The organism is Pseudomonas izuensis (genome assembly GCF_009861505.1).
GTDB lineage: Bacteria > Pseudomonadota > Gammaproteobacteria > Pseudomonadales > Pseudomonadaceae > Aquipseudomonas > Aquipseudomonas izuensis.
Window position 1 is genome coordinate 57,672 of sequence record NZ_WTFT01000004.1, and the last position, 57,671, is coordinate 115,342.

At 60.4% G+C, this 57,671-nt stretch carries 51 protein-coding genes and 1 riboswitch (2 of these 52 cut by a window edge); of the genes, 13 read left to right on the forward strand and 38 right to left on the reverse strand.

What is annotated here, in order from left to right:
* The 6 genes from hfq to GPL81_RS03370 all read right to left on the reverse strand — a co-directional run.
* Positions 1-190, reverse strand: the 5' portion of a protein-coding gene (hfq, locus tag GPL81_RS03345; protein ID WP_007902656.1) for an RNA chaperone Hfq. Its footprint begins 71 nt before the window's first position; only the first 190 of its 261 coding nucleotides appear in the window; the start codon lies at positions 188-190; its stop codon lies off the left edge, out of view.
* Positions 191-285: 95 nt separating this feature from the next.
* Positions 286-1,257: a tRNA (adenosine(37)-N6)-dimethylallyltransferase MiaA gene (gene miaA / locus GPL81_RS03350; RefSeq protein WP_121103861.1), complete on the reverse strand. Its 972-nt coding sequence runs from the start codon at positions 1,255-1,257 to the stop codon at positions 286-288.
* Entirely contained in the window at positions 1,257-3,155 is a 1,899-nt protein-coding gene (gene mutL, locus GPL81_RS03355; protein WP_178122563.1) for a DNA mismatch repair endonuclease MutL, read from the reverse strand. Before mutL ends, miaA begins: the two co-directional genes overlap by 1 nt.
* An 8-nt stretch (positions 3,156-3,163) precedes the next feature.
* Entirely contained in the window at positions 3,164-4,594 is a 1,431-nt protein-coding gene (locus GPL81_RS03360; RefSeq protein ID WP_096513700.1) for an N-acetylmuramoyl-L-alanine amidase, read from the reverse strand.
* Positions 4,595-5,065 carry a tRNA (adenosine(37)-N6)-threonylcarbamoyltransferase complex ATPase subunit type 1 TsaE gene (gene tsaE / locus GPL81_RS03365; protein ID WP_160105197.1) on the reverse strand — a complete coding sequence of 157 codons (471 nt, stop codon included), beginning with the start codon at positions 5,063-5,065 and terminating at the stop codon, positions 4,595-4,597.
* A complete protein-coding gene (locus tag GPL81_RS03370) occupies positions 5,053-6,552 on the reverse strand; it encodes an NAD(P)H-hydrate dehydratase (protein ID WP_160105198.1) in 1,500 nt (499 codons plus the stop codon). The genes tsaE and GPL81_RS03370 overlap by 13 nt, the downstream gene beginning before the upstream one ends.
* A 63-nt stretch (positions 6,553-6,615) precedes the next feature.
* Between GPL81_RS03370 and queG the strand changes: the two genes are divergently transcribed.
* Positions 6,616-7,695, forward strand: coding sequence for a tRNA epoxyqueuosine(34) reductase QueG (gene queG / locus GPL81_RS03375; protein WP_160105199.1), 1,080 nt, complete (start codon positions 6,616-6,618; stop codon positions 7,693-7,695).
* Here queG and GPL81_RS03380 read toward each other — a convergent pair.
* Positions 7,677-8,288, reverse strand: a complete 612-nt coding sequence (locus GPL81_RS03380) for a trimeric intracellular cation channel family protein (RefSeq protein WP_150771768.1) — start codon at positions 8,286-8,288, stop codon at positions 7,677-7,679. The genes queG and GPL81_RS03380 overlap by 19 nt on opposite strands.
* Positions 8,289-8,521: 233 nt before the next feature.
* Positions 8,522-9,064, reverse strand: coding sequence for an oligoribonuclease (orn, locus tag GPL81_RS03385; RefSeq protein WP_160105200.1), 543 nt, complete (start codon positions 9,062-9,064; stop codon positions 8,522-8,524).
* Positions 9,065-9,171: 107 nt separating this feature from the next.
* On the opposite strand from orn, the gene rsgA reads away from it, so the two are divergent.
* A complete protein-coding gene (gene rsgA / locus GPL81_RS03390) occupies positions 9,172-10,203 on the forward strand; it encodes a small ribosomal subunit biogenesis GTPase RsgA (RefSeq protein WP_121103864.1) in 1,032 nt (343 codons plus the stop codon).
* 181 nt (positions 10,204-10,384) lie between these two features.
* Here rsgA and motB read toward each other — a convergent pair whose 3' ends face one another.
* Entirely contained in the window at positions 10,385-11,404 is a 1,020-nt protein-coding gene (motB, locus tag GPL81_RS03395) for a flagellar motor protein MotB (RefSeq protein WP_160105201.1), read from the reverse strand.
* 3 nt (positions 11,405-11,407) lie between these two features.
* Positions 11,408-12,259 carry a flagellar motor stator protein MotA gene (motA, locus tag GPL81_RS03400; RefSeq protein WP_160105202.1) on the reverse strand — a complete coding sequence of 284 codons (852 nt, stop codon included), beginning with the start codon at positions 12,257-12,259 and terminating at the stop codon, positions 11,408-11,410.
* Positions 12,260-12,425: 166 nt separating this feature from the next.
* On the opposite strand from motA, the gene GPL81_RS03405 reads away from it, so the two are divergent.
* From GPL81_RS03405 to asd, 3 genes are read left to right on the forward strand one after another with little or no spacing between them, the layout of a single operon-like run.
* Positions 12,426-13,967, forward strand: coding sequence for an HDOD domain-containing protein (locus GPL81_RS03405; RefSeq protein WP_160105203.1), 1,542 nt, complete (start codon positions 12,426-12,428; stop codon positions 13,965-13,967).
* Positions 13,968-14,008: 41 nt separating this feature from the next.
* Positions 14,009-14,833, forward strand: coding sequence for a rhodanese-like domain-containing protein (locus GPL81_RS03410; RefSeq protein ID WP_160105204.1), 825 nt, complete (start codon positions 14,009-14,011; stop codon positions 14,831-14,833).
* Between the two features lie 9 nt (positions 14,834-14,842).
* On the forward strand, positions 14,843-15,703 hold the full coding sequence (asd, locus tag GPL81_RS03415; protein WP_160105205.1) for an archaetidylserine decarboxylase: 861 nt from the start codon (positions 14,843-14,845) through the stop codon (positions 15,701-15,703).
* A 126-nt stretch (positions 15,704-15,829) separates the two neighbouring features.
* Here asd and serB read toward each other — a convergent pair whose 3' ends face one another.
* On the reverse strand, positions 15,830-17,044 hold the full coding sequence (serB, locus tag GPL81_RS03420) for a phosphoserine phosphatase SerB (RefSeq protein ID WP_095192149.1): 1,215 nt from the start codon (positions 17,042-17,044) through the stop codon (positions 15,830-15,832).
* A 135-nt stretch (positions 17,045-17,179) separates the two neighbouring features.
* Here serB and GPL81_RS03425 point away from each other — a divergent pair, with 135 nt between their 5' ends.
* Positions 17,180-18,697, forward strand: a complete 1,518-nt coding sequence (locus tag GPL81_RS03425) for an AhpA/YtjB family protein (protein WP_160105206.1) — start codon at positions 17,180-17,182, stop codon at positions 18,695-18,697.
* Positions 18,698-18,925: 228 nt separating this feature from the next.
* On the opposite strand, the gene GPL81_RS03430 is transcribed toward GPL81_RS03425, so the two are convergent.
* The 9 genes from GPL81_RS03430 to GPL81_RS03470 form a co-directional block, all read right to left on the reverse strand.
* Positions 18,926-19,639, reverse strand: a complete 714-nt coding sequence (locus GPL81_RS03430; protein WP_160105207.1) for a PqiC family protein — start codon at positions 19,637-19,639, stop codon at positions 18,926-18,928.
* A 176-nt stretch (positions 19,640-19,815) separates the two neighbouring features.
* The gene (gene parC / locus GPL81_RS03435; RefSeq protein ID WP_160105208.1) at positions 19,816-22,083 is read right to left on the reverse strand and encodes a DNA topoisomerase IV subunit A; all 2,268 of its coding nucleotides are present in this window, start codon (positions 22,081-22,083) and stop codon (positions 19,816-19,818) included.
* Between the two features lie 7 nt (positions 22,084-22,090).
* A complete protein-coding gene (locus GPL81_RS03440) occupies positions 22,091-22,615 on the reverse strand; it encodes a retropepsin-like aspartic protease family protein (protein WP_160105209.1) in 525 nt (174 codons plus the stop codon).
* Positions 22,612-23,601: an esterase-like activity of phytase family protein gene (locus GPL81_RS03445; protein WP_160105210.1), complete on the reverse strand. Its 990-nt coding sequence runs from the start codon at positions 23,599-23,601 to the stop codon at positions 22,612-22,614. The genes GPL81_RS03440 and GPL81_RS03445 overlap by 4 nt, the downstream gene beginning before the upstream one ends.
* Positions 23,601-25,505, reverse strand: coding sequence for a DNA topoisomerase IV subunit B (gene parE / locus GPL81_RS03450; RefSeq protein ID WP_160105211.1), 1,905 nt, complete (start codon positions 25,503-25,505; stop codon positions 23,601-23,603). Before parE ends, GPL81_RS03445 begins: the two co-directional genes overlap by 1 nt.
* A 75-nt stretch (positions 25,506-25,580) precedes the next feature.
* Entirely contained in the window at positions 25,581-26,189 is a 609-nt protein-coding gene (locus GPL81_RS03455) for a YqiA/YcfP family alpha/beta fold hydrolase (RefSeq protein ID WP_160105212.1), read from the reverse strand.
* Positions 26,190-26,368: 179 nt separating this feature from the next.
* Positions 26,369-27,184: a 3',5'-cyclic-AMP phosphodiesterase gene (gene cpdA, locus GPL81_RS03460; RefSeq protein ID WP_160105213.1), complete on the reverse strand. Its 816-nt coding sequence runs from the start codon at positions 27,182-27,184 to the stop codon at positions 26,369-26,371.
* A gap of 99 nt (positions 27,185-27,283) precedes the next feature.
* A complete protein-coding gene (locus tag GPL81_RS03465) occupies positions 27,284-27,736 on the reverse strand; it encodes a DUF1249 domain-containing protein (RefSeq protein WP_034148716.1) in 453 nt (150 codons plus the stop codon).
* The gene (locus GPL81_RS03470; RefSeq protein ID WP_096513719.1) at positions 27,727-28,344 is read right to left on the reverse strand and encodes an NUDIX domain-containing protein; all 618 of its coding nucleotides are present in this window, start codon (positions 28,342-28,344) and stop codon (positions 27,727-27,729) included. Before GPL81_RS03470 ends, GPL81_RS03465 begins: the two co-directional genes overlap by 10 nt.
* A 214-nt stretch (positions 28,345-28,558) precedes the next feature.
* Between GPL81_RS03470 and GPL81_RS03475 the strand changes: the two genes are divergently transcribed.
* A complete protein-coding gene (locus GPL81_RS03475) occupies positions 28,559-29,305 on the forward strand; it encodes an RsiV family protein (protein ID WP_160105214.1) in 747 nt (248 codons plus the stop codon).
* Here the strand turns inward: GPL81_RS03475 and cytX are convergent.
* Together cytX and thiC are read right to left on the reverse strand one after the other, a co-directional pair.
* Positions 29,274-30,566 carry a putative hydroxymethylpyrimidine transporter CytX gene (gene cytX, locus GPL81_RS03480; RefSeq protein ID WP_160105215.1) on the reverse strand — a complete coding sequence of 431 codons (1,293 nt, stop codon included), beginning with the start codon at positions 30,564-30,566 and terminating at the stop codon, positions 29,274-29,276. The two genes, GPL81_RS03475 and cytX, sit on opposite strands and share 32 nt — an antisense overlap.
* Before the next feature lie 160 nt (positions 30,567-30,726).
* A complete protein-coding gene (thiC, locus tag GPL81_RS03485; protein WP_160105216.1) occupies positions 30,727-32,616 on the reverse strand; it encodes a phosphomethylpyrimidine synthase ThiC in 1,890 nt (629 codons plus the stop codon).
* A 163-nt stretch (positions 32,617-32,779) separates the two neighbouring features.
* Positions 32,780-32,885, reverse strand: a riboswitch (TPP riboswitch).
* Positions 32,886-33,088: 203 nt separating this feature from the next.
* On the opposite strand from thiC, the gene GPL81_RS03490 reads away from it, so the two are divergent.
* The gene (locus GPL81_RS03490; protein ID WP_096513723.1) at positions 33,089-34,522 is read left to right on the forward strand and encodes a TolC family outer membrane protein; all 1,434 of its coding nucleotides are present in this window, start codon (positions 33,089-33,091) and stop codon (positions 34,520-34,522) included.
* Positions 34,523-34,709: 187 nt separating this feature from the next.
* Here GPL81_RS03490 and waaA read toward each other — a convergent pair whose 3' ends face one another.
* Both waaA and GPL81_RS03500 read right to left on the reverse strand, forming a co-directional pair.
* On the reverse strand, positions 34,710-35,987 hold the full coding sequence (gene waaA, locus GPL81_RS03495; protein WP_160105217.1) for a lipid IV(A) 3-deoxy-D-manno-octulosonic acid transferase: 1,278 nt from the start codon (positions 35,985-35,987) through the stop codon (positions 34,710-34,712).
* On the reverse strand, positions 35,980-36,900 hold the full coding sequence (locus tag GPL81_RS03500) for a LysR family transcriptional regulator (RefSeq protein ID WP_160105218.1): 921 nt from the start codon (positions 36,898-36,900) through the stop codon (positions 35,980-35,982). The genes waaA and GPL81_RS03500 overlap by 8 nt, the downstream gene beginning before the upstream one ends.
* Before the next feature lie 102 nt (positions 36,901-37,002).
* Between GPL81_RS03500 and GPL81_RS03505 the strand changes: the two genes are divergently transcribed.
* From GPL81_RS03505 to GPL81_RS03520, 4 genes are all read left to right on the forward strand, one after another.
* Entirely contained in the window at positions 37,003-37,335 is a 333-nt protein-coding gene (locus GPL81_RS03505; protein ID WP_096513726.1) for a DMT family transporter, read from the forward strand.
* 176 nt (positions 37,336-37,511) lie between these two features.
* Positions 37,512-38,687 carry an NAD(P)/FAD-dependent oxidoreductase gene (locus tag GPL81_RS03510; RefSeq protein ID WP_160105219.1) on the forward strand — a complete coding sequence of 392 codons (1,176 nt, stop codon included), beginning with the start codon at positions 37,512-37,514 and terminating at the stop codon, positions 38,685-38,687.
* Complete coding sequence (locus tag GPL81_RS03515; RefSeq protein ID WP_160105220.1) at positions 38,684-39,496, forward strand: aldo/keto reductase; 813 nt, start codon at positions 38,684-38,686, stop codon at positions 39,494-39,496. The genes GPL81_RS03510 and GPL81_RS03515 overlap by 4 nt, the downstream gene beginning before the upstream one ends.
* 33 nt (positions 39,497-39,529) lie before the next feature.
* A complete protein-coding gene (locus GPL81_RS03520) occupies positions 39,530-40,498 on the forward strand; it encodes a metal ABC transporter ATPase (RefSeq protein ID WP_096513729.1) in 969 nt (322 codons plus the stop codon).
* 57 nt (positions 40,499-40,555) lie between these two features.
* Here the strand turns inward: GPL81_RS03520 and hldE are convergent, their stop codons facing one another.
* The 5 genes from hldE to GPL81_RS03545 all read right to left on the reverse strand — a co-directional run bounded on the left by hldE (position 40,556) and on the right by GPL81_RS03545 (position 46,566).
* Positions 40,556-41,980 carry a bifunctional D-glycero-beta-D-manno-heptose-7-phosphate kinase/D-glycero-beta-D-manno-heptose 1-phosphate adenylyltransferase HldE gene (hldE, locus tag GPL81_RS03525; RefSeq protein WP_160105221.1) on the reverse strand — a complete coding sequence of 475 codons (1,425 nt, stop codon included), beginning with the start codon at positions 41,978-41,980 and terminating at the stop codon, positions 40,556-40,558.
* Between the two features lie 102 nt (positions 41,981-42,082).
* Entirely contained in the window at positions 42,083-42,688 is a 606-nt protein-coding gene (gene cysC / locus GPL81_RS03530; protein ID WP_160105222.1) for an adenylyl-sulfate kinase, read from the reverse strand.
* A complete protein-coding gene (locus GPL81_RS03535; RefSeq protein ID WP_096513732.1) occupies positions 42,681-43,385 on the reverse strand; it encodes a sulfotransferase family 2 domain-containing protein in 705 nt (234 codons plus the stop codon). The genes cysC and GPL81_RS03535 overlap by 8 nt, the downstream gene beginning before the upstream one ends.
* Before the next feature lie 187 nt (positions 43,386-43,572).
* Positions 43,573-45,378, reverse strand: a complete 1,806-nt coding sequence (gene msbA / locus GPL81_RS03540) for a lipid A export permease/ATP-binding protein MsbA (RefSeq protein ID WP_160105223.1) — start codon at positions 45,376-45,378, stop codon at positions 43,573-43,575.
* A gap of 15 nt (positions 45,379-45,393) precedes the next feature.
* Entirely contained in the window at positions 45,394-46,566 is a 1,173-nt protein-coding gene (locus GPL81_RS03545; RefSeq protein WP_160105224.1) for an O-antigen ligase family protein, read from the reverse strand.
* A gap of 112 nt (positions 46,567-46,678) precedes the next feature.
* Between GPL81_RS03545 and GPL81_RS03550 the strand changes: the two genes are divergently transcribed.
* A complete protein-coding gene (locus GPL81_RS03550) occupies positions 46,679-47,284 on the forward strand; it encodes a BUD32 family EKC/KEOPS complex subunit (protein WP_096513735.1) in 606 nt (201 codons plus the stop codon).
* Here GPL81_RS03550 and GPL81_RS03555 read toward each other — a convergent pair.
* The 9 genes from GPL81_RS03555 to GPL81_RS03595 all read right to left on the reverse strand — a co-directional run.
* The gene (locus GPL81_RS03555) at positions 47,279-48,373 is read right to left on the reverse strand and encodes a glycosyltransferase (RefSeq protein WP_160105225.1); all 1,095 of its coding nucleotides are present in this window, start codon (positions 48,371-48,373) and stop codon (positions 47,279-47,281) included. The genes GPL81_RS03550 and GPL81_RS03555 overlap by 6 nt on opposite strands.
* 198 nt (positions 48,374-48,571) lie before the next feature.
* Positions 48,572-49,528 carry a glycosyltransferase family protein gene (locus GPL81_RS03560; RefSeq protein WP_096513737.1) on the reverse strand — a complete coding sequence of 319 codons (957 nt, stop codon included), beginning with the start codon at positions 49,526-49,528 and terminating at the stop codon, positions 48,572-48,574.
* 87 nt (positions 49,529-49,615) lie between these two features.
* A complete protein-coding gene (locus tag GPL81_RS03565; protein ID WP_160105226.1) occupies positions 49,616-51,016 on the reverse strand; it encodes a PIG-L deacetylase family protein in 1,401 nt (466 codons plus the stop codon).
* Positions 51,017-51,024: 8 nt separating this feature from the next.
* Entirely contained in the window at positions 51,025-51,921 is an 897-nt protein-coding gene (locus GPL81_RS03570) for an antimicrobial resistance protein Mig-14 (RefSeq protein ID WP_160105227.1), read from the reverse strand.
* The gene (locus GPL81_RS03575; RefSeq protein WP_121103875.1) at positions 51,921-53,051 is read right to left on the reverse strand and encodes a glycosyltransferase; all 1,131 of its coding nucleotides are present in this window, start codon (positions 53,049-53,051) and stop codon (positions 51,921-51,923) included. Before GPL81_RS03575 ends, GPL81_RS03570 begins: the two co-directional genes overlap by 1 nt.
* Positions 53,035-54,792 carry a carbamoyltransferase family protein gene (locus GPL81_RS03580; RefSeq protein ID WP_121103876.1) on the reverse strand — a complete coding sequence of 586 codons (1,758 nt, stop codon included), beginning with the start codon at positions 54,790-54,792 and terminating at the stop codon, positions 53,035-53,037. Before GPL81_RS03580 ends, GPL81_RS03575 begins: the two co-directional genes overlap by 17 nt.
* A gap of 166 nt (positions 54,793-54,958) precedes the next feature.
* On the reverse strand, positions 54,959-55,294 hold the full coding sequence (locus GPL81_RS03585) for a YceK/YidQ family lipoprotein (RefSeq protein WP_160105509.1): 336 nt from the start codon (positions 55,292-55,294) through the stop codon (positions 54,959-54,961).
* A gap of 222 nt (positions 55,295-55,516) precedes the next feature.
* Complete coding sequence (locus GPL81_RS03590) at positions 55,517-56,968, reverse strand: lipopolysaccharide kinase InaA family protein (RefSeq protein ID WP_160105228.1); 1,452 nt, start codon at positions 56,966-56,968, stop codon at positions 55,517-55,519.
* Positions 56,969-57,059: 91 nt separating this feature from the next.
* Positions 57,060-57,671, reverse strand: the 3' portion of a protein-coding gene (locus GPL81_RS03595) for a lipopolysaccharide kinase InaA family protein (protein ID WP_160105229.1). The gene runs 123 nt beyond the window's last position; the window shows 612 of its 735 coding nt (coding positions 124-735); its start codon lies off the right edge, out of view; its stop codon occupies positions 57,060-57,062.

The window sequence follows — 57,671 nt, forward strand, 5'->3', positions numbered from 1 at the left end:
GCACTACTGTAGAGATAGCGTGTTTGTAAACCATTTGGCTGACGGTGTTTTTCAGCAGGATAACGAACTGGTCGAAAGACTCGATCGTGCCTTGCAGTTTGATACCGTTGACCAGGTAGATGGACACCCCAACTTTCTCTTTACGCAAAGTATTCAAGTAAGGGTCTTGTAGCGAATGCCCTTTTGACATGTGCCGCACTCCTTTAAGGATTCAATATAAAAAAATAGGTAAACAGATGGCTTGTGGCCGTCACACCCCCAAGGATAGACGGCAATTGCAAGGACTCAGCTCAATATGGAGATGGTCCCCAGGTATTTCAAGGCGCGCGGCAGATTGTCGCAATCCAGGCTGTCCAGCCAGTGTAAATCATCCCAACTGCGCAACCAGGTGAACTGACGCTTTGCCAATTGGCGCGTGGCAATGATTCCACGCTCCTGCATCTCGGCCAATGTCAGCTTGCCATCCAGGTAGTCCCAGACTTGTCGGTAGCCTACCGCACGTATAGACGGCAACCCGGCATGCAGGTCACTTCGCTTACGCAGGGCTACGACCTCGTCGATGAATCCCTGTTCCAACATTAAAGTGAATCTTTGTTTAATTCGCTCATGCAGTACCTGACGATTTGCCGGAGCAATCGCCAAGTTCGCGACAGTATAGGGCAATTGTTGCCGTCCCGAAGCGGCTGCTTCAGTACTTTGCGCAGATTGTTGCAGTCGCAGCTCAGTCATGCTTTGACCGCTGACGCGATAAACTTCCAGCGCTCGACTGAGCCGCTGCGGATCGTTCGGATGAATACGCGCGGCAGAAACCGGATCGATCACCGCCAATTGTTCGTGCAAGGCTTGCCAGCCAAGGCGTGCGGCTTCTTCTTCGATCTGCGCACGCACATCCGGGTCGGCAGCCGGCATGTCGGCCAGGCCTTCGAGCAAAGCCTTGTAGTAGAGCATTGTGCCGCCCACCAGCAGCGGAATTTTTCCGCGCGCGGTGATGTCGGCCATGGCTTCGAGGGCATCACGACGGAAATCTGCGGCCGAATAGCTCTCTGCCGGATCAAGGATGTCGATCAAACGGTGCGGAAACTGCGCCAAAAGCTCTTTCGAAGGCTTGGCGGTGCCGATGTCCATGCCACGGTAGACCAGCGCCGAATCGACACTGATCAGTTCGCAGGGCAGGACCTTGGTGAGCTCGATGGCCAGGTCGGTCTTGCCGGCGGCGGTCGGGCCCATCAGGAAAATCGCAGGTGGGAACTGGCTCATCAACGACCGCGCAAGAACAGTTTGTCCAGATCGTCCAGGCCCAATTGGGTCCAGGTCGGTCGGCCATGGTTGCATTGACCGCTGCGCTCTGTGTTTTCCATGTCGCGCAGCAGACCGTTCATTTCTGGCAGGGCCAGGCGCCGATTCGCCCGTACCGCGCCGTGACAGGCCATGGTCCCGAGCAGTTCGTTCAGGTGTGCCTGAATCCGGTCGCTGGTGCCGTACTCCATCAGGTCGGCCAACACATCGCCAACCAGTCGATTGGCTTCAGCCTGCTTGAGCAGCGCCGGAATCTGCCGGATGGCCAGGGTTTCCGGACCGAGGCGTTGCAGCTCGAAGCCCAGGCGCTGGAACCAGGCGACGTGCTCCTCGGCGCAATCGGCTTCACGCTGGCTGACCGCCAGGGACTCCGGCACCAATAGCGGCTGCCCACTCAGGCCTTCACTGGCCATGGCGACCTTCAGGCGTTCGTACATGATCCGCTCGTGAGCGGCGTGCATGTCCACCAGCACTAGCCCTTGGGCGTTTTCCGAAAGAATATAAATACCCTTGAGCTGCGCCAGCGCATAGCCCAGCGGCGGGATGTCGCCTTGTCCGGCCGGCAGCGCGGCCGCATTGGCCTCGGGCAACGGCGCGAAGAACTCACGATAGGCGGCTTGCGCTTCAGCGGCGGGAACAGCGGACTGAGGTCGCGGCGTGTATTGATATTGATACCCCGCCCCGGCGCCGGAGCCGGCGGGCGCGCTGAATGTCGGTTGCGCCTGGGGCTGCTCCAACAGTGCGTTCGCGGCCAGGCGCATCTCACCCTGAGGGCCGAACTCGCCTGCTTCGAGGCCCGTAGGCCGCACAACGGCTGTCTCGACCGGTGCGGCAAGATGATCTTCCGGCCGCACATCGCCCAAGGCGCGATGCAAGGTGCCATACAGGAAATCGTGAACCATGCGCCCGTCGCGGAAACGCACTTCGTGCTTGGTCGGGTGCACGTTGACGTCGACACCCGCCGGATCGACTTCGAAAAACAGCACGAATGTCGGGTGCCGGCCATTGAACAGCACATCGCGATAGGCCTGGCGTACCGCGTGAGCCACCAGCTTGTCGCGCACGGCACGGCCGTTGACGAAGAAATACTGCAAATCCGCCTGACTGCGGTTGAACGTCGGCAACCCGACCCAGCCCCAAAGATGCAGGCCGTTGCGCTCGATTTCGATCGGCAGCGCCTGCTCCAGGAAACCGGGGCCACAAATCGCCGCCACGCGCCGGGCACGGGCCGCATCATCGTGGGCCTCATGCAGACTGAGGATGGTCTTGCCGTTGTGGCGCAGATGGAACGCCACGTCGAAACGCGCCAGGGCCAGACGCCTGATCACTTCTTGCAGATGATCGAATTCGGTTTTTTCGGTCTTGAGAAACTTGCGTCGCGCCGGGGTATTGAAAAACAGGTCGCGAACTTCGACAGAGGTGCCCACCGGATGCGCTGCCGGTTGCACGCGAGGCGCCATGTCACGACCTTCGGTCTCGACCTGCCAGGCCTGATCGGCATCGCGGGTGCGGGAGGTCAGGGTCAGGCGCGCCACGGAACTGATCGACGCCAGTGCCTCACCGCGAAAACCCAGGCTCATGACCTGTTCCAGGTCTTCCAGGTTGCGGATTTTACTGGTGGCATGTCGCGCCAGGGCCAGTGGCAGGTCATCGGCGGAAATGCCGCTGCCATCGTCGCGCACCCGCAGCAACTTGACGCCGCCCTGCTCGACATCGACATCGATGCGCCTGGCGCCGGAGTCGAGGCTGTTCTCCAGCAACTCCTTGATCACCGAAGCCGGGCGTTCAACCACCTCACCGGCGGCAATCTGGTTCGCCAGCCGCGGGCTGAGCAGCTCGATGCGGGCAGCGTTGGTCAGCACCTGGTTCATTCCTTGGCCGCCAGTTCAGTGCCAGGGATGGTCAAGTGCTGACCGACCTTGAGCTCGTCGCTCGCCAGGTTGTTGGCACTGCGCAACGTGGCCGGCGATACCTGATAACGCACGGCGATCATCGCCAGCGTCTCGCCCGGGCTTACCCGGTGATCACGCGGCCCCTGGGCGATCTTCCCGGAGTCCCGCAGCCACGCAATATAAGTGCCCGGTGGCGGGTTTTGCTGGAAGAACTGGCGCACGCCACTGCTGATGGAGCGTGCCAGCGCCTGCTGGTGGCTCGACGCGGCAAGTTTGGACGCTTCATTGGCATTGGAGATGAACCCGGTTTCCACCAGGATCGACGGGATGTCCGGCGACTTCAGCACCATGAACCCGGCCTGTTCAACCCGTTGTTTGTGCAGCGGCGTGACCCGGCCGATGTTGCTCAACACTTTCTGGCCGACGTTCAGGCTGGAAGTCAGGGAAGCGGTCATCGACAGGTCAAGCAGCACACCCGCGAGCATGCGGTCCTTGTCGTCGAGGCTGACGTTGCCGGCACCACCGATCAGGTCGGAGCGGTTTTCACTGTCGGCCAGCCAGCGTGCGGTCTCCGATGTGGCACCGCGATCGGACAGAGCGAACACCGAAGCACCGAAAGCAGCGGCTGAAGGCGCGGCGTCGGCGTGAATGGAGACGAACAGGTCGGCGCCTTTCTTGCGGGCGATTTCGGTACGCCCACGCAACGGAATGAAGTAGTCGCCGGTGCGGGTCAGTTCGGCGCGGAAACCTTTCATGCCGTTGACCTGACGCTGCAATTCCCGGGCGATGGCCAGCACCACGTCTTTTTCGCGCTGACCGCGAGAGCCGGAGGCGCCCGGATCTTCACCGCCGTGACCGGCATCGATCACCACAATGATGTCGCGCTTGCCCGCCGGTGCCGGCGGTAATTTGATTGCAGGTTCCGTCGGCGTGACCGGCACGGCAGGCACCGTGGCCACCGACGGCGTCGGCGCGGGCGGAGGTGCGGCGTCGGACGGGTTATCGAACAGATCGACCACCAGTCGGTTGCCGTACTGGGCATTGGGGGCCAGCGAGAAGCTTTTCGGAGTAACGGCCTTTTTCAGGTCGATAACCACCCTCAGGTCGGTCGGCGTGCGTTGGGCCGAGCGCATGGCCGTGATCGGGGTATTGGCGCTGTTTACATTCAATGGCGCTCCCAGGGTAGCGCCATTGATGTCGATGACCAGGCGATCCGGCGCCGTCAGGGTAAAGACGCTGTGCTGCACGGGGCCGGTCAGGTCAAACACCAGCCGCGTGTTGTCCGGCGCCCGCCACAGGCGAACACTGTTGACCTTCGTCTCGGCCACAGCGTCGACGGTCACCGCCAGAAACAACACCCCTACGGCAGCAACCAACGCGCGAAAGCGCATACCTAACCCCATCATTTATTTGGATTCCAATGCCAAAGCGGCACACCACGACTCGCCACGCGAGCCCTGGGACAAAATTTTCAGCGAACGCCCGCTGTCTTGCGGGCTAATGGTAATGGTCAGGTCGGGCTTTGGCAAAAAGCCTGCACCTTTATCCGGCCACTCGATCAGACACAGGGCGTCGTCTTCGAAATAGTCGCGGATACCGAGGAATTCCAGCTCTTCCGGATCGACCAGGCGATACAGGTCGAAATGGAAAGCGCGAATGTCGCCAATCTCGTAGGGTTCGACCAGGGTGAATGTCGGACTTTTCACTGCTCCGATGTGCCCCAGCCCCCTAATGATGCCCCGGGACAATGTGGTTTTGCCCATTCCCAGGTTGCCTTCGAGAAAGATCAGGCCGTGCCCTTTTGTGGTTTTGGCGATGCGCGCGCCAAACGCGGTCATCGCCTCTTCATCAGCCAGGTACAGGGTTACTTCAGACACGGTGCTTGCTCCTCCAACAACTGACGAATGGCTGGAATCAGATCACTGGCCGCCAGCCCGCGGCCGAATTTGCCTTGTTGCTCACCCGCTTTGGCATGCAGCCAGACCGCCAGACAGGCCGCATCGAAGGTGTCCATGCCTTGGGCCAGCAGAGCGCCGACCAGACCGGCCAGCACATCGCCCAAACCGGCGGTGGCCATGGCCGGATGACCCTGATGACATACGGCCAGCCGCCCGTCGGGACTGGCGACCAGGCTGCCGGCGCCCTTGAGCACCACGACCGCTGTATACTTTTTACTCAGCGCATGAGCCGCCGCCGGGCGATCAGCCTGAATCTCGGCAGTGCTCATGCCCAGCAACCGCGCCGCTTCGCCCGGATGCGGCGTGATCACACAATCCTTGGGTAAGTTCACACGTTCCTCGGCCAGCATGTTCAGCGCGTCGGCATCCCAGACTTGCGGCAGTGGCGCGTTGGCGGCAGCGGACAACAAACTGTGCCCCCAAGCGGCCTGCCCCAGCCCTGGGCCGATCACCACTACGGACACCTTTTGCAGCAATTCCATCAACTGATTGGCAGATGACGTGCCCAGCACCATCGCCTCGGGGATTCTGGCCAGCGCGGCGGGCACATGTTCGCTGCGCGTCGCCACCGACACCATGCCGGCGCCGCTGCGCAGCGCACTTTGCGCGCTCAGCAGGATCGCGCCACCCAGGCCCCGATCGCCGCCAACCAGCAGCACATGACCGAATTTGCCCTTATGGGAAGTGGGCGCCCGAGAAGGAAGACACGGCAGGTTGCCAGCCATCAGACGAAGGGCACTGGTCGGCGCGCCTTCGAGCAGCTGCGGATCGGCATGCAGGTCGTTGAAAACCAGTTCGCCCACCACGTCCGCCGCATCACCGGTGAACAATCCCAGTTTCAAGCCGATGAAGGTGACCGTCAGATCGGCTCGAACGGCGCGACCGAGGATATGACCGGTATCGGCGCAGAGCCCGGATGGGATATCCACAGCCACCACTGGCAGTCCACTGGCATTGATTGCACCAATGACGCCGGCGTACGGTTCGCGCACGTCACCGGTCAAGCCGGTGCCGAGCAAGGCGTCCAGCACGATCCCACGACATTCCGATTGCCCGCTCCACGCTTCGATGCGGACGTTTTCGGATACCGCCTCGGCATGGGCCGACGCCGCATCACCGCGCAGTTGCAGCGGATCGCCTACCGCCAGCACCCGGACCCACCAACCGGCGCGCCTGGCCAATACGGCCACCAGGTAACCATCACCGGCGTTATTGCCGTGGCCGGCGACCACCGTCAATTCACTTGCCGTCGGCCATTGGCGGACCAGCGCGCGCCAGGTTGCCCGCGCCGCCCGCTGCATCAGTTCGAAGCCCGGGGTGCCGGCCGCGATCAGGCTCGCATCGAGCCCTCGGACCTGCGCGGCGCTGTACAGCGCGTCGGGTAAATCATCTTTAGTGTGCGGCATGCGTCTTCAGGCTCCGATGTCTGGCAGAATTATACGCACCTCAGCTCCGGTTTCTCTCGCCTCATGCCCGCTATTACCACAGACCTGTCCGCCCTCGCCCAATCCATCAAGGACTGGGGCCGCGAGCTGGGCTTCCAGCAAGTCGGCATCAGCGGCCTCGACCTCGGGGAGCATGAGCAGCACCTGCAGCGCTGGCTCGATGCCGGTTACCACGGCGAAATGGACTACATGGGCGCCCATGGCAGCAAACGCTCGCACCCGGATGAGCTGGTGCCGGGCACTTTGCGCGTGGTTTCGCTGCGCATGGACTACCTGTCGGGCGACACCAAAATGGCGCAATTGCTGGCTCAACCGGAAAAAGCCTACGTCTCGCGTTATGCCTTGGGCCGCGATTACCACAAGTTGATCCGTAAACGCGTGCAACAACTGGCGGAAAAAATTCAGGCGGTCATTGGTCCGTTCGGTTACCGCGCCTTCGTGGACAGTGCCCCGGTGCTGGAAAAAGCCATCGCGGAAAAAGCCGGCCTTGGATGGATCGGCAAAAACACGCTGGTCTTGAATCGCAAGGCCGGCAGTTATTTCTTCCTCGCCGAATTGTTCGTCGATTTGCCGCTGCCGGTGGACCCGCCTCACGCCACCGAGCATTGCGGCCGCTGCAGCGCCTGCCTGGACATCTGTCCGACCAATGCCTTCGTCGGCCCCTATGTACTGGATGCCCGGCGCTGCATTTCCTATCTGACAATCGAACTCAAAGGCGCCATACCTGTAGATCTGCGACCGCTGATCGGCAACCGGGTGTTCGGCTGCGATGACTGCCAGATCGTCTGCCCCTGGAACCGCTTCGCCCGTCCATCCGGCGAAGGCGACTTCAAGCCACGGCACAACCTGGACAACGCTGATTTGGCCGAGCTGTTCATGTGGGACGAGGCCAAATTTCTAAGCAGCACCGAAGGCTCGCCGCTAAGACGGGCAGGTTATGAAAGCTGGTTGCGCAATCTGGCCGTCGGGCTGGGCAACGCGCCTTCAACGATTCCGGTATTGGAAGCGTTGAAGGCGCGGCGAGAATATCCATCCGAGATGGTGCGTGAACATGTCGAGTGGGCATTGCAGCAACATGCCGAACGTCAGGCTTCGTCGTTATAGACGAACTTGGGCATTTCCCAATGGAAACGGATCGCCAGCAAGCGCAGCAGGAAGCCGCCGAACAGCGTGATCAGAATCGCCTGCTCACCCGGCACGTTCAGATACAGGCAAAGCATGTAACACCACGCTGCCGCAAACGAGACGCTGGCGTAAAGCTCGCGGCGGAAAATCAAAGGGATGTCGTTGCAGAAAATGTCCCGCAGGATGCCGCCGAAAACCCCGGTGATCACGCCGCTGACCGACGCAACCAACATGCCATGGCCCATTTCCAGGGCGGTCATGCAGCCGATCAGGGTGAAGGCCACCAGACCGACGGCATCGAGCACCAGAAACAGCGAGCGCAGATGGCGCATCCAGCGGGCGGTGAACACCGTGAACATGGCTGCGATGGTTGTCAGGACCAGGTATTCCGGGTGTTTTACCCAGGTCAGCGGGTAGTGGCCCAGCAGCACATCACGCACCGAACCGCCGCCCAATGCCGTAACACACGCAATCAGCACCACGCCAAACCAATCCATTCCTCGACGGCCCGCAGACAGGGCACCGGTCATGGCTTCGGCGGTGATGGCGATCAGGTAAAGCATCAACAACATGGTGGCGGTCCTTGCAGAAAGGCGCGCAGTCTAGCCATTTAGCATCGGCACCAAAAGAGGGCAATGACGACCACCGAAAACCTGTGGCGAGGGGATTTATCCCCGTTGGGTCGCGAAGCGGTCCCAAATCTGGCGACCGCTGTGTATCAGGCAAACCGCAGGCAATGGTTTTACGACTGCTGCGCAGCCGAACGGGGATAAATCCCCTCGCCACAAAAGCCCTCGCCTCGCCCTCAGGACTTGATGAAATGCTGGCGGTAGTGCTGCAACTCGGCGATGGATTCGCGGATGTCGTCCAGGGCCAGGTGGGTGCTGCCCTTCTTGAAGCTGTCGCGCACGTCCGGCGCCCAGCGCGCGGCCAGTTCCTTGAGGGTCGAGACGTCGAGGTTGCGGTAGTGGAAATAGCTTTCCAGGGATTTCATGTGGGTATAAAGGAAGCGACGGTCCTGGCAGATGCTGTTGCCACAGATCGGCGACTTGCCTTTCGGTACCCATTTTTCCAGGAAGGCGATGGTCTGGGCTTCCGCTTCAGCCATGCTGATACGGCTTTCGCGCACGCGCTGGGTCAAGCCCGAGTTGCCGTGGGTGCGGGTATTCCACTCGTCCATGCGAGCGAGGACTTCGTCGCTGTGGTGGATAGCGATCACCGGGCCTTCGGCCAGGGTGTTCAGGTCACTGTCGGTCACGATGGTGGCCATTTCGATAATGACGTCGTTATCCGGGTCCAGACCGGTCATTTCCAGGTCGATCCAGATCAGGTTCTGCGAATTTTGCATGTGTCGGCTCCTAGGCAATGCTGCGCAGTTTAGCCTAGGCCGGTGGCCGGGCGTGCTAAACTCGCGGCCGTTTTACCTAATCGCTGCATTATTACTACGGAACACCCATGGCCAAACGCCAACTCAATCGTCGTCAAAACTGGCGCATCGAAAAGATTCAGGGCGAACGCGCTGCCCGCGCCGCCAAACGCGAGTCCTCGGCTGTCGAGGCACTCGAAGGTGGCGACCTGGGCCCGGAACAGCACGGTCTGGTGATCGCGCACTTCGGTGTGCAGGTCGAAGTCGAGGCCCGCGACGGCGAACTGGCCGGCCAGGTGTTCCGTTGCCACCTGCGCGCCAACCTGCCGGCGCTGGTCACCGGTGACCAGGTGGTCTGGCGTGCCGGCAACCAGGGCATCGGCGTGATCGTGGCGCAACTGCCGCGCAACACTGAACTGTGCCGTCCGGACAGTCGTGGCCAGCTCAAGCCGGTGGCGGCGAACGTCGACATGATTGTCATCGTTTTCGCACCATTGCCAGAACCTCATGCCAACCTGATCGACCGCTACCTCGTAGCCGCCGAACACGCGGGCATCAAGCCGCTGCTGTTGCTGAACAAGTTCGACCTGATCGACGAGCAAAACGCCCCGGCGCTGAATGCGCTGCTGGGTGTTTATCGCACGCTTGGATATCCGGTCCTGGAAGTATCGGCGCATCACGGCAACGGCATGGAGCAACTGCAGAAGCAACTCGACGGGCGCATCAGCGTGTTCGTCGGCCAGTCCGGCGTCGGCAAGTCATCGCTGGTCAACAGCCTGCTGCCGGATGTCGAGACCCGCGTCGGCCCGCTGTCCGAGCTGTCCGGCCAGGGCACTCACACCACCACCACTGCACGGTTGTTCCACTTCCCCGGTGGCGGTGAGCTGATCGACTCCCCGGGCATCCGCGAATTTGGCCTGGGCCACGTCAGCCGCGCTGACGTCGAAGCCGGCTTCATCGAGTTCAACGACCTGCTCGGCACCTGCCGTTTCCGCGACTGCAAGCACGACCGCGAACCGGGTTGCGCTCTGCTCAAGGCCCTGGAAGATGGCCGCGTGCAGCAACAACGGATGAACAGCTACCGCTCGATCATCGCCAGCCTGCCGGAAAACGGTTACTGAGCCGTTTCCAGCAGACATGAAAAAGCCGCGATCATTTCGCGGCTTTTTTTCACCTGGGCTTTTGTTGTGACCCGAACATTGCCTTCGCGAGCAGGCTCGCTCCCACAGTAGTGCGCGTTGCCCTTGTGGGAGCGAGCCTGCTCGCGAAGAGGGTGAGTCAGCCACCCCCCATTTTACTGAATCACTGCTTGGGTGCTTCTGTCGGTTTGGGCGCCGGGTCATCGAACAGGTTCAGCCGTTCGCGCAGTTCGTGGGCCGGCAACGGCTCCTTGTCTGCCGGCAACGCATTCGGGTCGGCAGGCACTTCACCCGGACCGCCCTGCCCTTGCGTTGGTTCCGGCGCCGGTTCCGCGCCTTGTGAACCTTCGATGGCACGCTGGGCTTTCTTGGTCAGCACGATGATATCGATACGACGATTGACCGGATTGAATGGATGCTCGCGGTCAAACAAGGCCGACGAGGCATAACCGACCACCCGCGCCACCTGTGCATCCGGATAGCTGCCGGCGACCAACGCCCGGCGAGCGGCGTTGGCACGGTTGGCCGAAAGCTCCCAGTTGCCGAAATCACCCTGGCCGCTGTATGGCTTGGCATCGGTATGGCCGCTGATGCTGATCTTGTTCGGCACGGCCTTGATGGTGTCGGCCATGGCCAGCAGGATGTCTTCGAAATACGGTTTCAGACGGGCACTGCCGGAGTCAAACATCGGCCGGTTCTCGGCATCCACAATCTGGATGCGCAAACCGTCCGGCGTGATCTCGAACATGATCTGGTCTTTGAATTTCTGCAGCTGCGGATTTTCTTCGACCTTGTTCTGCAACTCTTGCAACAACAGTTCGAGGCGCTCCTTCTCCACCATCTCGGCCATGCCTTCGACCTGTTCGGCGTCGACGGTCACCTTGTCCGGCTGCGGCTGGGATTTCACCTCGGGGTTGAGGGTTTTTTCCGGCGCCAACTCTGGCGTACCGCCCAGATCAATGATGTACGGCGTGCCACTTTCGGTGAAGCCGATCGGGTCCTTGAAGTAACCGGCGATGGCAAGCTTCTGTTCCGGTGTCGCGGTAGATAACAGCCACAACACCAGGAAGAACGCCATCATCGCCGTGGCGAAGTCGGCGAAGGCGATTTTCCAGGCGCCCCCGTGATGCCCGCCGGCGTAGCGCTTGACGCGCTTGATGATTATCGGCTGATTATTTTCCATGACTTAACGGCCGCGAACCGCTTGTTCCAGCTCTGCAAAGCTAGGACGGTGCGCCGGGTACAGAACCTTGCGCCCGAACTCCACGGCCAGCGATGGCGGCATGCCGGAAGCCGAGGCAACCAGCGAGGCCTTGATGGCTTCATAGATATTCAGTTCTTCCTTGGCGTCGTGAGCCAGGGAATGGGCCAGCGGACCGAAGAAGCCGTAGGCGGCAAGAATACCGAAGAAGGTACCGACCAGTGCCGCACCCACGTGCAGGCCGATGGATTTCTGGTCGCCGTCACCCAGCGAGGCCATGGTCACCACGATCCCCAGTACCGCGGCGACGATACCGAAACCGGGCATACCATCGGCAATACCGTTGACGGCATGGGAAGGGTGTTCCAGTTCCTCCTTGAGGCTATAGAGTTCCATGTCGAACAGACCTTCAAGCTCATGGGGGGCCATGTTGCCGGAAGACATGATGCGCAGGTAATCGCAGATGAACGCGGTCATGCGCTCGTCCTTGAGGACCGACGGGTACTTGGCGAAGATCGGGCTCGCGGCAGCATCCTCGATATCGCCTTCGATGGCCATCATGCCTTCGCGGCGACTCTTGTTGAGAATCTCGTAAATCAGGCCCAGGACTTCAAGGTAGTAGCCATTGTTGAAGCGCGAACCGAACATGCCCAGGGACTTCTTGAGCACGTGCATCGTCATGTGGCCGGGGTTGGCCTGCAGGAATGCGCCGAGGGCCGCACCACCGATAATCATGACCTCGAAGGGCTGGATCAGGGCGGCAATTTTGCCGTGGGAGAGCACGTATCCGCCGAGCACGCTCGCGAATACGACGATGATGCCGATTATTTTAGCCATAGGTAGGAGAGCACTTACTGAGTCGGGTTCAAGGTCATATTCGGAAGTTAAAAAATCTCTTCTTCTACTTATCGGCAAAACTGCGCCAGACTATAGCCAGTTCAGGCGAAAAGCTAATTTGACCCACTCCGGGCATAGGTAATCCAGACGATGATCGCCTCCAGACATGGCTAACGAAACGAACGTCCCGGCTCCAAAACCAAACACGCTCGAAGGCTGGGTCAAGCTTCTCGATGGCGTGCGCCTACCCATTCCGCAAGCCAGTCATGACCTTGTCTGCCGGGCAATCCGCGACAGTCGCAGCTCGCTGCGCGACATCGCCGAATTGATGCAGGACAGCCCGGCCCTGGCCCTGAGCGTGATTCGCGAAGCCAATCGATACACGCATGGCAGCATGAGCGAGCCCGCGGAAAACCTTGAGGTCGCGCTCAATCGCCTCGGCCTGAAGCGCACCGAAGAATTGCTTGAGCGCCTGCCTGCCGAACCCATGGCCGACATTCCAAAGGCGCTGCGTCAATTGCAGATGATCAGCCAGCACGCCACTCAACAGGCCAACGGTTTTTTTGCCAGCCGCCTCGCGCGCCTGTGGCAGGACATTCATTGGGGCAGCCTGCTGTTCCTCTCTCCACTGTGGCCCCTGGCACTGACCCACCCGCAATTGCTCGAAGACTGGGAACTGCGAGTCATCCATAAAGGCGAGTCGGCGCGCAAAGTCGAAAAGCAATTGTTCGGCGCTCGCCTGCTGGAAATCGGCCTTGCATTGGTGGACACCTGGCGCCTGCCGATCTGGGTGCAACAGGGTTATAAACTGCTGCTCACCGAGCAACGGGAACTGGTGAAAGTCCTGCGCATTGCCCGCGACAGCGAACATCCATTACGCCAGCAGAATCGCCTCGATGACGACCCGACCCTGCGCCGCTGGCTTAATCAGCCGGCCAACACGGTGCTGCTGGCCAACGGCCTGGCACTTTCGGCGCAACAGGCCTGGGACAGCCCGCACAGTGAACGCTGGCAGTACCTGACCAGTCTTTACCTGCAAATGCCAGTGGACGAGGTGCAACAACAGCTACACCAACAGGCGGCTAACAGCGGACGCCATCATGCGATGCCAGACCTCTGGCACCCTGCCGTTGCGCTGATCTGGCCGTGGGGCACGAACCGTGTCCACGCCGGCCTGCTGCCAGCCCCGGCGCCGACCGCCGAAGACCTGGCCAAGTGGCGCAGACAATGCGCCGAGCTGCTGATCGAACCGAGTCGTTTCACCAACGCCATGCACCTGACCACCTCCGCCCGTGACGCACTGGTCGCGTGCGGCATGCGCCGGGTGATGATCCTGATGGCCGACCGCACCCACGCCAATCTGCGGGTGCATCAGACTGCCGGACTGCCGAAAGAGGTGGCCGGGCTGAATTTCACGGTCAGCCAGAGCACCGTGCTGCAACGCTTGCTCGCGCAACAGGCCCAGGTGCGCCTGACCCCGGATAACAACGCGCAATTCTCCGCCCTGCTGCCCAACAGCCTGCGTTCGCAGTTCAGCGGTGAACACTTGTTGCTGCGATCACTGGTCAACAATGGCCGGGTGATCATGATCGTCGTGGCGGATCAGGGCGGCGGACCGTTTTCAGAGATCACCCTGCAAGCCTTCGGCAAAACCGCGCAGTGCATTGAGAAAGCCCTGCACAGTTTTAGCCGACGCGGCCAACAATAAGCTGCGCTACAATCCTCCCTTTTGTGCCCTGGAGACCTCACATGCCTGACTTCTCTGGCTTGCCGCTGGTGATCGAACCGAGCGACTTGCTCTCTCGTCTCGACGCCCGCGAACTGATCCTGGTGGACCTGACCAGCAGCGCGCGCTATGCCGCAGGGCATATCCCCGGTGCACGCTTTGTCGATCCGAAACGTACGCAACTCGGCCAGGCGCCAGCGCCTGGGCTGATGCCGCCGCAAGCGGCACTCGAAGCACTGTTCGGTGAGTTGGGACATAACCCTGACGCGGTCTACGTGGTTTATGACGACGAAGGCGGCGGTTGGGCCGGACGCTTTATCTGGCTGCTGGATGTCATCGGCCACAGCAAGTACCACTATGTCGACGGTGGGCTGACCGCCTGGCTGGCAGAAGGTTTTCCCATGTCGATCCAGATCCCGCCTGCCGTTGGCGGTCCGGTTGCACTGACCTTGCACGACGAACCCACCGCCACCCGCGAGTATCTGCAAAGTCGCCTCGGTGCAGCCGACCTGGCGATCTGGGACGCGCGCGGGCCGCTGGAGTTTTCCGGTGAAAAAGTGCTCGCGGCCAAGGGTGGACACATTCCCGGCGCGGTCAATTTCGAATGGACCGCGGGCATGGACAAGGCGCGCAACTTGCGCATTCGCACCGACATGCCGCAGATCCTCGAACAACTCGGGATCAGCAAAGACAAAGAAGTGATTACCCACTGCCAGACTCACCATCGCTCTGGCTTCACCTATCTGGTGGCCAAGTCCCTCGGTTATCCGCGGGTCAAAGGCTACGCCGGCTCCTGGGGCGAATGGGGCAACCATCCCGATACCCCCGTAGAGAATCAAGGTTTTTAAGGACAGTTAATGAACAAGCGTCTGTTTATCGTCAGCCAGTACCTGTTGCCCCACAACCTGCTCTCGCGAATGGCCGGCTGCATCGCCGAATGCCGCGTGCGCTGGTTCAAGAATGCCTTCACCGCCTGGTTCGCCCAGCGTTACCAGGTGAACATGTCCGAGGCCCTGGTCGAAGACCTCACCGCCTACGAGCACTTCAACGCCTTCTTTACCCGGGCCTTGAAAGAAGGCGCCCGCCCACTGGATGAAACACCGGGCGCGATCCTCAGCCCGGCCGACGGCGCGATCAGCCAGCTCGGCCCGATCGAGCACGGCCGTGTGTTCCAGGCCAAGGGCCACAGCTTCAGCGTGCTGGAACTGCTCGGTGGCGATGCGGCGAATGCCGCGCCGTTCATGGGCGGTGATTTCGCGACCATTTACCTGTCGCCAAAGGACTACCACCGCGTGCACATGCCGCTGGCCGGCACCTTGCGCGAGATGATCTACATTCCGGGCCGTCTGTTCTCGGTCAACCAGACCACCGCTGAAAACGTGCCGGAACTGTTCGCACGCAACGAGCGTGTGGCGTGCATTTTCGACACCGAGCGCGGGCCGATGGCCGTGGTGCTGGTGGGCGCAATGATCGTGGCCTCGATCGAAACCGTGTGGGCCGGGCTGGTCACACCGCCGAAACGCGAACTGAAAACCTTCCGTTACGACGAAGCCGCCCGCGCGCCGATCCACCTGGAAAAAGGTGCGGAACTGGGCCGCTTCAAGCTGGGTTCGACCGCTGTCGTGCTGTTCGGGCCGGATCAGGTGAAATGGGCTGAAGAGCTGGCGGCGGGTTCGCCGGTGCAGATGGGCCAGGGTATGGGCCTGCCAAAGGCCTGACAGACCCCGTTACTGTAGGAGCGAGCCTGCTCGCGATGAACCGGAGAACGACGCGGGCATTCAGTATCCCCGCGTCATCGTTGACGACCATCGCGAGCAGGCTCGCTCCTACAGTAGGTGTACGATTTACAGCTGGCCATCCCGATCGCGGAAGCCCAGCAGGTACAGCACGCCATCCAGCCCCAGCGTTGAAATCGCCTGCTTCGCCGACTGCTTGACCAGCGGCTTCGCGCGAAACGCCACGCCCAGCCCGGCAATCGCCAACATCGGCAAGTCGTTGGCACCGTCGCCAACCGCAATGGTCTGCTCCAGACGCAAACCTTCCTTGTGTGCCAGCTCTTTCAGCAGATCGGCCTTGCGCTGCGCATCGACAATCGGCTCGACCGCCACGCCGGTCACCTTGCCATCCACCACTTCCAGCTCATTGGCGAACACGTAGTCGATGCCCAGCTTCGCCTGCAATTGCTTGGCGAAGTAGGTGAAACCACCCGACAGAATGGCCGTCTTGTAGCCCAGGCGCTTGAGTTCGGCGAACAGGGTTTCGGCGCCTTCGGTCAGGCGCAGCGAGGCGCCGATCGAATCCAGCACGCCAACATCCAGCCCCTTGAGCAACGCCAGGCGTTCTTTGAAGCTGGCGCGGAAATCCAGCTCACCGGCCATCGCTCGCTCGGTAATTTCCGACACCTTGTCGCCCACGCCGGCCGCCTTGGCCAATTCGTCGATGACTTCGGCTTCGATCAGGGTCGAGTCCATATCGAAAACCGCCAGGCGACGGTTGCGACGGAACAGCGAATCTTCCTGGAAGGCGATATCGACGTTCAGCTCCTGGGCCACGCTGAGGAATTCGGCCCGCAACGCTTGCGGATCGGCCGCTTCGCCGCGCACGGAAAACTCGATGCAGCCCTTGCCCTTGTCAGCCGGGGTATCCAGCGGCATGCGCCCGGACAGGCGATCGATATGGTCGATGTTCAGGCCATACTTGGCGGTGATCGAACTCACCGCCTGCAATTGCCCGGCAGTCACTTTGCGGGTCAACAGAGTCACGATGTGGCGTTTTTTACCCTGGTTACCGACCCATTGCTGGTAGTCCTCTTCGGACACCGGCGTGAAGCGCACCTGTTGATCAAGTTCATAGCCCTTGAACAGGATGTCCTTGAGTACCGACTTGCCTTGTTCGGTATCAGGAATTTCAACCAGGATGCCGAACGACAGGGTGTCGTGGATCACCGCCTGACCAATGTCGAGAATGTTTACACCACCCTGGGCCAGAACGCCGGTAATGGCCGCAGTCAGACCCGGACGGTCGACTCCCGTGATGTTTATCAGGACGATTTCGCGCAAGGCGCACCCCCGCAGGTGGAAAAAAACCGCATTCTACCCACATTCAGTGACCATCGGGCACCGTGAGCGCTTTGCCGGCCTAGGGCCTGTCGCTATACTGCGCGTCAACTTCACGGACAAAAGAGCCGAGCTCAAGTGAACCGGCCCACGCCAGTAAAAACCGATAACTTCTTTCTGCTGATCTTCCGTGCACTGCGTCACCGCCGTGTACCGATTGCATTGCGCATCGCCAGCCATAACGTGATCCTGGTCGCCCTGGCCCTGGTGATCTATGCCGGTGTGATGGGTTTGCAGTTCAAGCAGGCCATGCACGAGCAGGCAGATGCGCTGGGTGAAAGCCTGACCACGCAGACCGCGACCTCCGCCACCGAGCTGCTGGTGTCCAACGACATCCTCAGTCTCAACGTGCTGCTCAACAACCTGACCAAGAACAAGCTGGTGGCCCACGCCGCCATCTACAGCATGGATAACCGCATCCTTGCCGAAGCTGGCCAGCGCCCCAAGCACGGCCTGCTGGGCGAGGCCGAAGGCATCTATCAGAGCAAGATCACCTTCCAGGACGTGACCGCCGGCCAGTTGCGCATCAGCCTGGACATGGACCAGTTCCAGCAGCCAATGACCATCAGCCTGCAGAGCATGGGCATCCTGAGTGCGATTCTGCTGGCATTATCCCTGGCCTTGAGCTTGCGCCTGGGCCGGCACATCACCACGCCACTCCTGCAATTGCGAGTGTGGCTACGCCGCATCGACGAGCACACCCCGGGCATCGAGCGCCAGGACGAGATCGGCGACCTGGCGCGCCAGTTGCACGCCGACTTCGCGCCGGAACCGGCCGAACCCGAGCCCGTGCCGGAACCCGAGTTCGACGACGATGACGAAGATGCCGAGCCGGGCTTCGAAGTGCGTAACCTGCGCGATCCGAGCTTTGATGAAAGCCGCCCGATGCCCGCGATGAAGGCTGCGCCACGACGCGCTGTCAGCACCGTCGAAGACGATGACGAAGATGCTTTCGCCGACCTGCTCGACGATGCGCCAGACAGCGCATCGAAACCGCTGGCCAAACCCGTGGCACCCAGCGCTCCTGTGCACAGCGCCGTACTCGCCGTACAGCTGGGCTCCCAGGAGCAACTGCGTCGCCTGCCCCGTGCACGCCTGGAAGAACTGCTCAAACGCTACCGCGACTGCCTCGACCAGGCCGCCTCGCTCTATCAGAGCGAACTGCACACACTCAATGATGGCAGCACGCTGATGCTGTTCCACACCGAAGACAGCGGCGATGACTACCTGACCAACGCCATCTGCTGCGGCGAACTGTTGCGGGCATTGGGCCATCAGTTGCAGATCGAAGTCGCCGACAGCGGCATCACCCTGCAATTGCAACTGGGCCTGACGCTGGGCGACGAGTTGTTCGGCCTGAGCCAGATCGACCTGCTGCTGACCGACCCCGCCCAGGACGCCCTGGCGCTGTCGCAACACAGCCGCAACCTGCTGCTGGTGGAGCGCAAGATCAGTGACGATGCACTGATCCGCCAGCGTGCACGTATCCGGCCGATTGCCAGCCCTGAAGGCGCGTGCTGCGTAGAGCGATTGATGGAGCCTTATCCGTCGATGCTTGAGCGGCAGCTTGCGCGGATGCATGAGCGTCGGTCGTAGCCGCCTCGTTATGAAAAAGCCCGCACACGAGTGATCGTCTGCGGGCTTTTTGTTGCCTGTTCTGACCTCATCGCGGGCAAGCCTTGCTCCCACAGGTTCTGTGTCGGACACAAAACCTGTGGGAGCAAGGCTTGCCCGCGATGAGGCCACCAGCAGCACTGAAGGTCCCATCCTGCAGAAACAACAAGGCCCGCATCAATGCGGGCCTTGTTCTGTACCAGTCCGGGCTTAGAAGCGAAACACTTCCATATCCGTGCGAATCGGCGCAGCCATCGGAATCTTCGGCTGCTTTTCAGCCTCTGCCGCAGGCGCCACAGGTTTCGCTGCCGGCTTTTTTGGGGCCTCGGCAATCGGTGGCTGGTTGGCCAGCGGCTTGAGCGCGGTCGACAGCTGTTCGGCAAGTTTCTGCAACAACGCTCCCTGAGCCTGAACCTGGGCAGCCGTGGAGCCTGTGTGCTGTTCTTGCAGATGAATGATGCGGTTGTCACGCACCTGGCCACGGCGGTCGATCAGGCGCCATTGCGCATCGAGGATCGCCGGTTGCTTCTCACCCGAGTCAAGACGGGTGATGGTCAGCAACACCTGAACATCCGGTGTGAAGCCAACGATGGCCGGCGCCAGCACCACGCGCTGGCTATCCAGGCGGCCGGCAACCTGACGCAGCAACAGCTGATCGATGTCCGAGGACAGGCTACCGGCCCAACGACCGTCGGACGAGGCTTGCAGGCTGCCATCAGGCTGACGCTGCAACAGGGTTTCGCGCTGCAGATAGTCAGCAACGGTTACCGGGCCCAGCAAAACTGCCATGCCCGCGCTTTGCGCAGGCGGAACGGGACTTCCACTGTCCAGTTGATACAGCGACACCGGCTGGTGAACGCTGCAACCTGCCAGGCCAAGAACGCCAGCAAGCATCAAAATAAAAGGAAGGCGCAGAGCAGTCATCGTCCCATCCAGGTGATCGCCACAAGGCTGATCACAGTGAAAATACTCAATAAATATGAAGAACGCTCGGCCACGCCGGCGCTTGAAAGGCCATATCATCCGTGAATATGCGTTCCGACTCCAGTGCGAATGCGCCGATCTACGCGTTAAATCGTAGATCGGGCGCTCTAGGACGCCTAATTGAGGTTTTCGACGAGCAGTGCATCTACCCTCTGGAAGCCACGTGGCAACTTGTTACCACGACGCCCACGCTCACCCTTGTAGTGTTCGAGGTCGTCTGCTTTCAGTGACAAGGTACGTTTTCCAGCCTGAAGCACCAATGTGGCGCCATCCGGGATGACGGCAATGTCCGTGACATATTCTTCGCGACTGGCCACACGCTCTCCGGAGATCCCGATGATCTTGTTGCCTTTGCCTTTACCTAATTGTGGCAGATCGCTGATCTTGAAGATCAGCAGGCGACCTTCGGTGGTCACCGAAGCCAGCCAGTTCTGCTCTCGATCGACCACCGGACGCGGCAGGATCACCTTGGCATTGTTCGGCAGGCTCAACAGCGCCTTGCCCGCCTTGTTCTTGGCCTGCAGGTCTTCACCCTTGACCACGAAACCGTAACCGGCGTCGGACGCGATGACGTACAGCGCATCGTCTTCCGGCATCAGCACGCATTCGAAGCTCGCGCCCGGCGGCGGTGTCAGACGACCGGTCAACGGCTCGCCCTGTCCACGGGCCGATGGCAAGGTATGCGCCGCCACCGAATAGCTGCGACCGGTGGAGTCGATGAATACCGCAAACTGGTTGGAACGTCCGGCCGCCAGGGCCTTGAAACCGTCCCCGGCCTTGTAGGAAAGCCCGGTAGCGTCGATCTCGTGCCCCTTGGCGGAACGAACCCAGCCTTTTTCCGACAAGACAACAGTCACTTTCTCGTTCGGCAGCAGATCGTGTTCAGTCAGCGCCTTGGCTTCAGCGCGCTCGACGATTGGCGAACGACGGTCGTCGCCGTAGGTTTCGGCGTCCTTGATCAATTCGGAGCGCACCAGCTTTTTCAGCTTGGCTTCGCTGGCGAGCAAGGCTTGCAGCTTGGCTTGTTCCTTGAGCAGCTCGTCTTGTTCGGCACGCAGCTTCATCTCTTCCAGGCGCGCCAACTGACGCAAGCGAGTGTCGAGGATGTAGTCGGCCTGGATTTCACTGAGGGCGAAACGCTCGATCAGCGCGGCTTTGGGATGTTCCTCGGTACGGATGATATGAATCACTTCATCCAGGTTGAGGTAGGCAATCAGCAAGCCGTCCAACAGATGCAGGCGACGCTCGACCTTGTCGAGGCGGAATTGCAGGCGGCGACGTACGGTCTGCACGCGGAATTCCAGCCACTCGACCAGTAAGGCCCGCAGGTTCTTCAGCTGCGGCTTGCCGTCCAGGCCGATGATGTTGACGTTGACCCGGTAGCTCGACTCCAGCTCCGTGCTGGCGAACAGGTGCTGCATCAGCGCATCGTGGTCAAAGTTTTTGCGTGCCCCCGGAATGATCACGATCCGGCACGGGTTTTCGTGGTCCGATTCATCGCGCAGATCGGCGATTTGCGGTGCCTTGGATGGCTTGGCCTGCATCATCGCGGCGATCTGTTCCAGCACCTTGGCCCCGGACACCTGATGCGGCAGCGCGGTAACAATGATGTCGCCGTCTTCGATGTGATACACGGCACGCATGCGCACCGAACCGCGACCGGTTTCGTAGATTTTCAGCAGGTCGGCGCGCGGCGTGATGATTTCCGCCTCGGTCGGGTAGTCCGGGCCCTGGATATGTTCACAGAGCTGTTCGACCGTGGCCTTGGGCTCATCGAGCAAACGCACGCACGCACTCGCGACCTCGCGCAAGTTGTGCGGCGGTACGTCGGTGGCCATGCCCACGGCGATACCCGTGGTGCCGTTGAGAAGGATATTCGGCAAACGTGCCGGCAACACCAGCGGTTCGTCGAGAGTGCCGTCGAAGTTCGGTCCCCAGTCCGCAGTACCCTGGCCCAGTTCGCTGAGCAGTACTTCCGAATAACGCGACAGGCGCGCCTCGGTGTATCGCATGGCGGCGAAGGATTTGGGGTCGTCCGGCGCACCCCAGTTGCCCTGGCCGTCCACCAGCGTGTAGCGGTAGCTGAATGGCTGGGCCATCAACACCATGGCTTCGTAGCAGGCCGAGTCGCCGTGAGGGTGAAATTTACCCAGCACGTCACCGACGGTACGCGCCGATTTCTTGTGCTTGGAGTCGGCGTCCAGCCCCAACTCGCTCATCGCGTAAATGATGCGCCGCTGTACGGGCTTCAAGCCGTCGCCGATGTGCGGCAGGGCACGGTCCATGATCACGTACATGGAGTAGTTGAGGTAGGCATTTTCGGTGAAGTCAGCCAGCGATCGGCGTTCTACGCCATCTAAGCTGTCTGCAAGGATGTCGCTCATGCGGGCCTCATCGGTTCGTTGTCTGGCGCAGCAGCATGGTGCCACCGCGCTGGGTAAATTCAAGTTTGTTCAGCGCGCTCATACCGAGCAGCACTTGATCGCCATGCAGGCCGGGCGCCACCAGTGCGCGGACATCCCGCAGCACGATGTCGCCCAGTTGCAGGCGTTCGATACGGGTGCGATAGCCCTGGCTCAGGCCATTGGCCGTGCTCAGGGTCACACCGAAACCTTCTTCGAGCTTCAAGCGTTCAGCCAGTTGCGCCGGGATCGCCACATCGGTCGCCCCGGTGTCGAGCATGAAGTCCACCGGCTGACCGTTGATCAGGCCGCTGGCGACAAAATGCCCTTGGGCATTGCCCAGCAGTTTCACTTCGACGAAGCCTTCGCCCTGCTGTGAACTGACCACGGCGTTGGGATTTTGCTGGCGTTGTTCCCATTGACCAAAAAAACGCGTCGCCAGAAACAGCGCAGCACACCAGGCCAGCACCATCAACACCCGACCCGCACGCTTGCCTGGCGCTTGCTGACTCACGGCTTGGCGCCCCAGCCACCGTCAGGTGCGGCAAAGCGCCAGACGATCGGACGGACCTCGCCATCGGCGCGGGCGCCGTTGTTGTTGTCGACGCCGATCCAGGCGCCCTCGGCGTCCACGACCAGCGCTTCTGCCAGCCCAAAGGGTTGTGGATAACGACGATTTTCCTGCAAAGCCTCATCCGCGAACGACCAGCAGCGCTCGACCTTGGCCGTCACCGTATCGCGCCGGCAAATTTGGTAGACATTGCGCTCCAGTGTGAACAACTTGCCATTGAACAGCGCCAGATCGGCGAAATCCCGTGGTCTCGCCCTGGCGCCAGGAAATTGTGCCGGTTGCATTTCCATGCCCGCTTCGCTCAGCAACACACAACCGCCGTCACAGTCCCAGACCGTTTGCTTGCGCTTGATCATCAGCAGACCGCGACCCTCGCGCTCAGCTGCCAGCCATAGCTGATCACCGGCCGGATTGATCGCCAGGCCTTCAAACACTGCATTGAAATGCAAAAGCAGGCCGCTGGCCCTTGCTTCGCGTACCAGCAGTGGAGAAATTTTCAACCACGATGCAGGGCCGGCAGGCGGGATTTGCAGCACTGCCGCGTGGGCCTCGCTGACAACGTAGCGGTTGCCAGCGTTGTCGCAGGTGATGCCTTCGAAATCCAGGTCACCGCCACGGATGAACGATGCCGCCAAGACCCGAACGCGTATGCCCCATGGCAATCCACTGTCTGGCACTGGAGGAACATCGATCCCCACCGCTTGCGCGCGCCAAGTGCCGTCGCCGGTTTCGAGGCGGTAGATCTGATCGTCGTCGCGGTCGGAAACCGTCCACAACTCCTTGCCGCACTGGGCCAACCCGGACAGGTTGCCACCGCGCATACCATCGACGGCATGCTCGGACAACATCCGCAACTGCGGGATCGGCTCGGCGGACACCGTGATCGAGGTCAGCAGCAACGCACACGCCAGGGCAAAGCCCAGACGCATCAGCCCAGTACCTCGGCCAGGTTGCCCTTGGATTCCAGCCAGGTCTTGCGGTCGCCGGCGCGTTTTTTCGCCAGCAGCATGTCCATGATTTCCGACGTTGCTTCGAAATCATCCAGCGTCAGTTGCACCAACCGTCGAGTATTTGGGTCCATGGTGGTTTCACGCAGCTGCGGCGGGTTCATTTCGCCCAGGCCTTTGAATCGAGTGACCTGCGGTTTGCCGCGTTTCTTCTCGGCCACCAGGCGATCGAGGATCCCGTCGCGCTCGGCTTCATCCAGGGCGTAGTAAATCTCTTTGCCGAGGTCGATGCGGTACAGCGGCGGCATGGCGACATAGACGTGACCGGCATCGACCAGCGCACGGAAATGCTGGACGAACAGGGCACAGAGCAAGGTCGCAATGTGCAGACCGTCGGAGTCGGCGTCGGCGAGGATGCAGATCTTGCCGTAGCGCAACTGACTCATATCCGCAGCACCCGGATCGACACCGATCGCCACGGCAATGTTGTGCACTTCCTGACTGGCCAGCACTTCGCTGCCGTCGACTTCCCAGGTATTGAGGATCTTGCCGCGCAACGGCAGGATCGCCTGGAACTCTTTATCCCGCGCCTGCTTGGCCGAGCCGCCGGCAGAGTCACCTTCGACCAGGAACAACTCGGAGCGCATAGGGTCCTGCCCGGCGCAATCGGCAAGCTTGCCCGGCAACGCCGGCCCCTGGGTAATGCGCTTGCGCTCGACCTTCTTGCTGGCCTTCAAACGCCGGCCGGCGTTGTTGATCGCCAGTTCGGCCAGCAGCAGGCCGGTTTCAGGATTGGCGTTGAGCCACAGGCTGAAGGCATCCTTGACCACGCCGGAGACGAACGCCGCCGCCTCGCGGGATGACAGGCGCTCCTTGGTCTGGCCGGAAAATTGCGGTTCCTGCATCTTCATCGACAGCACGAAGGCGACACGCTCCCAGACGTCTTCCGGCGCCAGCTTCACACCGCGCGGCAACAGGCTGCGGAATTCGCAGAACTCGCGCATGGCGTCGAGCAATCCCTGACGCAGACCGTTGACGTGCGTACCGCCCTGGGCGGTCGGGATCAGGTTGACGTAGCTTTCCTGCACCGCGTCGCCACCTTCCGGCAGCCACAGCAGCGCCCAGTCCACCGCCTCCTTGTTACCGGCCAGGCTGCCGCAGAACGGTTCGTCCGGCAGACGCTCGAACTCGCTGACGGCGTCGACCAGATAGGAGCGCAAGCCGTCTTCGTAATGCCACTCGACTTTCTCGCCGGTGGCCTTGTCTTCAAAACTGACCAGCAGCCCCGGGCACAATACGGCCTTGGCCTTGAGCACGTGCTTGAGGCGGCTGATGGAGAATTTCGGCGAATCAAAGTATTTCGGGTCCGGGGCAAAGAACACGCTGGTGCCGGTGTTGCGCTTGCCAACCGTACCGACAACTTCCAGCTCGGTGGCCTTGTAGCCATCCTTGAAGGTCATCTGGTATTCGTTGCCGTCACGCTTTACGCGCACCCGGACTTCAGTCGACAGGGCGTTAACCACCGAAATACCCACCCCGTGCAGACCGCCGGAGAACTGGTAGTTCTTGTTGGAAAACTTGCCACCGGCATGAAGCTTGGTAAGGATCAGTTCGACGCCCGACACGCCTTCTTCGGGGTGAATGTCCACTGGCATGCCGCGGCCATCATCGCTGACTTCCAGCGAGTGATCGGCGTGCAGGATGACCTGCACCGATTTGGCATGCCCCGCCAAGGCTTCGTCGACGCTGTTGTCGATGACTTCCTGGGCCAGGTGGTTCGGCCGGCTGGTGTCGGTGTACATGCCGGGGCGCTTGCGCACCGGGTCGAGGCCCGAGAGGACTTCGATGGCGTCGGCGTTATAAGAGCTAGCGCTGGGAGTGGCCATGGGGTCTCGTCGTCCTTCAGTGAAAAGCTGTTCAGTAAAAAAGGTTCAGTACAAAGGGGCAACGTCGCCCTGAAATCAGAGCGCCGCGAAATCAATCGCCTGATACACATCTGCGCCGATGCCGGCAAAGCTCAGCATGGCGGGAAGCTGTGTGGCGAACCCTTGAAAACCATGGTCGCCACCGGCCTGGATACGCAAGGCGCAAGCCCGGTAATACTGCTGGGCGAGGCGATAGTCCAGCGTTTCGTCCCCGGTCTGCAACCACACCTGATAGCGATGTGGGTCCTGTGGCGCCGGCACTTCCAGCTCGGCAAGGGCCGTCACGTGGTCGTGAGTCAGCTCCCAGGTCTCATCTGTATACAGGTTTTTCTGTGTTCCCAGAAATCCGTCGAACATCCGGTGCGGGCTGACGGCAGGGTTGATCAACAGGGCTTTCAGGCCATGGCGCTCGGCCAGGTGAGTCGCATAGTAGCCGCCGAGCGAGCTGCCGACCAGTAATGGCCGACCGAGCCCGGCGATCGCCTGTTCCAGCTGACCGATGGCCTCACGGGGATGGTGATGCAAAGCCGGCACGCGCAAACGATCGCTCAAGCCCAGCCGTTCCATCACCTGGCTCAACTGAGTGGCCTTTTGCGATGCAGGCGCGCTGTTGAAACCGTGGATGTAAAGGATCGAGCCGGACATGGGGACTCCCTGAGCGTCGGGTAAAGAGACGGAGTTTACAGGGACTTTGTCGCATTGGGTGCCGATGAAATGCGATCCCTGTAGGAGCTGGCTTGCCAGCGAAGGCGGATTTTCAAACAAGACTGATGGTGAACGTGACGGCCTCTTCGCTGGCGAGCCAGCTCCTACAGATAGATGTGTCAGTAGCCGTTGGAGCCGTAATCGACCTGGAAGTCGAACCCGGTGACGCGCTCCACGCCAGTTTCGAACTGGCCATCGGGCAACAGCCGCAGCCAGCGATACCCCGGCGCCTGCTCGCCGACCTTGAAATCGTCGCTGCCCGGCTCGAATTGAATGCAGGTCGAAGGCGAAGCCATCAGACGCACATCGTTACGCATTTGATCGATTTCCTGATGCACATGCCCCCACAGCACGGCACGGACTTGCGGAAAACGATCCAGTACGTCGAAAAAAGCCTCCGGGTTGCGTAATCCGATAGGCTCCATCCACGCACAGCCGATCGACACCGGGTGATGGTGAAAACACACCAGGTGATGCCGCTCAGGCGCCTCGCTCAACGAGCGGGCCAGCAACTGCAACTGCTCGTCCTGCAAATACCCCGGTACCGAGCCCGGCACCGCCGAATCGAGCAACGTGACCCGCCAGTTGCCGATATCCACTACCGGTTCCAGCAACGCACTTTGCACCGCGGCTTCGGCCATGATCCGCGGTTCGTCGTGATTGCCGGGAATCCAGCGTGTCGGCGCATCAAGCTGTCGGGTCAGCTCTCGAAACTGTTGATAGGACTCCAGCGTGCCGTCCTGGGACAGATCCCCGGTTGCCAGGATCAGATCAATGCAGGGTTGCTGCGCGCGCACCAGCTCGATGACTTTTTGCAGACTGTCGCGGGTATTCATGCCCAGCAGCGTGCCGTCTGCCTCTGCAAACAGGTGGCTGTCGGACAGTTGCACCAGCAACGCCGGATCGGCGGTGGTCAATGCGGATACGCTCGACAAATCGTTCTCCCAGGGCGCGATCACGAGAATGAAGGAATGGCGCAATTATGCTGGGGGATGCTCGAAAGGGGAAACCTGCGAACCTGACGCAGTTCACAACTAACGTACGACTTCGTACTCATGCCCCAGCGCCAGGCAATGGCTCAGCCATTCGCCCAGAAACATGTTCAGCTGGGCTTTTTCGTCGGGCTGGTGCATCGAGGCGTTCGGGTAAGGATAGATCCCGCGAAAGCGTCGTGCATGCTCGGCACTGACCACTTCGGCCATGCAGGCATCGTGATAGACCTGAACTTCCAGTTGCGGCACCGGCAGCCAGGGCAGGCTGTGTTCCTGGCGCACTTGCAGGGTCGTGGTGTACGGACAGACTTGCAGCACCTCCAGCGCCAGCACGCCGAGCATCTGCTCGCCGTGGGTCACGGCGATGCGCCGCGCCGCCGGCTCGCTGCGCATGTCCGGCAGCAGTCGCATCAGGCGCGCGTAGTTCGCCTCGCAGGACGCTTGCAGCCCCACCAGATCCACCCGATAGCGATCGCGCAGCTTGTTTACGACCATAACCCCCTCACTTCAACGCGATTCAAAGCCAGCCACTGCAAGGCAATGATGCTGGCCGCGTTGGAAATACGTCCGTCGCGTACGGCTTGCAAGGCATCTTCAAAAGCCCACACCGTGACGCGGATATCTTCTGCCTCTTCCTCCAGCCCATGCAGGCCGCCGACCCCGGTTGTCTCGCAACGCCCCAGGTACAAATGCACGAACTCATTACTGCCGCCCGGCGATGGAAAATACTTGGTCATCGGCCATAGCGCCCCGAATACAAGCCCAGCTTCCTCCTGCCCTTCGCGGTGAGCAACTTCTTCCGGCACTTCTTCCCTATCGATCAGACCAGCGACCAGTTCGATCAGCCACGGATTGTCGGTCTTGCCCATGGCGCCAACGCGAAACTGCTCGATCAACACCACTTCGTCGCGCTGCGGATCGTAGGGCAGCACACACACTGCATCGTGACGGACAAACAATTCACGATGGATTTCACGACTCATGCCCCCGGCGAACAATTCGTGACGCAAGTGCAAACGATCGAGCTTGTAGAAGCCCTCGAAACACTTTTCGCGCCGAACGATATCGATAGCGGTCGGAATGGCGTTGGCAAAATCGGTCATGACAATCCTCGTTACTTCACATCCGTTACGAGGCTCCAGCCTCGACTTCGCGCCATCCTAACGCGCCCGTGACGTTTGATGCAGCCCCTTTCCCGTCAGCGGGATAGACGGTGAGGACGAAACCCACTCTAATTAGCTTAGTGGCGAACTGACTGCTCCGTTAAGAGTCGAAGCGGGTAACTTTTTGCCTTTCCCTGTTTTATGAAGGACACCCATGTCGCTTTTTAAAATCGCTTCCATGGCCGCCATCGCCCTGACCCTGGGTGCCTGCCAGAGCCTGTTCCAGCCCAACTATCGAGCGCCGCTGGAAACCACCCGCGACGCTTCCGAACAGCTCAAGCCTGGCTGCACGGACCAGGATTGCCCGCTGGTGAATATCGACACCGTGCACTTCCCCGCCGAGCCTGCGCTTGACGGCATCATCGAAAAACGGCTGCTGCAAATGACCCGCACCTCGCCCGACGCCCCGGCGGCGCCGACGCTGGCAGCCTATCGAGAGCAGTTCTTGCGCAACGCGGGCCCGCGCAATAGCAGCTACTTGCAAGCGAAAGTACGCGAACAGCATGACGGCTTGGTGATTGTGGAGTTGTCCAGTTACCTGGACACCGGCGGCGCCCATGGCACGCCGGGTCGAGGCTTCATCAACTATTCACGCCAACAGCATAAGGTGCTGACGCTGTCGGACATGCTGGTGCCGGGCCAGGAAGAAGCCTTCTGGAAAGCGGCGCAGGTGGCGCACAACAGTTGGCTGATCAGCACCAAGCTCGATCAGGAACCGGAGTTCGTGAAGAGCTGGCCATTCCAGAAAACCCAGAACGTGGCGCTGACCTACGGTGGGGTGATCCTCAAGTACGAAACCAGCAGCATTGCGCCTTACGCGCTGGGTCATGTCGAACTGAAGATCCCCTACCCTCGCCTGAACGGCATCCTCAAGCCCGAGCTGTTTCCCGGCCGTAACTGAAGGCCCGACCCAACACCAACTGTAGCAGCCCTGCCAGGACCAGTGCCGGCAGGGTGGCGCCGACATCCGGATACAGGTTGGCCAACAGATGATAGGTGCTGATCCCGCCCAGCCAGGCAAGCAGTGCCGGCCAGCGCAGTGCAGCTGAGGCAACCTGGCCACTGCGCTTGCGCAAGATGAAGTGATCCACCAGCACCACGCCGAACAGCGGCGCGAACACCGAACCGATCAACAACAGGAAGTTCTGGTACTGAGCCAGGGGCGCCAGCAAGGCGATCAGGGTGCAGACCACGCCGATGGCCAAGGCCAGGTGCTCGACCTTCAAGCGCAACAGAATCCCGCTGGAGACTGCCGCCGAGTGAATATCGGCAAAGGCGTTTTCCGATTCATCCAGCAAAATCAGCAGCAGCGGAATCCCCAGCCCGGCACCGGCCAGCGCCAACAGCAAGGCATTGACTTCACCGCTCGGCGCAAACGCCAGGGTGTAGGCCACGCCCAGGCTCATCAACCAGAAATTACCGATGAAGAAGCCGATCGCGGTGCCACCGAAGACGTTTTTCGCGCGCTTGCCGAAACGCGAGTAGTCGGCGATCAGCGGCAACCACGACAGCGGCATGGCAATGGCAATGTCAAAGCCCACGGCGAACGGCATCGAACCGTCACCGGCTTGCGCCCATAACGCCGCGAGATCAGCCTTGGCGAACAGGTTCCAGGTCAGCCAGATGCAGGCGGCCAGCAACAGCCAGATGCCCCACTTGCGCAGGATCTGCCGCACGAAGGTCAGCGGACCGCTGACGGCCAGCAGGGTCGCCAGTGCGCCGAAGAACAGCGTCCACAGCACCGGATTGGACAACAGGCTGCCTTCGCTGAAGGCACGGGCGCCGAGCAGACTGGCGGCATCGCGCATGACGATGATTTCGAACGAGCCCCAACCGATCAATTGCAGCAGGTTCAGCACCGCCGGCAGGCTCGCGCCCCTGGCACCAAGGCTGAGCTTGAGCGCGGCCATCGACGACAGGCCGGTGTCGCTGCCGATCACGCCGACCGAGGCTAGCAGCAAGACGCCGACCAGCGTGCCAAGGAAAATTGCCAGCAACGAGCCGGACAGGCCAAGACCGGGTGCGAGCAAGGCACCGGTCTGCAGGACCATCAGGCCGATGCCGAGGGAAAACCACAGGGAAAACAGATCGCGGCCGCCGAACACACGTTTGTCGGTCGGCACCGCGATATCGGGGGAGTAAGTGCTGGGTTGAATGCTCAAGGGTGTTATCTCAGAGGAACATTTGTTGTTTTTTTGATCAGCGCAAATCCCGTGGGAGCAAGGCTTGCCCGCGATGGCGATCTCAAAAACGCCATCGCGGGCAAGCCTTGCTCCCACAAAAAGCAGCGCCAGTCTTGAAAGAATGGCGCTGCAGGCCAGATCAAACTTTCTGGTACAGCTGACTGCCTTCCTGCTTGAAGCGCTCGGCCTGTTCGGCCATGCCCTGGGCGACGTCCACGTCGACCGCTTCGATCCGTTGGTTGGCCGCGTATTCGCGCACTTCCTGGGTGATTTTCATCGAGCAGAATTTCGGCCCGCACATGGAGCAGAAGTGCGCGACCTTGGCCGAATCCTTCGGCAGGGTTTCATCGTGATACGAACGGGCGGTGTCCGGATCGAGGCCCAGGTTGAACTGGTCTTCCCAACGGAACTCGAAGCGCGCCTTGCTCAGTGCATTGTCGCGGATCTGCGCGCCCGGATGCCCCTTCGCCAGATCGGCGGCATGCGCGGCGATCTTGTAGGTGATGATCCCGGTCTTCACGTCATCCTTGTTCGGCAGGCCCAGGTGCTCCTTCGGCGTCACATAGCAGAGCATGGCGCAACCGAACCAGCCGATCATCGCCGCACCGATGCCGGAGGTGATGTGGTCGTAGCCCGGCGCAATGTCGGTGGTCAGCGGGCCGAGGGTGTAGAACGGCGCCTCGTCGCAGCATTCCAGCTGCTTGTCCATGTTCTCCTTGATCAATTGCATCGGCACATGACCCGGGCCTTCGATCATGCACTGCACGTCGTGTTTCCAGGCAATCTTGGTCAGCTCGCCGAGGGTTTCCAGCTCGCCGAACTGCGCTTCGTCGTTGGCGTCGGCAATCGACCCCGGACGCAAGCCATCGCCCAGCGAGAAGCTGACGTCGTAGGCTTTCATGATTTCGCAGATGTCTTCGAAATGCGTGTAGAGGAAGTTCTCTTTGTGATGCGCCAGGCACCACTTGGCCATGATCGAGCCGCCACGGGAAACGATGCCCGTCACGCGTTTGGCGGTCATCGGCACGTAGCGCAGCAGCACGCCGGCATGGATGGTGAAGTAGTCGACGCCCTGCTCGGCCTGCTCGATCAACGTGTCACGGAACAGCTCCCAGGTCAGGTCTTCGGCAACACCGCCGACTTTTTCCAGGGCCTGGTAGATCGGTACGGTGCCGATCGGCACTGGCGAGTTGCGGATGATCCACTCGCGGGTTTCGTGAATGTGCTTGCCGGTGGACAGGTCCATGACCGTGTCCGAACCCCAGCGAATGCCCCAGGTCAATTTCGCCACTTCTTCTTCGATGGACGAACCCAGTGCGCTGTTGCCGATGTTGCCGTTGATCTTCACCAGGAAGTTACGGCCGATGATCATCGGTTCCAGTTCGGTGTGGTTGATGTTGGCCGGAATGATCGCGCGACCGCGGGCGATCTCGTCACGGACAAATTCAGGAGTGATGATTTTCGGCACGCTGGCGCCGAAGCTGTGGCCAGCGTGCTGCTGGTCCAGCAGGCCGGCGGCGCGGGCCACTTCCAGCTTCATGTTTTCGCGGATGGCGACGTATTCCATCTCGGCGGTAATGATGCCTTTGCGCGCGTAGTGCATCTGGCTGACGTTGGCCCCGGCCTTGGCGCGGCGCGGGTTATTGACGTGGGCGAAGCGCAGCTTGGTCAGCTCCGGATCGGCGAGGCGCTCCTGGCCAAAGTTCGAGCTCAAACCGCTCAGGCGTTCGGTATCGCCACGGGACTCGATCCAGGGCGAGCGCACATCTGCCAGGCCTTTGCGCACATCGATGATGACATTGGGGTCGGTGTACGGGCCCGAGGTGTCGTACACCACCACCGGCGCGTTGACTTCACCGCCGAAGTCGGTCGGCGTCACGTCCAGGCTGATTTCGCGCATCGGCACGAGGATGTCCGGGCGGGTGCCCTGAACATAGATTTTTTGCGAGCGGGTAAACGGCTGAACCGATTGCTGGTCGACCTTGGCCGAGTCACTCAGGTTGGTGGCGATTTTTGCTTTTGTGGTCATCACGGGCTCTCCAGACAGCATCCAGGCAGTGGAATTTTGTCGGAGCGAACCTGTAACGAATGGACGCACGTGAACTGGGAAAACCAGCTGTGCTGTGCTCAGTGCTCGAGGGGTGTTCGATTGTCGAACAACATCCCGGACGAAGCACAAGAGGACTCGCCGGGTGACGAGAAATCTTGTTCCCTACGCAGGCGCTAACCTGATCAGGTTCAACGGGATCCGAAATTATTCGATCTCAGCCTCATAGCAAGGCACCCCGACAAGAACGTGGCCAGTCTAGACATAACTGGCAAAGAACGCCAACACCGCTGCAAACACCATGATGAATGGCGCAATTACCGGGAACGGCAGGATTGTTGCCGAACGAACGCACAACTACACTCGCAACGGCCATGCTGCACGTTGACGCTGCCTGTGCCGCGCCGTAGCCTTGGCGCTCAAATTATCAGTGTAATTTTCTAGGGATCGCCTCATGCTGCGCAAACTCTCACTGGCCGTTGCCGTGTCTTGTGCGTCCAATGGAATGGCCTGGGCAGCAGAAGCGCCCTTATCGACCAAAACCGACCTGGTCAGCGTCTACCAGGAAGCGGTGGACAATAACGCCGACCTGGCCGCCGCCGTTGCCCAATACGGCGCCCAGAAAGAAGTCGTGCCCCAGGCCCGTGCCGGGTTGCTGCCCAATCTGTCCGGTGGTGCCAATGTAGCCAGTGTGCGCACTGCGGTCGACCAGCCTTCGCTGACCACCAACCGTGATGCCCATTCGTATCAGGCGACTCTGGCCCAGCCACTGTTCCGCGCCGACCGCTGGTTCCAGTTCCAGGCGGCCAAGGATGTGAATGAACAGGCGGCCCTGCAACTCTCGGCCACCGAGCAGAACCTGATCCTGCAAACCGCCAACAGCTATTTCAACGTGCTGCGCAGCCAGGACAACCTGGCCTCGACCAAGGCCGAGGAAGCTGCGTTCAAGCGCCAGCTCGATCAGTCCAATGAACGCTTCGATGTCGGCCTCTCGGACAAGACTGACGTACTGAACTCCCAGGCCAGCTACGACACCGCGCGGGCCAACCGCATCGTTGCGCAGCGTCAGGTGGATGATGCCTTCGAAGCCCTGGTCACCCTGACCAACCGGCGATACAACTCGATCCAGGGTATCAGCCACAATCTGCCGATCCTGCCGCCGGCGCCGAACGACGCCAAGGCCTGGGTCGAAACGGCTGCCAGGCAGAACCTCAATCTGTTGGCCAGCAACTACGCGGTCAGTGCTGCCGAGCAAACCCTCAAGCAGCGCAAGGCCGGCCACGCACCGACCCTCGATGCGGTGGCGAAATACGAGAAAGGCGACAACGACGCACTGGGTTTCAGTAACCCGAACAACCTTCCCCAGGCGTATGGCGGCAACGTCGAGCAAACCACCGTGGGCCTGCAACTGAGTATTCCGATCTACAGCGGCGGCCTGATCAATTCCCAGGTGCGTCAGTCGTACGCCCAACTGGACCAGACCGAGCAGCAACGCGAATCCCTGCGTCGGTCGATCGTGGAAAATACCCGCGACCTGCACCGCGCGGTGAACACTGACGTCGAGCAGGTGCAGGCGCGCAAACAATCGATCATTTCCAACCAGAGTGCGGTGGAAGCGACCGAAATCGGCTATCAGGTGGGGACACGAAACATCGTCGACGTGCTGGATGCGCAGCGTTCGCTGTACACCTCGGTGCGCGATTACAACAACACGCGCTACGACTACATCCTCGACAACCTGCGCCTGAAGCAGCAGGCCGGCACGTTGAATCCTGGCGATTTGCAGGACCTGGCACGTTGGCTCAAGCCTGACTACAACCCGGACAAGGACTTCCTGCCACCGGACCTGGCCAAGGCGGCGGCTGAACAACTCAAAGCCAGACCCTAAAAGAACCTGTAGGAGCAAAGCTTGCTCGCGATGGCGTCCTTGAGATCGCTATCGCGAGCAAGCTTTGCTCCTATGGGATTTGCGTACACCGCATTGTCGAGGCTTGATGCAAAACCCGTGGGAGCAAGGCTTGCCCGCGATGGCGTCCTCGAGGTCGCCATCGCGAGCAAGCTTTGCTCCCACAGGGTTAACGGTCGATCAAGCGTCCCAACCCGTCCAGCAATCGCTGCAATGCGCCCTGATTGGTGCACATGACCTTCAGCCCGGCCTCCGCCATGCGCTGCGCATCCCGCGGCAACTCAAACAGGCGCTGCACCGCCAACGCAAGGCCTTCTGCATCTTCCACTTCCTGCAACGCCCCGGCGCTGCGTAGCTGCCCGGCGATTTCGAGGAAGTTGAACAGGTGCGGACCACTGAGTACCGGTTTGGCCAGTGCCGCTGGTTCCAGCAGGTTATGCCCGCCATTGGGTACCAGACTGCCGCCGACGAACGCGCTGTCGGCCAGGGCGTAGAGGAACAGCAACTCGCCCATGGTGTCGCCCAGCAGCACTGAAGTGGCGGCGCTGACCGGTTCGCCGCTGGAGCGACGGACCGTGGCAAAACCCTGCTGCCGGCACAGTTCGAACACCGGATTGAAACGTTCTGGATGGCGCGGCACCAGAATCAGCAAGGTATCGGGATGGCTCGCCAGCAACCGGCGATGGGCCGCGAGTACCACCTCGTCTTCGCCCTCATGGGTACTGGCGGCGATCCACACCGGGCGATCCTGCGCCTGCCATTGTCCACGCAACTCGGCGGCACGCTGCAACAGTTGCGGGTCGATGGTCAGGTCGAACTTGATCGAGCCGGTGACCTCGACGGTTTCATCCCGCGCGCCCAACTCACGAAAACGCAGGGCTTCAGCCTCGGTCTGCACCGCAAACAGGCTCATCTCCGCGAGCATCGGTCCGGTCAGTTTACCAAAGCGTCCATAGCCCCTGGCCGAGCGTTCGGACAGGCGTGCATTGGCCAGGGCCACGGGAATTCCGCGTTTGGCGCATTGATGGATATGGTTGGGCCACAGTTCGGTTTCCATGATCACCGCCAGTGTTGGCCGGACCCGATCAAGAAAACGCTTTGCCGCGCACGGCAAGTCATAGGGCAGGTAGCAGTGTTGGATGCGCGGCTCATTGGCGAACAATGCCTGGATACGCTCGGACCCGGTCGGCGTCATGCAGGTCACGGTGATCGGAAGCGCCGGATAACGTTGCAGCAGGGCGCGAATCATCGGCGCGGCTGCAATGCTTTCGCCTACCGACACCGCGTGCACCCAGATACCACCGGGCTTCATCGCCGGCATCCCGTAGGAGAAGCGCTCGCCGATGCGTTTGGCATAAGCCGGCGCCTTGCGCGCCCGCAACCACAGCCGAATCGCCACCAATGGCAGCCCCAGGTAAAACAGCGCGGTGTAGAGAGTTCTATTCATGGCGGCGGAGTTTATCGGTTTTTTCGCCGATCGCCTGCAAGTGCACGGCAAAACGTTCCGCCAGCCAGCGCGCCGCCGGCCCCAATGGCTCATCGCGCCGCCAGACCAGCTCTACCACCAGGGCCGGCGGCGTCCATTCGCTGCTCAGTTCGACCATTTGGCCGTGATAGGTCGGGTACTGCACCACATGCCGCGGCAGCCAGGCCCAACCGAGACCGCGCACCAGCCATTCAGCCATCACGTAAAAACTGTCGGCTCGCCAGACTTGCGGGCTGGCCGGCTCGCTGCCGGGGTACACGCTGGACTGGGTCGACATCAGCAATTGACGATGCTGCGCCAGTTGCTGGCAATCGACCTGCGTCTGTCTGGCCAACGGATGGCCGATTCCGCACACGGTGACCATTTCCACACTGCCGAGTACGCGCCTTTCCAGCGCTTCGGGGATCTGGTCATGGAAGAACAGCAAGCCCAGATCGGCACGGCGCTCCACCAATTTACGCGCGACCTCACCTTGGGCGGCACTGGTCAATTGCACTTCAAGGCTGGGAAAGCGTTCGGCCAGCGCCTCGAAGCTTTCGATGATCGGTTGATAAGGCATCGCCTCATCCTGAGCCAGGCGCAGGCGAGCCTCCTGGCCACGCATCATCGCCAACGCCCGACCATTAAGGCGCTCGCACTGGCGCAACACTTCCCGCGCCTCTTCCAGCAAGGCATTGCCGGCTTCGGTGAGTTTCGGCTGACGGCCGCTACTGCGGTCGAACAGGCTCACGCCCAGGTCTTCCTCCAGCAGTGCAATCGCACTGCTGACCGCCGATTGCGCCTTGCGCTGGTCCCGTGCCACGGCGGAAAACGAGCGTTGTTCCGCGACACTGACAAACAAACGCAACTGCTCCAGATTCCATTGCATGTTCATGGCTCAACCCATCTTCCTGGCAGATAGGTAATGACTTTACCGCATCTGGAGAATCACTAGAATGCCGACCTCAGAGAGCAACACTTCATAGAGGATTGACCCATGACCGCTTACTACTACCTGGCCATAGCCATCTGCGCCGAAGTGATTGCCACTGTTTCGATGAAAGCGGTCAAAGGCCTGAGCACCCCGCTGCCACTGCTATTGGTCATTGTCGGTTACGGCATTGCCTTCTGGATGCTGACCCTGGTGGTGCGCAGCGTGCCGGTGGGCGTGGCTTACGCTGTCTGGGCGGGCATGGGGATCGTGATGGTCAGCGTTGCAGCGCTGTTTATCTACGGGCAGAAGCTGGATGTGCCGGCGATGATGGGGATGGCGTTGATTGTGCTCGGGGTTGTCGTCATCCAGCTCTTCTCCAAAACTGCAGGACATTAAGAACCGAACCGCCATTCCCTGTGGGAGCGAGCCTGCTCGCGATAGCGGTGTGTCAGCAACATTGATATCACCTGATACGCCTCCTTCGCGAGCAGGCTCGCTCCCACAGGTACAACAGCCTCTCCAATCTTTGAGCCTGTATACTGCGCCCTCGTCTTGAACACTGAGGTCGCTGCATGCCATCCGTTATTTCCACCGACGTTTTGATTGTCGGCGCTGGTGTCGCCGGCCTCTGGCTGAATGCGCGCCTGCGCCGCCAAGGCTTTTCGACTGTTTTGGTGGAAAGCGCCAGCCTCGGCGGCGGCCAGAGCGTGAAGTCCCAGGGTATCATCCACGGCGGTGCGAAATACGCACTGCACGGCGCCCTGACCGGCGCTTCGGAAGCCATCGCCGACATGCCGCGCCGCTGGCGTGAGGCCCTGGCCGGGGAAGGCGAGCTGGACTTGTCCGGTGTGCGCTTGCTGTCCGAAGCCCATTACCTTTGGTCCCCGGGCACAATCGCCGGCAACCTCACCAGTTTCTTCGCCAGCAAAGCCGTGCGCGGTCGCGTCGATCAGGTCAAGGGCGACCAACTGCCGCCAGCGCTGCAAGACAAGCGCTTCAAGGGCAAGGTCTATCGCCTGGCAGAACTGGTGATCGACGTACCGAGCCTGATCCAGCGCCTGGCCGACCTGGCGGGTGACGGCTTGCTCGCCGGGCAGAGGATCGAACCGCTACTGGACGGTGGCGTGCTGGTCGGCCTCAAGGTGGACGACCGCGAGATCCGTGCCCAACGCATCGTCTTGAGCGCAGGCGCCGGGACGGCGACACTGCTCGAAGCACTGGGCCTGAGCCAGCCGGCCATGCAACGCCGCCCGCTGCATATGATTATCGCCAAGGGCCCGAGTCTCAAACCGCTGTACGCCCACTGCCTGGGCGGCGGCACCAAACCGCGCATTACCGTGACCACCCACCCGGCCGCCGACGGCCAGTGGGTCTGGTATCTGGGTGGCGATATCGCCGAAACCGAAGGCGTTGCCCGTGAGCCCGCCGAGCAAATCGCCACCGCGCAGAAAGAACTTGGCCAATTGTTGCCGTGGATCGACCTGAGCACCGTGCAATGGGCGACCTTGCGCGTGGACCGCGCCGAACCGCTGCAATCAGGGCTTACCCGTCCCGACAACGCATTCCTGGCCGAGGAAGGTCGGTTGCTGGTGGGCTGGCCAACCAAACTGGCATTGGCCCCTGACTTTGCCGACCGGGTAATCGCCAGCCTGGCCCGCGATGGCATCCAACCCGGCCCGGCAGTGGCATTGCCACCCCTGCCAAAACCGCCGATGGGCGTCCCTGCCTGGGAGCAACTGCTGCCATGAGCCAGCCCACGCTGCACGACCTGCATCGCCCCCTGGGCAGCACCGGCCTGATGGTATCTCCCCTGGGCCTGGGCACGGTCAAACTCGGCCGTGATCAAGGGGTGAAATACCCTAATGGCTTCAAGATCCCCGACGATGATGAAGCCCGAATGCTGCTCAAGCTCACGCGCGACCTGGGCATCAACCTGATCGACACTGCTCCGGCCTATGGTCGCAGCGAAGAACGCCTCGGCCCATTGCTGCGCGGACAGCGCCAGGATTGGGTGATTGTCAGCAAGGTCGGCGAAGAGTTTGCCGATGGTCAGTCTCGCCACGATTTCACGGCGGCGCACACCCGACTGTCAGTTGAACGCAGCCTGCAACGCCTGGAAACGGACTTCATCGATCTGGTGCTGGTGCACTCCGATGGCAACGATCTGGCGATCCTCAATGACTGCGAGGTCTATGCGACCCTCGCCACGCTCAAGGCCGAAGGCAAGATTCGCGGCTTCGGTTTTTCCGGAAAAACCGTCGAAGGCGGCTTGAAGGCTCTGGAACAGGGTGATTGCGCAATGGTCACCTACAATCTGAACGAACAGACCGAAAAGCCCGTCATTGACTATGCTGCTGCTCACGGCAAAGCCATTCTGGTGAAGAAAGCCCTCGCCAGCGGTCATGTGTGCCTCAGTCCGGGGGTGGACCCGGTGCGCGCCAGTTTCGAGCTGTTGTTCGAACACCCGGGTGTTGCCAGTGCGATTATCGGGACCATCAATCCGCTGCACCTCGCCCACAATGTCGCGACCGTTGTCCAGGTCCTACGTAGCAACTGATGCCGCCTCACGCGGCCTTAAGCAGGAGCCGACATGCCGCGAACGCTCATAAGAAAGAACCCGAGCAACTTCAAGACCCTGCCGTTATTTGTCGAAGCGACTCCCGAAGGCCTGAGTTATCAAAGCGTCGGGAGGCCACTCAATTTCTCCCAGATCCTGCAACGACGCCGTCCGGTAACAGTCGCCGACACCGAGCGGTTCGCCCTGGAGCTGGCCAACCTCGGGGTGTCGGTGCGCCTGACGCTGCATTGGCAGAACCGCGATTACTGGGTGTTGGTGCGCCAGCGCCGGCAAGACCGTGGCGACGTGGTGCTCAAGTTGATCTCCGGCTATGTGCCGGCCCATGAACTGAACCTGCCGCTGCACACGGCGATTCAGGAGATCGCCGAGGAATGCCTGCTGGAAACCCCGGAGGGCTGGCTCGGTGGACGCTTCCACGACACCTGGTTACCGGCCCCTTACTCGTCGGCCCTGCACTACCGTGAAGCCCTGCCGTTTCGCCTTACGTCACTGTCCGGCTCGGCGCGGCCGGTGCGTTGCGCCAAACTGCCGCTGATCGAACGGCCACGGGCTTATGTGCACCTGCCGACGGCGTCATTGCAGCTGATCTATGATTTGCGTCTGGACGTGCCCAAGGAAGCCAAATCCCTGAGCCTGTTTCATGTCGATGAACGCCTGGAGGGCGATCAACTGGTGGCCCGCCTGGATCGCAAGCGCCCCGATCTGTACCTGATGCCCTTGCAGGATGGTCATCCTTTGGCCGAGCTCTACACCCTGAAAAAGGATCAACTGTACCCGGCAAGCACGCGGGGACTGTACCTGGCCGAAAGTTTTGCCCGGCAAGAGGGGTGGCTGGTGAAGGATGAACGGATTCGCTGGAAGGATTGGGTGAGGCAGCAGGGTTTGACCCCGCCGGGAAAGGATTCGGGCCTGGCGCTGCTACGCGGGAAAGCGAGGCAGCTGCTGAAGAAGATTGTGCCGCGTAAGAAGGTCAGCTCCTGAAGGTGTACACATAACCCATTGTAGGAGCTGGCTTGCCAGCCCCTACAGAGGGTTGTGTCATTCAGACTTGCGGATCTTCTCGACAATAGCGGTCGTAGAGCTGTTTTCCACCAGCCCCAACACTTTCACCGTCCCGCCATACGCCGTCACGATGTCCGCGCCGACCACCTGATCGATCCCGTAGTCCCCGCCCTTGACCAGTACATCCGGCTTGACCTCGCGCAGCAGGTTTTCCGGAGTGCCTTCCGGGAAGCTGATCACCCAGTCCACCGCGCCCAGGCCTGCCAGCACGGCCATCCGCCGGTCGACACTGTTGATCGGTCGACCCGGCCCTTTCAACCGGCTAACCGAAGCATCGTCATTGACCGCAACGATCAGCCGATCGCCCTGCGCGCGCGCCTGCTCGAGGTACGTCACGTGGCCGGCATGCAGGATGTCGAAACAGCCGTTGGTGAAGACGATCTTCTCGTTGTGCGCACGGGCATCGTCGACGGCCAGCAGCAGTTGTTCCAGGCCTAGCACTCCGCGCTCAGAACCTTCTTCGCGCTGAATGGCACGACGCAATTCCGGCGCGCTGATGGCCGCCGTACCGAGTTTGCCGACCACGATGCCTGCCGCCAGGTTGGCCAGACCGACCGCGTGAGGCAATTCTTCGCCTGCGGCAATAGCCGCCGCCAGGGTGGAAATCACCGTGTCACCGGCACCGGTCACGTCAAACACTTCACGGGCACGCGCCGGCAGGTGCAATGCCGGATGATCCGGACGCAGCAGGGTCATGCCGTGTTCGCCGCGGGTCACCAGCAACGCGCCGAGTTCCAGGTCATGCATCAACTGCGCGCCCTTGCTCACCAGTTCGTGCTCGTCGGCGCAACCACCGACGATGGTTTCGAATTCGCTAAGGTTCGGCGTGATCAGGCTCGCACCGCGGTAGATCGAAAAATCCTTGCCCTTGGGATCGGCCAATACCGGAATGCCACGGGCACGGGCGGCCTGGATCAACACCTGGTGATTTTTCAGCGCGCCTTTGCCGTAATCGGACAGCACCAGCACCTTGATGCCTTCCAGCAATTCGTCCACTTGCACGGACAATGCCAGGGCGTCGGTCGCGAACGGTTCTTCGAAGTCGATACGCAGCAGTTGCTGGTGACGGCTCATGACTCGCAGCTTGACGATGGTCGGCTGGTGCGCAACGCGCTGGAACAACGCCCGCACGCCGGCGCCCTTGAGACTGTTGGCCAGGCTGTCGGCGGCTTCATCGTCGCCGGTCACGCCGACCAGCGAGGCCGGCGCGCCGAGGGCGGCAATGTTCAACGCAACGTTGGCGGCACCGCCCGGGCGGTCCTCGATGTGATCGACCTTGACTACCGGTACCGGCGCCTCAGGGGAAATCCGTGAGGTACCACCATGCCAGTAACGGTCGAGCATGACATCGCCGACCACCAAGACAGGGGCTTGATCGAATCGCGGCATGGACAACTTCATGGAGCAACCCACATACAAAATGAACAGGGGCGCGATATTAACACAGGGTAGGCCCCCGCTTGTGCGAGCGCTGCAACAGGATGATCCGGTGGGGTTTGTTGCTCATTTAATAAGCAACAAGTCTGACAGACGCTGGCAGGCATCCGTGATGCCCAGCGCCCGTGTGTCAATTTCGCACTCGGCGTTCAGCGGTGCTTCGTACGGACTGTCGACGCCTGTGAAGTCCTTGATCAGCCCCTGCCGGGCCGCCAGGTACAGGCCCTTGGTGTCGCGCTGCGCGCAAACCTCGAACGGCGTGCTCACATACACTTCGATGAAATCACCCTCGGCGAACAGTCGACGCGCCGCTTCGCGTTCGACCCTGAATGGCGAGATCGCCGCCACAATCACAATCAGGCCGGCATCCACCATCAGTCGCGCCACTTCGGCCATGCGCCGGATGTTTTCCCGTCGACAGTCGGCGCCCATTCCCAGATCGCGGCAAAGACCGGTGCGCAGGTTGTCGCCATCGATCAAAAAAGTGTGCAACCCGCGTTGATTAAGTTTCAGCTCGAGGGCATTGCCCAGGGTCGATTTGCCCGCCCCGGACAATCCTGTCAGCCAAAGACAACGCGGCCGTTGCGACTTGAGTGCAGCACGGTCGGCGCTCGACAGCGATAACGCATAAGGTCTGATCCCCGGGGTCGGTATCGACAGCACCTCATTCATAACCGAGCAACTCGTAATCGCGCTGGTACGCCCGGCGAACCAGGCGACGCGTCCGCGCCGAGCAGAAATCACGGGCCGGCACAGGGCGTCGCTGCTGCGAACTGTTGACGTGGGGCAACGACGCCTCGTGCCCCAATTGCTCGCAGACCAGCCGGAAATCCCGCTCCAGATGTTCCTGATAGCCGATGAAGTCCAGTGCCAGATGCCCCAGGGAGTCGGTGAGAAAATCCGTCTGCGCGGCAAAATGCAGTTGCCGCTGAATGGTCTCGGGGTGCAGCCAGCGTGCGACGAAATCGTCGAAGTCGCGGTAATGACTGACCAGCTTCTGCGCTGGCTGATCGCGGCGGCCCAATGTGTTGCCCCGCAAATAGGCATAAGCGGAATACGCCCGTTCCAGCGGATCGCGGACAAAAGCAAACTTGAAACTGTCGGCAAACTGTTCGGGAAATTGCTGTTCGTACCAATACAACGGCAAGTGGCCTGGGGTCCAGCCATCGAACAACGCGACACAGACACTACTGCCGGCGCATTTTGGAACGTGGATAAACAAGCAGGAACGTTGCGCAAATGGCCTGGGGTAACGCAAATTCGCCGACATCGACTTGTTGACCACCTGGCGATCCACGATCGACAGTCGATCCAGCAAGAAATGCCGTTGCGCCTTGGGCAACAGCTTCCAGAGATAACGTTGCAACATTGCAGCACCCGCGAGAAAGGGGTGACCCTCTCGATTGAAGTTAAAGTTCGCTCAAGAACCTTAACAAGCGCGCTGCCGGGATTTATTCAGGTTTGGTCAAGAAACGTAAGGAGATGGATACAAATCTGCGAGCGCATTGCACGCCCGAAGAGCAACAGGGTGAGCCAGGCCCACCCTGTTGCCGGGGTCAGGCGATGTTTTCGGCCGGAGCGTCCAGGCCCATCGCATGCAGGCGCGAGTAGTAGCCATTTTGCGCCAGCAGCTGTGCGTGAGTGCCTCGTTCGACGATTTGGCCCTGGTCCATCACCAGAATCAGGTCGGCCTTTTCGATCGTCGACAAACGGTGAGCAATGACCAACGTGGTACGACCTTTCATGACCTGATCCAGCGCCGCCTGAATGTGGCGCTCGGATTCGGTGTCGAGGGCCGACGTCGCCTCGTCGAGGATCAGTAGCGGTGCATTCTTCAACAGCGCCCGCGCAATAGCCAGGCGCTGACGCTGCCCGCCGGAGAGCAACACGCCATTTTCGCCGACCTGGGTATCCAGACCTGCAGGCATCTGCGAGATGAAGTCCATCGCGTAGGCATCGGTAGCGGCTTTTTCGATGTCCTCGCGGGGGGCGCCAGCCAGGTCACCATAGGCAATGTTGTTGGCAATGGTGTCGTTGAACAGGGTCACATGCTGCGTGACTTGCGCCACGTGCCGACGCAGATTGCGCAAGCGATAGTCTTCGATCTCAACGTCATCGAGCAGTATTTCGCCAATGTCGTGATGATAGAAACGCGGAAGCAGACTGGCCAGGGTCGACTTGCCGCTACCGGAGCGACCGACCAAGGCAATCATTTGACCCGGGGCCGCCGTGAAGCTGATGTTCTTCAGCACTTCACGCTCGGTTCCCGGGTAGGTGAAGCTGAGGTTGCGCACCTCCAGATTGCCTTTGACCCGATCACGCTCGACCGTGCCATTATCGACTTCAGGTTCGACGTCCAACTGCTCGAAAATGCTTTCGGCACCGGCAACGCCCTTCTGGATGGTCGAACTGACTTCCGACAACTGCCGGATTGGCTTGGGCAACAGCCCCGCGGCGGTAATGTAGGCCACCAGATCACCAGCAGTGGCGTCACCGCGCAGGAACAGCACCAGGAACATCAACGCCGCCATGGCGGTGTAGATCACCAACTGCAGCATGGGCGTATAGACCGCACCGGTCTTGGTCATGCGCAACTGTTTGTCGGTGTTGCTCTGACTGGCGGCGGCAAAACGCTGCTCTTCATAGCCCTCGCCACCGAAGCTGCGCACCACGCGATAGCCCTGGATGGTTTCGGACGCCACATGGGTCACATCGCCCATGGCCACCTGGATCTTCTTGCTCTGCTTGCGGAATTTTTTGCTGGTATTACCCACCATGAAGGCAATCATTGGAAGGATTGCCAACATCACAAGGGTCAGCTTCCAGTTCATCCAGATCAGATAGGCAAACAGGAACACCACGGTGAGGCCTTCGCGGATCACCACTTTGATGGCATCGGTGGCCGCACCGGTCACCATGGTCACGTTGAATGTGATGCGCGAGATCAAATGCCCGGAATTGTGGGTGTCGAAATAGCGATTAGGCAGCACCAGCAGCTTGTTGAACAACTCGACGCGCAGGTCATGCACCAGCCCCAGTGAAACCTTCGCCAGGTAATAGTTGCCAAGAAACGAGCCCAGCCCTTGCCATGCAGCGATCAAAATGATCAGCAATGGCACGGCCATCAGCAACTGCAAGTCCTTCAGATAAGGAACATTGGGAAAGAGCACCGCTTCAGGGTTGCTCAGGCCATCGACGAAATACTTGAGTATTCCCGCCAGCATCGGCTGGGTGGAGGCAAAGATCACGAAGCCCACGATACTCAGCAGGAACAGGCCGACATAGGGTTTTACATACCCCAACAACCGAAAATAGATTTTCAGGCTGGAATCCTGTCCCGCGTCAGGCGGTGCATCACTCATCGTAGGGCTCACTGGTTAGGAAGAACGCGAAATTTTATCACAGGCGCCGGGATTGGCCCGCGCCCATACCAAAACACTGGCCAGACCAATGGGCAACCAGCTTACAAACCACTCGGGCCTCGGGCTTCCTGCCATGCTGGCGGCGTCGAACTGCATTGCCAGTGTTGAGAACAGCCAGACCCCAATGACCCCTCTCGCATAGAAAGTTTCCCGAACTTTCCAGGCCTCGCGCAGTACTGCCAGCCAAACCGCACACCACAATAGCAACCCTGGCAAGCCCAGCCCGATGGCTACGTGAGTGAACAGGTTATGGGCATGATCAAAATACTGATCAGATGCGAACACCTTATAGTCACTACCAAGCCCCAGGCCGCGCCACGGGTGTTCAGCGATCATTTGCAAGCTGGCCATCAGAATCTGTGGCCGATAGGACACTCCACGCGCCATGACCAGGGGTTCGAATAACAGGAAAGCCAGCATGGCGATGATCAATGCCGCCGCCGCGATCAAACGACTACGCCGGTCTCCGCACCAGATTGGCATGGCAAGCAACGTGAGAAACAATGCCAAACCGGCTCCACGGCTCTGGCTGAGCAGTACGAATACACCCAGTAAACCCAGAGCAACCACCCAAACCGCTTGCATCCGGCCCGTTTGCGGAGTCCATATTGCCAGCCACACGGCTGCGAGGCCGATGACATAGCCCCCCAGGATCGGATGAGACAACTCACCCAGACCCTCAAGACGCTCACCCAAGGCATTGCCATCGAGACCATAAAATTTGACGATGGCCACGACCGCGGTCACTGCCAGCCCAATCCCCCCCCATTGCATGATGCGAATCACACGCTCGGGCCGGCCATTGGCAAAAATCGGAAAAAATAGCAGGAACACCACGATATAAAGCAAACGCTTGGCTTCGCGACTGATGTCCGGGGCGCTCGTCCAGGAAAGACTGATCAGCGCCCAGGTCACGAGCCCCAGTAGCGGCAGATAGACCCAGCGTTGCTCACGAAACAATTCTGCGAGCCGAGCCCGCGCGGACCAGGAAAAAATCAAGGCCGGCAACCAGAGAAATGCGACCAGTCCTTGCTGATAGATCTTGTTGGTAGGTGCAACCGCGATGGCAAACAAAAACCAAAAAAGACCGATAGACATCCACGCTTGCGCCCAACGTGTTTCCTGCATCAAATTGCTCCTGAGAGAGTTCACCCACCCAACCCGGCATGGTTAAAGCTGAAACTTTTCGGCATCATTGCCCGCTACAGTGCCACTGTTCTTCCCACAAGGCCTTCTTACGATGCAATGTTCTCGGCTGCCGCAAGCCGCTCTAAATCAAATGATCAACGGTGCCAGAGTACTGGAGGCCGACAGTTACGGGCCGAAAGTCTACCTGTTGCAGGATGGGAATATTCTTAAACTATTTCGTCGCAAACGTTTTTTTTCATCTGCACTGGTCCGCCCGTATTCGAAACGCTTCATCGACAATGCCGTTGAACTGCAAAAGCTCGGCGTTCCCACCTTGCAAGTCCTGCAGTTCTATCGACTGCAAGCTCCAGGCATGACGGCGGTGCTTTACCAGCCACTGCCAGGAGAAACCCTGCGCCAGATTGCCAATAAGGAAGGTTTCAGCTGGCCACAAGCCCTGCCCGACCTGGCCAACCTGATACGCAACCTGCATGATTCGGGGATCTATTTCAGGTCGCTGCATCTGGGCAACATCGTGATTACGCCCGATAACCGCATGGGCCTGATTGATGTGGCAGACATGCGATTCTTGCGTGCGCCATTGCCCCGGCATTTGGTCAAACGCAACCTTCAGCATTTCGCCCGCTATATTGCGCGCGAGAACCTGAACGAGACCTTTCCGATGCAAGCACTCGAACAGGCAGTCCTGCCATCATGAGAGTAATGCGCGGGCGGTCTGGCTAAAGCTTAGCCATGATTGATCCGGGGCCAACGCCTGATATTGCTCCGCCGCGATGGTTTCAGGGGAAACACTGAATGCTCGCGCGATGATATCCCGCCAGACGTCCACATTTTCTATGGGGGCATACCAGCCGGCATCCGCCAACTGCTCGCGAAACACATCCAGCTCACTGGACAGAACCGGAACACCTGCCATTACTGCCTCTTGCAAGATAAGCCCCAGGCCTTCATTCAGCGACGGCATCGCAACCCAGTCGAATGCACGGTAGAGCCGAGCAACATCATCCATATGGCCCGGCAGCAAGACCTTGCCGCGCAACTGCAATTCATCGATCCGAGCTTCCAGAGCAGCACGGGCAGTTCCTTCACCCACAATCACCAGTTTCAAATCGGGCTTTTCAGACAATGCCCCGGCAAAGGCATCGAGAAGACAGGCAAAACCTTTTCCCGCGACCAGACGCCCCACCGCCCCCAGCACCGGCGTCTTATCCAGCGGCAGGCCCAACCGGGTACGCGCTTGCTCTCGAGGAAGTAGTGCGGAACGAAAAGCCGCCGGATCGAAGGCGCTGCGCAACGTCATGACCGGCACTTGCAGGTCTTCGCTCAGCGAAGCCGCGAGGGTTTTCGATACCGCAACCAAGCTCAGCCGAGAGGCCGGGAACCGCCCAAAGACCACTCGATCGACGGGATGAAGTCGCGCCGAACCATGAAAAATCACCACTACACGGATGTGCGGCAAGGTTTCGAGTATCGGTAAGAACGCACGCGCCACTCCCAGGCCATCAAGCAGCAACAGATGTGCATCGCTGTATTTGAGAGCGCTCCGAAACCTGGCTTGCATCCAGGGCTTGGTCAGCCGCCAGAAATGCCGTCCTTTCAGCCGGGAAGAGGACAACCCCCACTCCCGTACACCACCGACGCTCACCCCGCATTCCGACGCGTGTCCCTGAAGCAACCAGGTTTCAACCGGCACAGAGGGCGAGGCCTGGGACAATATCTGTTGATGCACCTTATGAGTTGAGGCGAACGGACCGCCGCTGGCCCACATGACGTTAATAATGCTCATAGGGCAAAAAGCCAGGACAAGGGTTTCCGGAAATGTGCGGCGGTGTCGAGCCGGTCGACACGCTCGAAAGTAGCCCTGAACAGATCCAGCCGGCCACAACAGGTGACCATCAAGGTGATTTCACTTTCCTGGGAAAATTGCACCGAAGTCTCAATAAAGTAGTAGTCGCCAGCAATATCAATTGCTCTGCAACGCTTGTCAAATGCCCAACTTCAGGCGGATTTTTTCCATAAAGCTCAGAGGCGCCCGCGTACGCAATGCGGGCTCCAGCGCCTCGACGATCCGCTGGCCAATGCGCGCAAAACTGAACTGGCTAACCACCAGTTCGCGGCCATTATGCGCGATACGCTGCGCCAGTTCCGGGTCACCGCGCAGTACGGCCAGTTTTGCCTGAAGCTGCGCTATGTCCTGATAGAACACAATGTTATGCATATCCTTCAGGCCCAAAGCCTGACTTTCCCTCACACCCTGATCAAAAGCCAGCAAGACACAACCACAGGCCATAGCCTCGAAATTCTTGATCATGAACTCGCCCATTCCGACATCGGCACTGACGAAAAAGCGAATACGATTGAGCGTGTCGCAATACTCCTCACCGGAGTTTGTGCGAGTGACCACCAACGACTCGACGCGCCCCAATTCATCGAGCAGGGCCTTGCGCCCGCTATAGGCAACGCTGTTGGTACTGCCGACAAATGCCAGTTCGATATCTCGTTCGCGGTGCCGGTCCTCAAGCTGGGTCTGGTCGTAGCCCTTGGGCACGAACACCGCGTCGAAACCCTCCTCGCGCAAGCGTTCGGTGACGACAAAACCGGAACTGATCACCCGTGCCCAGGGCAAGCGACGGTAATGTGCGCTGAACTTACCGGTATATTTGCAGGGGATGTAATTCTGGTAAGCATCGTGCTCGAGAATCACGAGGTTGGGTATCGTGCGGATAAATCCAACCTGACGAATCTCCTGCTTGAAACGCAGGAAAAACACGATACGGTCATACCGTGTCACATCGACTTCACGCCGGAAATAGCTACGCAGGTTGCGCTGATCATTGCTGCTCAGCCACCGCAGGTCGCATTCGCAATGAGCCGCCACACCGTCGTACAAACGATCCAGAATGGCCCGCTGATCTTTCTGCACCAGAAATAGAACTTTCATCGTCTTCCTTGCCACAACAGGCAATCTGCCGAGCAACACTTGAACCCTGCCAGCTCGCAGGCAGGGATACGCCAGGCCCGAAACACCTTATAAGCGCCAGAACAGTTCATGGCGTCGCACAGCCTTGCGAAAGAATTCGTTTTCGCCATAGGGCGAGCCGGAACGGCCTGCCAACAATCGTTGCAACAAGCGGCGTAAACGCCGTTTGAACGGGGCCTGGGGCTGCAAATCGTGCATCATTCCCAAGGCCATGGCTTTATCGCGCTGCAGCGCCGCAGAAAGCAAAAGGCAATAAGGATGGAGTGCCCGAGCCGAATCGAATACCGGAGGAAGTGCGATACCAGCGCCAGAGTCACCCATCGGCCAGCGATCATTGTCATGCAGGTGATTGGCGTAACCCAGCAATGTCGGCTGCCATTCAAGCCCCTTCAGTGCTTCCAGAACGGCTTCCTGAGCACAAACATGATCGGGGTGGGGATCAAGTGTCGGGTGCGGCAGCACGATCACTTCAGGTTGCGCCCGCAGCAACAGCTCTCGCAGATCGGCCAGTAAATTGTTCCAGCTCGGTACACCGTCAACATCGCCCGGCAGGGTAAACGGGTTCATCTGGCGCAACAGTCGAGTGTCGCTCAAGTCTGCTTCACGCGAACCCACCGACTGGGCGGGGGAAGCTTGCATGGCTGCCAGTTGAAGGCAGAAATAGCCCAGTTGCACGCAACGCGCCTCCGGCACCCCGGCCCAACGCGGCACGGCAATACTGTCCCACGCTCGCAAACGGCCCTTGAGTCGCGCGGCCTCGACCTTGCTCAAACCCATCTGCTGATAGTGCTCGGCTTCGATTTCACCAGCGGTGAGCGTAACGATCCAGGTTTCGTCTGCCTGGCTGTACAAACCGTAAGCCGCCAGCTCGGCATCATCGGCATGGGGGGCGATCACCATCACCCGTTGCCGACGGTAATCCGGATGTTCCAGCGCCCATAGCACGGGCTCACCCAGCAATCGGCAGAAACGCCCGCGCAACCGCAGCTCGCCACGCGACAATACCTGCGCCTGACCGCTGAGGTTGAGGTAGCGCAGCCCATTGACGCCCCGCTCGAAGGTTTGTCGATCCGGGTTATCGCCTCCGGACAGCTCCACCACCGGATCGAAGAAACGCCCCAGCCACGTGCTCTTGATTCGTAACGCCAACATCAGTGTTGCGTCGTCGACCAGCATGACACCCTCGTCCAGCCGCAAGCGATCGCCGCTCAGATGAACCTTGGGTTGTGGCGTATAGGGTGGAAAACTGTATTGGTAATCATCTTTTGGCGAATAGAACAGATGGTCGGCAAACCAGGCCTCGTGCGCAATCCAGCCCAGAACAGCCAACACCAGCGGCAACCACCAGGCCACCCATACGCCGCACACTATCAACACCCCCAGCGCGACCAACAGACCGATACGCTTGTTGCGTCGATGACGCTTGAGCAGTTGCTGTTTACGGCTCATGGGCTCACTCATACGGTGTAGACCGGCACAGGGTTGCACCAGCGATCCTTGTATTCCCGATCGGCTCGACCGAAGGAAAAGCGCAAGGGCTTGTCCAACGTCCGCGCATGTTCCCAGGCGCTTTGGGTGTTGAGAAAACTCAGCACGCTACCGGGGCTGAATTCACGGGTTTCAGGGTCGACGCCGCCATTGATGTACTCGACACTGATCCACTGCGGGGTCACGACGCGGTACACCAGTTGAATGGCAATCGCTGCATCATTGAGGAAAATCACCGAGCCAATCAGTAAATCGCGCAGCAGCTCGATGACCTCGGCCATGCGTTCTGCGCCCGTCGCCGGGAAACCCCAGCGGCGCTGGAACAGGTCGCAATAAATCGCTGCCAGCTCCGCACTGGAGAACTCGGACACCGGGCGCACCACGCCACCCGCCTCTTCCAGCAACCGGAGTTCACGGCGCTGGTTATAGCGGAATTTCTTCGACAGCTCTTCAGGTGTGCGGGCCATGGCCAATTGTTCGGCCTGCAACTTGATCCCGGTGAAACGGCTTTCGTTCAGCGCCGACAAATAACGACCGCGATGACGCAAAGGGGCCTGGGCATCGTTGGCGGCCGGCAAGATGATCTCGGCATTGCCAAGGTCGAACAGACCCTTTTTGCCGTTGCGCTTGAGTACGTCCTTGGACAAGGCGAGGTCGCGACCCCAGGTCGGGATCGCTGCCTTGACTTCCCCACGTTGCTCCCAGACCAGATAACGCACCGGAATATCGGCCAGATGCGCCAGGCGTTCGACCACCATCGGATGAGTCGCGACACTGCCGCCGTAACGTTGCCAGGCCTCGGCATAGGTCGAGGCATCGGCTACCGACCAGCCACGTTCGCGCCAGCCTTGAAATCGGTTGAGCATCAGCCCCTCGGTGCCAGTTCGATAACGTGTGGCAAATGCCAGAAAGCATCGCGTACCGCACGGTCGGAGAAGCGTTCACGCAAACGGTCGAGCATCAGCTCGGCGCATTGGTGACGTTGCTGCTCGTCCATCGCGGCCAGATGCTGCAGCCCTTGCGCCAGGTGTTCGGCATCGCCCAGCGGGAACAGAATGCCCACGCCTTCGACCACTTCCTTCGCCCCGCCACACGCGGTGGCGAGCAACGGCACACCGGCGGCCATGGCTTCGAGCAGTACCATGCCGAACGGTTCGTGGTCGGAACTCAGGGCAAATACGTCGAAGGCACGGAAATAACGCCGCGCTTCGGGCACCTGGCCGAGGAACAGCACGCGATCGCCAATTCCCAGCTCGCGGGCCTGGGCCTTGAGATCCTGCTCCAGACGACCGCTACCGAGGATCACCAACTGACTGTTGGCCGGCAAACCCGGCAACGCCGCGGCGAAACCGTCCAGCAGCGTGGCCTGGTCCTTGTCCGGATGCAGGCGCCCGACGTTACCGACGATCCAGGCATCCGCCGCCAGACCGAGCACTTCTCGTGCCTCGCGCGCCGACAGCTGACTGTCTTGCAAGGCTTGCACATCGATGCGGTTATAGAGCGTTCGAATCCGCGCCGCCGGCCATTTCGGCAGGCAACTGCGCATATCATCGCGCACTGCATCGGACACGCCGAGCAGGCTCAGGCGCTTGCGGAAAATGTGTGCGAACAGTTTGCGGGTGCCCCGTTTGTAATCGTCAAACGCGTGATGCACGCCAATGACCGGCAACGAGGTGCCGAGCAAGGCGATGTAGATCGGCTTGAAGCGATGGGCGATGCAGAAACTGAAATTGCGTGAAGCGGCGATCTTGCGCAGATCGCCAATGGCGCCCAGCTTCAGGCCACGAATGGCCCTGGAGCTGTATTCCATGAACAAGACTTCATCGGAGGCGCAACCCGCGGCGACCTCGGCATCAGCAACCCCGGTGAGAAACACCGTAGTCACGCGATAGCCGGTCCCCGCGAACAGGCTGGCGTACTGCCGGGCGCAGTCCAGGAACGGCCCGTCATAGCCGTGGCAGAACTGCAGCACATGACGCTCAGCCGAGCGTGTCATAGGCGTTCGCGCCCTCTTTGACCACCAGGATGTCTTCCATGATCAGATACTGTAGATCGGAACCGAAGAACATGTTCAAGGCGTCCGTCGGCGAGCAGATCATCGGCTCTCCACGACGGTTGAGGGAGGTGTTGAGCGACACGCCGTTGCCGGTCAGGACTTCCAGCGCCTTCATCATGTCGTAGTAGCGCGGGTTGTATTCGCGCTTGAGTACCTGGGCACGGGACGTTCCGTCTTCGTGGACGACTTCCGGCACGCGGGTTTTCCACTCTTCGGCCACTTCGAAGGTGAAGGTCATGAATGGCGCCGGGTGATCGATCTTGATCATCTGCGGAGCCACGGTGTCGAGCATCGACGGGCAGAAAGGCCTCCAGCGCTCGCGGAACTTGATCTGGTGGTTGATGCGATCGGCCACGCCGGCCACGCTCGGGCAACCAATGATCGAACGACCGCCCAACGCGCGCGGACCGAACTCCATGCGGCCCTGGAACCAGGCCACCGGGTTGCCATCGACCATGATCTTGGCAATCTGCTCCGGCATGTTGTCGAGCTTGCGCCAGGTTGGCTTGTTCTCGTGACGGGCGCAGGCGGCAATCACGTCCTCGTTGCTGTACGACGGGCCGAGGTAGACGTGTTCCATCTTCTCGACCGGTACGCCACGGGCGTGGGACACATAGGCGGCAGCGCCGACTGCGGTACCGGCATCGCCGGAGGCAGGCTGCACGAACAACTCTTTGACGTCGTCGCGGGCGATGATTTTCTGGTTGAGCTTGACGTTCAACGCACAGCCACCGGCATAGGCCAGCTTGCCGGTTTGCTTGAGCACGTCACCCAGGTAGTAGTCGATCATCTGCAGCGCAATTTTTTCGAACAGCGCTTGAATGCTCGCGGCGTAGTGGATGTAAGGCTCGTCGGCGATGTCGCCTTCGCGCTTGGGCCCCAGCCACTCGATCAGCTTCGGCGAGAAGTAGTAACCTTTGCCCTTCTCTTTATAGCGACGCAGGCCGATGACGTTGGCGTAGTCGGTGTTAATTACCAGCTCGCCATTTTCGAACGAAGCCAGGCGCGAGAAATCGTATTTGCTGGCGTCACCGTACGGCGCCATGCCCATGACCTTGAACTCACCGTCGAGCATATCGAAACCGAGGAACTCGGTGATCGCGCCGTACAGGCCGCCGAGGGAGTCCGGATCGAAGAATTCCTTGATCTTGTGGATCTTGCCGTTTTCACCATAACCGAAGAAGGTCGTGGCGTACTCGCCCTTACCGTCGATGCCCAGGATCGCGGTTTTCTCTTTGAAGCCGGAGCAGTGATAAGCGCTGGAGGCGTGGGCCAGGTGGTGTTCGACCGGCTCGATCTTGATCTTCTTCGGATCAAAACCCAGTTGCTCCAGGCACCAGACGATCTTGTTGCGATAGCGCTTGTAGCGACGGTTGCCCATCAGGATCGCGTCAAGAGCGCGGTCCGGGGCATACCAGTAACGCTTGGCGTACTGCCAGCGTGCCTTGCCGAACAGGCTGATCGGGGCGAACGGAATTGCTACCACGTCAACGTCGGATGGCTTGATACCGGCCTGTTCCAGACAGAACTTCGCCGATTCGTAGGGCATGCGGTTCTTTGCATGTTTATCGCGTACGAAGCGCTCTTCCTCAGCCGCCGCGACCAGCTTGCCGTCGATGTACAAGGCTGCGGAAGGATCATGGCTAAGGGCGCCGGACAGGCCAAGAATCGTCAATGCCACAGGGGTCTAGCCTCTTTAGTCTGCATGCAGGCGCAGTGGCGCCTCAAAAAATGATGTGCCTTCGCAAGGAGCGCGAGGCAGCTAAAGGGCGGGATTATAGCTTAAAAGCAGCTTCAAACCTCTAGCGGCAAGCGGCAAGTGCACGCAGCTGCGATCCAGCCATTGTTTATCCGCGCGCAGGTCGCCAGTAGATGAGGAGGTTGCCATCCACGGCCTGGCGGTAAACCGTGTACGGCAAGACAACAGTATCCAGTGCGCCGGACAAGGCCAGGTCCAGCAAAACGAACGGCACGAGGATTCCCGTGGGGTCGGGTGGCGCGTTCAATACACAGAAATCGTAGGCCAGGCCGCTGTAGACCCGAGGGATGGACTGACAATAGGTTTTTTGCCTGCGAAGCCCCTGAGCTGCGTCAGCATCATCCTGCAACACAGTTGCGACGGTACCGCATCCGGTCAGGGCCAGCGAGATGACACCTGATGTGACTGCCATTTTTATTGTCAAAGTCTGCCCTCCGGGAACGTCAGGCAAACTAGCATCGTGGTCATTCAAGCCACAGTTCATGGCTTCTGAAGATCATGTAGGACGGATCACAAGATCTTGTCCCTATTTCCCGATTGGCTGTTCCGGCCTCTTCGCGAGCGGGCTCGCCCCCACACTGGATCTATGTCGAACACAAATCAATTGTGGGAGCGAGCCTGCTCGCGACAGGACCGAAGGTCCGATTCAGGCAGCGCCGGAGATGTCTTTGGGCAAACGCTGATCAATGACCTGATACAGCGCACTACTCTGCGGCCAATTGCGCATGAACCGTGCCCGATCCCGCGCATAAGCCGGGGCAAAACTGCCGGGCGAATTGTGCTGACACATTGAATCCAGGTCGATCAGCGCCCAGCGACCATCCCGCCAGAACAGGTTGTGCCCCTTGAAATCGCCATGGCTGATACGTTCGCGAATCAGTTCGGCAAACAGCTGATCCAGCGCCACCAATTCCGCCTCGGGCGCATCGCCGCTTTCAACATAGGGGGCAAAGCGTTCGATGATGTCCGGCCCTGGCAGATGCTCGGTGATCAGATAAGCACGACTGCGCAGCCATAGAAAACGCTTTTCCAGCAACGCCAGGGGTGTGGGCGTGGCAATACCGAGGAATGCCAGGCGATTGCCTTCGCACCAGGAATGCCAGGCACGGCTCGGACGCCAGAAACGTTTGAGCCAGTGGGCGAAACCCTTGATGTTGTAGCGCTTGATCACCAGGGTACGACCGTCCACTTCAACCTTGCCGACACTCGCCGCGCCGCCGGTCTTGTACAAGTGCCCCTGATCCAGCAAGGCGTCGGCCTGCGCCAATACCGGCAGCATTGCCGCTTCTTCCTCGCGACGAATCGCCCGCAAGGCGAATGCGCCGCGCTGGACGCTGAACAATGTGCATTCGCGACCGACCTTGATCAGAAAATCCTTCAGGCGCCAACTGCGCACCTTATCGATCTGCTTCTGCAACGCTTCCATGGGCAAGGCGTGCTCGCCGTTGCTCAGCAAGTAGTACACCAGCAACTCTTCGGTGAACGGCTCCAGCGCCTTGGGCAACTGGGCAAAAAACACACCGAGATTTTCCAGGGATTTCTGCCGCGACAAGGGCTGGCCAGGCGTTTCGGCGCGAATCCCGGCACCGTCGATCAAATACAGTCGGCTGCCCTGGCGCAACAGGTTGTCCAGATGCAGGTCTTCCTGCCACAGGCCTTTGCGATGCATTTGCCCGATTGCGCCCAGTGCCTCCGCCAGAACTGTCGATTGTTCATCGGCCAGCACCGGCAAGTGTTCGACCTGTTGCCAGGCATCACCCAGGCTGGCGGCGCCTTCCAGAAATTCGAACAGCAGCCAGCCGCCCTCGCCGTCCTTGAGCCCGTCGGCCAACAGTAGCGGTGTGGTCAAGCCTTGCGCCGCCAGCAGGCGCACGCCATCCAGCTCCCGCTGAAAATGCCGTGCCGCTTTGCTGCCAACCAGCAATTTCGCCAGCACCGGGCGACCCCGCCAGACACCGGCTCCCACATAACGCTGCCCGGGCAACACCCGCAACAGGCTCAGCAGCTGCAAATCGGCCGGCCCGGCGGCATCGGCCAGCGACAGGCTCAGCGGCAGCGCCGGACTGCGGCCAGCGTTTTTCAGTTCGGACAAACGCATCAGCGTTTCTCCTTGTGGCTGCGCCGCACTGTCTGACGCTTGAGGCAGATGCCGTGACCTTCCAGGTCCAGTCGAGCGGCCAGAAAATCAGTCATTCACGTCCCTCGAAAAATCTAACCACATGCCGGATCCGTTTTTTGTCACCGACTGTAAGCCGGTTCCGTTGACGGTATTGCAGGTAAAAGCGCAGGCGCTGGGTGGCCGACAGTTGATACTTGGCGACCTTGTCCAGGCACGCCAAGTCCTTGGTGATACGGTATTTGAGCCAGAAGCCGCGCCAAAAATCACCGTTGGGGCAGTCGATCAGGAACAGCTTGGCCTGATCGTCGATCAACAGGTTGCGCCACTTCAAATCGTTGTGGGTAAAGCGGTGTTCGTGCATGGTCCGGGTATAGCCGGCCAACTGACGGCTGACGGTGTCGACCCAGGCGCGGTCCGCCAGCTTCGGATCGTGACGTGCGGCCAGCACCGACAGGTCTACGGTATGTGGCAGTTCACGGGTGATCATCGCCCCGCGATCGTAGGCTGCGCCACGCCGCTCCAGCCCCCAGGCCACCACTTCGGCTGTAGGAATGCCCCATTTGGCGAAGCGCTTGAGATTCTGCCATTCCATCTTCACCCGAGGCTTGCCCAGGTATCGGCGCAGGCCCTTGCCCGCGCCAACGTAGCGCTTGACGTAGTAGTTCACGCCATTGCGCTGAAC

What these genes read in the sequence shown, in the direction of transcription:
- GPL81_RS03370 (WP_160105198.1), bottom strand. Translation starts at nt 6,552, where the DNA reads ATGCCGCACACTAAAGATGATTTACCCGACGCGCTGTACAGCGCCGCG.
- GPL81_RS03470 (WP_096513719.1), bottom strand. Translation starts at nt 28,344, where the DNA reads ATGACCGATTTTGCCAACGCCATTCCGACCGCTATCGATATCGTTCGG.
- asd (WP_160105205.1), top strand. Translation starts at nt 14,843, where the DNA reads ATGAACAAGCGTCTGTTTATCGTCAGCCAGTACCTGTTGCCCCACAAC.
- GPL81_RS03570 (WP_160105227.1), bottom strand. Translation starts at nt 51,921, where the DNA reads ATGCTCAACCGATTTCAAGGCTGGCGCGAACGTGGCTGGTCGGTAGCC.
- orn (WP_160105200.1), bottom strand. Translation starts at nt 9,064, where the DNA reads ATGCAAAATTCGCAGAACCTGATCTGGATCGACCTGGAAATGACCGGT.
- GPL81_RS03555 (WP_160105225.1), bottom strand. Translation starts at nt 48,373, where the DNA reads ATGAGCATTATTAACGTCATGTGGGCCAGCGGCGGTCCGTTCGCCTCA.
- parC (WP_160105208.1), bottom strand. Translation starts at nt 22,083, where the DNA reads ATGAGCGACATCCTTGCAGACAGCTTAGATGGCGTAGAACGCCGATCG.
- cysC (WP_160105222.1), bottom strand. Translation starts at nt 42,688, where the DNA reads ATGAATGAGGTGCTGTCGATACCGACCCCGGGGATCAGACCTTATGCG.
- GPL81_RS03505 (WP_096513726.1), top strand. Translation starts at nt 37,003, where the DNA reads ATGACCGCTTACTACTACCTGGCCATAGCCATCTGCGCCGAAGTGATT.
- GPL81_RS03410 (WP_160105204.1), top strand. Translation starts at nt 14,009, where the DNA reads ATGCCTGACTTCTCTGGCTTGCCGCTGGTGATCGAACCGAGCGACTTG.
- GPL81_RS03490 (WP_096513723.1), top strand. Translation starts at nt 33,089, where the DNA reads ATGCTGCGCAAACTCTCACTGGCCGTTGCCGTGTCTTGTGCGTCCAAT.
- GPL81_RS03500 (WP_160105218.1), bottom strand. Translation starts at nt 36,900, where the DNA reads ATGAACATGCAATGGAATCTGGAGCAGTTGCGTTTGTTTGTCAGTGTC.
- motA (WP_160105202.1), bottom strand. Translation starts at nt 12,259, where the DNA reads ATGGCTAAAATAATCGGCATCATCGTCGTATTCGCGAGCGTGCTCGGC.
- parE (WP_160105211.1), bottom strand. Translation starts at nt 25,505, where the DNA reads ATGGCCACTCCCAGCGCTAGCTCTTATAACGCCGACGCCATCGAAGTC.
- GPL81_RS03560 (WP_096513737.1), bottom strand. Translation starts at nt 49,528, where the DNA reads ATGAAAGTTCTATTTCTGGTGCAGAAAGATCAGCGGGCCATTCTGGAT.
- GPL81_RS03535 (WP_096513732.1), bottom strand. Translation starts at nt 43,385, where the DNA reads ATGTTGCAACGTTATCTCTGGAAGCTGTTGCCCAAGGCGCAACGGCAT.
- motB (WP_160105201.1), bottom strand. Translation starts at nt 11,404, where the DNA reads ATGGAAAATAATCAGCCGATAATCATCAAGCGCGTCAAGCGCTACGCC.
- GPL81_RS03465 (WP_034148716.1), bottom strand. Translation starts at nt 27,736, where the DNA reads ATGGTCGTAAACAAGCTGCGCGATCGCTATCGGGTGGATCTGGTGGGG.
- GPL81_RS03405 (WP_160105203.1), top strand. Translation starts at nt 12,426, where the DNA reads ATGGCTAACGAAACGAACGTCCCGGCTCCAAAACCAAACACGCTCGAA.
- GPL81_RS03455 (WP_160105212.1), bottom strand. Translation starts at nt 26,189, where the DNA reads ATGTCCGGCTCGATCCTTTACATCCACGGTTTCAACAGCGCGCCTGCA.
- GPL81_RS03575 (WP_121103875.1), bottom strand. Translation starts at nt 53,051, where the DNA reads ATGACACGCTCGGCTGAGCGTCATGTGCTGCAGTTCTGCCACGGCTAT.
- GPL81_RS03430 (WP_160105207.1), bottom strand. Translation starts at nt 19,639, where the DNA reads ATGACTGCTCTGCGCCTTCCTTTTATTTTGATGCTTGCTGGCGTTCTT.
- msbA (WP_160105223.1), bottom strand. Translation starts at nt 45,378, where the DNA reads ATGAGTGATGCACCGCCTGACGCGGGACAGGATTCCAGCCTGAAAATC.
- GPL81_RS03510 (WP_160105219.1), top strand. Translation starts at nt 37,512, where the DNA reads ATGCCATCCGTTATTTCCACCGACGTTTTGATTGTCGGCGCTGGTGTC.
- thiC (WP_160105216.1), bottom strand. Translation starts at nt 32,616, where the DNA reads ATGACCACAAAAGCAAAAATCGCCACCAACCTGAGTGACTCGGCCAAG.
- GPL81_RS03445 (WP_160105210.1), bottom strand. Translation starts at nt 23,601, where the DNA reads ATGCGTCTGGGCTTTGCCCTGGCGTGTGCGTTGCTGCTGACCTCGATC.
- GPL81_RS03565 (WP_160105226.1), bottom strand. Translation starts at nt 51,016, where the DNA reads ATGAGCCGTAAACAGCAACTGCTCAAGCGTCATCGACGCAACAAGCGT.
- miaA (WP_121103861.1), bottom strand. Translation starts at nt 1,257, where the DNA reads ATGAGCCAGTTCCCACCTGCGATTTTCCTGATGGGCCCGACCGCCGCC.
- GPL81_RS03475 (WP_160105214.1), top strand. Translation starts at nt 28,559, where the DNA reads ATGTCGCTTTTTAAAATCGCTTCCATGGCCGCCATCGCCCTGACCCTG.
- GPL81_RS03380 (WP_150771768.1), bottom strand. Translation starts at nt 8,288, where the DNA reads ATGTTGTTGATGCTTTACCTGATCGCCATCACCGCCGAAGCCATGACC.
- GPL81_RS03360 (WP_096513700.1), bottom strand. Translation starts at nt 4,594, where the DNA reads ATGATGGGGTTAGGTATGCGCTTTCGCGCGTTGGTTGCTGCCGTAGGG.
- queG (WP_160105199.1), top strand. Translation starts at nt 6,616, where the DNA reads ATGCCCGCTATTACCACAGACCTGTCCGCCCTCGCCCAATCCATCAAG.
- waaA (WP_160105217.1), bottom strand. Translation starts at nt 35,987, where the DNA reads ATGAATAGAACTCTCTACACCGCGCTGTTTTACCTGGGGCTGCCATTG.
- GPL81_RS03550 (WP_096513735.1), top strand. Translation starts at nt 46,679, where the DNA reads ATGCAATGTTCTCGGCTGCCGCAAGCCGCTCTAAATCAAATGATCAAC.
- hldE (WP_160105221.1), bottom strand. Translation starts at nt 41,980, where the DNA reads ATGAAGTTGTCCATGCCGCGATTCGATCAAGCCCCTGTCTTGGTGGTC.
- GPL81_RS03590 (WP_160105228.1), bottom strand. Translation starts at nt 56,968, where the DNA reads ATGCGTTTGTCCGAACTGAAAAACGCTGGCCGCAGTCCGGCGCTGCCG.
- GPL81_RS03520 (WP_096513729.1), top strand. Translation starts at nt 39,530, where the DNA reads ATGCCGCGAACGCTCATAAGAAAGAACCCGAGCAACTTCAAGACCCTG.
- GPL81_RS03545 (WP_160105224.1), bottom strand. Translation starts at nt 46,566, where the DNA reads ATGCAGGAAACACGTTGGGCGCAAGCGTGGATGTCTATCGGTCTTTTT.
- GPL81_RS03515 (WP_160105220.1), top strand. Translation starts at nt 38,684, where the DNA reads ATGAGCCAGCCCACGCTGCACGACCTGCATCGCCCCCTGGGCAGCACC.
- rsgA (WP_121103864.1), top strand. Translation starts at nt 9,172, where the DNA reads ATGGCCAAACGCCAACTCAATCGTCGTCAAAACTGGCGCATCGAAAAG.